At 59.7% G+C, this 56631-nt stretch carries 52 protein-coding genes, 1 tRNA gene and 2 pseudogenes (2 of these 55 running past the window's edge); 24 read left to right on the top strand and 31 right to left on the bottom strand.

The window, feature by feature from the left end; all coding sequences use genetic code 11:
* The 4 genes from ACYZT7_RS29810 to fdhA all read left to right on the top strand — a co-directional run.
* Positions 1-754, top strand: the end of a protein-coding gene (locus ACYZT7_RS29810; protein ID WP_462039255.1) for a sarcosine oxidase subunit alpha. 2264 nt of this gene lie to the left of the window's left edge; the window shows 754 of its 3018 coding nt (coding positions 2265-3018); the start codon falls outside the window, past its left edge; its stop codon occupies positions 752-754.
* A 91-nt stretch (positions 755-845) separates the two neighbouring features.
* On the top strand, positions 846-1478 hold the full coding sequence (locus ACYZT7_RS29805; protein ID WP_462039254.1) for a sarcosine oxidase subunit gamma: 633 nt from the start codon (positions 846-848) through the stop codon (positions 1476-1478).
* 212 nt (positions 1479-1690) lie between these two features.
* The gene (gene purU, locus ACYZT7_RS29800) at positions 1691-2548 is read left to right on the top strand and encodes a formyltetrahydrofolate deformylase (protein ID WP_008147101.1); all 858 of its coding nucleotides are present in this window, start codon (positions 1691-1693) and stop codon (positions 2546-2548) included.
* A gap of 178 nt (positions 2549-2726) precedes the next feature.
* Positions 2727-3926 (top strand): formaldehyde dehydrogenase, glutathione-independent, encoded by a 1200-nt coding sequence (gene fdhA / locus ACYZT7_RS29795; RefSeq protein WP_007947729.1) that lies wholly within the window; start codon positions 2727-2729, stop codon positions 3924-3926.
* 90 nt (positions 3927-4016) lie between these two features.
* Here fdhA and ACYZT7_RS29790 read toward each other — a convergent pair whose 3' ends face one another.
* Genes ACYZT7_RS29790 through ACYZT7_RS29780 form a run of 3 tightly spaced genes read right to left on the bottom strand, consistent with a single transcriptional unit; the run spans position 4017 to position 5965 of the window.
* Positions 4017-4691, bottom strand: coding sequence for an anti-sigma factor (locus ACYZT7_RS29790; RefSeq protein ID WP_462039253.1), 675 nt, complete (start codon positions 4689-4691; stop codon positions 4017-4019).
* The gene (locus tag ACYZT7_RS29785) at positions 4688-5320 is read right to left on the bottom strand and encodes a sigma-70 family RNA polymerase sigma factor (RefSeq protein ID WP_462039252.1); all 633 of its coding nucleotides are present in this window, start codon (positions 5318-5320) and stop codon (positions 4688-4690) included. Before ACYZT7_RS29785 ends, ACYZT7_RS29790 begins: the two co-directional genes overlap by 4 nt.
* 54 nt (positions 5321-5374) lie before the next feature.
* Complete coding sequence (locus tag ACYZT7_RS29780; RefSeq protein WP_462039251.1) at positions 5375-5965, bottom strand: fasciclin domain-containing protein; 591 nt, start codon at positions 5963-5965, stop codon at positions 5375-5377.
* A 212-nt stretch (positions 5966-6177) separates the two neighbouring features.
* Here ACYZT7_RS29780 and ACYZT7_RS29775 point away from each other — a divergent pair, with 212 nt between their 5' ends.
* From ACYZT7_RS29775 to creD, 5 genes are all read left to right on the top strand, one after another.
* Positions 6178-6738 carry a DUF2780 domain-containing protein gene (locus ACYZT7_RS29775; RefSeq protein WP_462039250.1) on the top strand — a complete coding sequence of 187 codons (561 nt, stop codon included), beginning with the start codon at positions 6178-6180 and terminating at the stop codon, positions 6736-6738.
* Between the two features lie 98 nt (positions 6739-6836).
* The gene (gene rloA2 / locus ACYZT7_RS29770) at positions 6837-7343 is read left to right on the top strand and encodes a retropepsin-like aspartic peptidase RloA2 (protein WP_462039249.1); all 507 of its coding nucleotides are present in this window, start codon (positions 6837-6839) and stop codon (positions 7341-7343) included.
* A 59-nt stretch (positions 7344-7402) separates the two neighbouring features.
* The gene (gene creB, locus ACYZT7_RS29765) at positions 7403-8083 is read left to right on the top strand and encodes a two-component system response regulator CreB (RefSeq protein ID WP_462039248.1); all 681 of its coding nucleotides are present in this window, start codon (positions 7403-7405) and stop codon (positions 8081-8083) included.
* Entirely contained in the window at positions 8083-9504 is a 1422-nt protein-coding gene (gene creC, locus ACYZT7_RS29760) for a two-component system sensor histidine kinase CreC (protein ID WP_462039247.1), read from the top strand. The genes creB and creC overlap by 1 nt, the downstream gene beginning before the upstream one ends.
* A gap of 271 nt (positions 9505-9775) precedes the next feature.
* Positions 9776-11146: a cell envelope integrity protein CreD gene (gene creD / locus ACYZT7_RS29755; RefSeq protein WP_462039246.1), complete on the top strand. Its 1371-nt coding sequence runs from the start codon at positions 9776-9778 to the stop codon at positions 11144-11146.
* 210 nt (positions 11147-11356) lie between these two features.
* Here the strand turns inward: creD and ACYZT7_RS29750 are convergent, their stop codons facing one another.
* From ACYZT7_RS29750 to ACYZT7_RS29715, 8 genes are all read right to left on the bottom strand, one after another.
* On the bottom strand, positions 11357-11986 hold the full coding sequence (locus ACYZT7_RS29750) for a glutathione S-transferase (RefSeq protein WP_462039245.1): 630 nt from the start codon (positions 11984-11986) through the stop codon (positions 11357-11359).
* A gap of 57 nt (positions 11987-12043) precedes the next feature.
* Positions 12044-12223 (bottom strand): hypothetical protein, encoded by a 180-nt coding sequence (locus ACYZT7_RS29745; protein WP_462039244.1) that lies wholly within the window; start codon positions 12221-12223, stop codon positions 12044-12046.
* The gene (locus ACYZT7_RS29740; protein ID WP_462041883.1) at positions 12220-13350 is read right to left on the bottom strand and encodes a PepSY-associated TM helix domain-containing protein; all 1131 of its coding nucleotides are present in this window, start codon (positions 13348-13350) and stop codon (positions 12220-12222) included. The genes ACYZT7_RS29745 and ACYZT7_RS29740 overlap by 4 nt, the downstream gene beginning before the upstream one ends.
* A gap of 72 nt (positions 13351-13422) precedes the next feature.
* The gene (locus ACYZT7_RS29735; RefSeq protein WP_462039243.1) at positions 13423-15849 is read right to left on the bottom strand and encodes a TonB-dependent siderophore receptor; all 2427 of its coding nucleotides are present in this window, start codon (positions 15847-15849) and stop codon (positions 13423-13425) included.
* Positions 15850-15973: 124 nt separating this feature from the next.
* The gene (locus ACYZT7_RS29730; protein WP_462039242.1) at positions 15974-16945 is read right to left on the bottom strand and encodes a FecR domain-containing protein; all 972 of its coding nucleotides are present in this window, start codon (positions 16943-16945) and stop codon (positions 15974-15976) included.
* The gene (locus ACYZT7_RS29725; RefSeq protein WP_462039241.1) at positions 16942-17460 is read right to left on the bottom strand and encodes an RNA polymerase sigma factor; all 519 of its coding nucleotides are present in this window, start codon (positions 17458-17460) and stop codon (positions 16942-16944) included. Before ACYZT7_RS29725 ends, ACYZT7_RS29730 begins: the two co-directional genes overlap by 4 nt.
* A 299-nt stretch (positions 17461-17759) precedes the next feature.
* A complete protein-coding gene (locus tag ACYZT7_RS29720) occupies positions 17760-18467 on the bottom strand; it encodes a 3'-5' exonuclease (protein WP_462039240.1) in 708 nt (235 codons plus the stop codon).
* Complete coding sequence (locus tag ACYZT7_RS29715) at positions 18464-20398, bottom strand: putative nucleotidyltransferase substrate binding domain-containing protein (RefSeq protein WP_462039239.1); 1935 nt, start codon at positions 20396-20398, stop codon at positions 18464-18466. Before ACYZT7_RS29715 ends, ACYZT7_RS29720 begins: the two co-directional genes overlap by 4 nt.
* A 258-nt stretch (positions 20399-20656) precedes the next feature.
* Between ACYZT7_RS29715 and ACYZT7_RS29710 the strand changes: the two genes are divergently transcribed.
* Positions 20657-21106 carry a response regulator gene (locus tag ACYZT7_RS29710; RefSeq protein ID WP_462039238.1) on the top strand — a complete coding sequence of 150 codons (450 nt, stop codon included), beginning with the start codon at positions 20657-20659 and terminating at the stop codon, positions 21104-21106.
* 67 nt (positions 21107-21173) lie between these two features.
* Here the strand turns inward: ACYZT7_RS29710 and ACYZT7_RS29705 are convergent, their stop codons facing one another.
* A complete protein-coding gene (locus ACYZT7_RS29705; protein ID WP_462039237.1) occupies positions 21174-23351 on the bottom strand; it encodes a malate synthase G in 2178 nt (725 codons plus the stop codon).
* A gap of 479 nt (positions 23352-23830) precedes the next feature.
* On the opposite strand from ACYZT7_RS29705, the gene ACYZT7_RS29700 reads away from it, so the two are divergent.
* Positions 23831-24349, top strand: a complete 519-nt coding sequence (locus tag ACYZT7_RS29700; RefSeq protein ID WP_007947710.1) for a glycine cleavage system transcriptional repressor — start codon at positions 23831-23833, stop codon at positions 24347-24349.
* Positions 24350-24564: 215 nt separating this feature from the next.
* On the opposite strand, the gene rarD is transcribed toward ACYZT7_RS29700, so the two are convergent.
* The 5 genes from rarD to ACYZT7_RS29675 form a co-directional block, all read right to left on the bottom strand.
* On the bottom strand, positions 24565-25452 hold the full coding sequence (gene rarD / locus ACYZT7_RS29695) for an EamA family transporter RarD (RefSeq protein ID WP_462039236.1): 888 nt from the start codon (positions 25450-25452) through the stop codon (positions 24565-24567).
* A gap of 176 nt (positions 25453-25628) precedes the next feature.
* Positions 25629-26603, bottom strand: coding sequence for a serine/threonine protein kinase (locus tag ACYZT7_RS29690; RefSeq protein ID WP_462039235.1), 975 nt, complete (start codon positions 26601-26603; stop codon positions 25629-25631).
* A 191-nt stretch (positions 26604-26794) separates the two neighbouring features.
* Positions 26795-28696: a PhoX family protein gene (locus ACYZT7_RS29685; RefSeq protein ID WP_462039234.1), complete on the bottom strand. Its 1902-nt coding sequence runs from the start codon at positions 28694-28696 to the stop codon at positions 26795-26797.
* 58 nt (positions 28697-28754) lie between these two features.
* The gene (locus ACYZT7_RS29680) at positions 28755-29519 is read right to left on the bottom strand and encodes a TOBE domain-containing protein (protein WP_462039233.1); all 765 of its coding nucleotides are present in this window, start codon (positions 29517-29519) and stop codon (positions 28755-28757) included.
* Between the two features lie 63 nt (positions 29520-29582).
* A complete protein-coding gene (locus ACYZT7_RS29675; RefSeq protein ID WP_462039232.1) occupies positions 29583-30323 on the bottom strand; it encodes a ComF family protein in 741 nt (246 codons plus the stop codon).
* 91 nt (positions 30324-30414) lie between these two features.
* Here ACYZT7_RS29675 and bioB point away from each other — a divergent pair, with 91 nt between their 5' ends.
* The 10 genes from bioB (at position 30415) to ACYZT7_RS29625 (ending at position 42872) form a co-directional block, all read left to right on the top strand.
* Positions 30415-31470: a biotin synthase BioB gene (gene bioB / locus ACYZT7_RS29670; protein WP_449645297.1), complete on the top strand. Its 1056-nt coding sequence runs from the start codon at positions 30415-30417 to the stop codon at positions 31468-31470.
* A gap of 174 nt (positions 31471-31644) precedes the next feature.
* A complete protein-coding gene (gene bioF / locus ACYZT7_RS29665) occupies positions 31645-32823 on the top strand; it encodes an 8-amino-7-oxononanoate synthase (RefSeq protein WP_462039231.1) in 1179 nt (392 codons plus the stop codon).
* Positions 32816-33547 carry an alpha/beta fold hydrolase gene (locus tag ACYZT7_RS29660; protein ID WP_462039230.1) on the top strand — a complete coding sequence of 244 codons (732 nt, stop codon included), beginning with the start codon at positions 32816-32818 and terminating at the stop codon, positions 33545-33547. The genes bioF and ACYZT7_RS29660 overlap by 8 nt, the downstream gene beginning before the upstream one ends.
* Positions 33540-34349 (top strand): malonyl-ACP O-methyltransferase BioC, encoded by an 810-nt coding sequence (gene bioC / locus ACYZT7_RS29655; RefSeq protein WP_462039229.1) that lies wholly within the window; start codon positions 33540-33542, stop codon positions 34347-34349. The genes ACYZT7_RS29660 and bioC overlap by 8 nt, the downstream gene beginning before the upstream one ends.
* Positions 34349-35029 (top strand): dethiobiotin synthase, encoded by a 681-nt coding sequence (gene bioD, locus ACYZT7_RS29650; protein WP_462039228.1) that lies wholly within the window; start codon positions 34349-34351, stop codon positions 35027-35029. Before bioC ends, bioD begins: the two co-directional genes overlap by 1 nt.
* 122 nt (positions 35030-35151) lie before the next feature.
* Positions 35152-35448, top strand: coding sequence for a pyrroloquinoline quinone biosynthesis protein PqqE (locus ACYZT7_RS29645; RefSeq protein ID WP_462039227.1), 297 nt, complete (start codon positions 35152-35154; stop codon positions 35446-35448).
* A 277-nt stretch (positions 35449-35725) separates the two neighbouring features.
* Positions 35726-37531: a phenylacyl-CoA dehydrogenase gene (locus ACYZT7_RS29640; protein WP_462039226.1), complete on the top strand. Its 1806-nt coding sequence runs from the start codon at positions 35726-35728 to the stop codon at positions 37529-37531.
* 198 nt (positions 37532-37729) lie between these two features.
* Positions 37730-39019: a GGDEF domain-containing protein gene (locus tag ACYZT7_RS29635; RefSeq protein WP_462039225.1), complete on the top strand. Its 1290-nt coding sequence runs from the start codon at positions 37730-37732 to the stop codon at positions 39017-39019.
* Positions 39020-39109: 90 nt separating this feature from the next.
* Complete coding sequence (locus ACYZT7_RS29630; protein WP_462039224.1) at positions 39110-40906, top strand: acyl-CoA dehydrogenase C-terminal domain-containing protein; 1797 nt, start codon at positions 39110-39112, stop codon at positions 40904-40906.
* A 187-nt stretch (positions 40907-41093) separates the two neighbouring features.
* Positions 41094-42872, top strand: a complete 1779-nt coding sequence (locus tag ACYZT7_RS29625) for an acyl-CoA dehydrogenase C-terminal domain-containing protein (protein ID WP_462039223.1) — start codon at positions 41094-41096, stop codon at positions 42870-42872.
* A gap of 227 nt (positions 42873-43099) precedes the next feature.
* On the opposite strand, the pseudogene ACYZT7_RS29620 reads toward ACYZT7_RS29625, so the two are convergent.
* Positions 43100-43207 (bottom strand): annotated as a pseudogene (locus tag ACYZT7_RS29620) (LysR family transcriptional regulator); the annotation flags it as partial.
* Positions 43208-43273: 66 nt separating this feature from the next.
* Between ACYZT7_RS29620 and ACYZT7_RS29615 the strand changes: the two are divergent.
* Together ACYZT7_RS29615 and ACYZT7_RS29610 are read left to right on the top strand one after the other, a co-directional pair.
* Positions 43274-43378 (top strand): annotated as a pseudogene (locus ACYZT7_RS29615) (helix-turn-helix domain-containing protein); the annotation flags it as partial.
* A gap of 83 nt (positions 43379-43461) precedes the next feature.
* Positions 43462-43620 carry a YqaE/Pmp3 family membrane protein gene (locus tag ACYZT7_RS29610; RefSeq protein ID WP_007904205.1) on the top strand — a complete coding sequence of 53 codons (159 nt, stop codon included), beginning with the start codon at positions 43462-43464 and terminating at the stop codon, positions 43618-43620.
* A gap of 65 nt (positions 43621-43685) precedes the next feature.
* Here ACYZT7_RS29610 and ACYZT7_RS29605 read toward each other — a convergent pair whose 3' ends face one another.
* The 10 genes from ACYZT7_RS29605 to ACYZT7_RS29560 all read right to left on the bottom strand — a co-directional run bounded on the left by ACYZT7_RS29605 (position 43686) and on the right by ACYZT7_RS29560 (position 54597).
* On the bottom strand, positions 43686-45512 hold the full coding sequence (locus ACYZT7_RS29605; RefSeq protein ID WP_462039222.1) for a S9 family peptidase: 1827 nt from the start codon (positions 45510-45512) through the stop codon (positions 43686-43688).
* On the bottom strand, positions 45478-46620 hold the full coding sequence (gene pqqE, locus ACYZT7_RS29600) for a pyrroloquinoline quinone biosynthesis protein PqqE (RefSeq protein WP_462041882.1): 1143 nt from the start codon (positions 46618-46620) through the stop codon (positions 45478-45480). The genes ACYZT7_RS29605 and pqqE overlap by 35 nt, the downstream gene beginning before the upstream one ends.
* 4 nt (positions 46621-46624) lie before the next feature.
* A complete protein-coding gene (pqqD, locus tag ACYZT7_RS29595; protein ID WP_462039221.1) occupies positions 46625-46900 on the bottom strand; it encodes a pyrroloquinoline quinone biosynthesis peptide chaperone PqqD in 276 nt (91 codons plus the stop codon).
* On the bottom strand, positions 46897-47649 hold the full coding sequence (gene pqqC / locus ACYZT7_RS29590; protein ID WP_056741289.1) for a pyrroloquinoline-quinone synthase PqqC: 753 nt from the start codon (positions 47647-47649) through the stop codon (positions 46897-46899). Before pqqC ends, pqqD begins: the two co-directional genes overlap by 4 nt.
* Before the next feature lie 150 nt (positions 47650-47799).
* Entirely contained in the window at positions 47800-48711 is a 912-nt protein-coding gene (gene pqqB / locus ACYZT7_RS29585) for a pyrroloquinoline quinone biosynthesis protein PqqB (protein ID WP_462039220.1), read from the bottom strand.
* Positions 48712-48784: 73 nt separating this feature from the next.
* Positions 48785-48859: a pyrroloquinoline quinone precursor peptide PqqA gene (pqqA, locus tag ACYZT7_RS29580; protein ID WP_009045898.1), complete on the bottom strand. Its 75-nt coding sequence runs from the start codon at positions 48857-48859 to the stop codon at positions 48785-48787.
* A gap of 155 nt (positions 48860-49014) precedes the next feature.
* On the bottom strand, positions 49015-51447 hold the full coding sequence (gene pqqF / locus ACYZT7_RS29575) for a pyrroloquinoline quinone biosynthesis protein PqqF (protein WP_462039219.1): 2433 nt from the start codon (positions 51445-51447) through the stop codon (positions 49015-49017).
* A 42-nt stretch (positions 51448-51489) separates the two neighbouring features.
* On the bottom strand, positions 51490-52284 hold the full coding sequence (locus tag ACYZT7_RS29570) for a carbon-nitrogen hydrolase family protein (protein ID WP_462039218.1): 795 nt from the start codon (positions 52282-52284) through the stop codon (positions 51490-51492).
* Between the two features lie 12 nt (positions 52285-52296).
* A complete protein-coding gene (locus tag ACYZT7_RS29565; protein ID WP_462039217.1) occupies positions 52297-53979 on the bottom strand; it encodes a flavin monoamine oxidase family protein in 1683 nt (560 codons plus the stop codon).
* A 156-nt stretch (positions 53980-54135) separates the two neighbouring features.
* The gene (locus ACYZT7_RS29560) at positions 54136-54597 is read right to left on the bottom strand and encodes an Lrp/AsnC family transcriptional regulator (protein WP_007980298.1); all 462 of its coding nucleotides are present in this window, start codon (positions 54595-54597) and stop codon (positions 54136-54138) included.
* Positions 54598-54884: 287 nt separating this feature from the next.
* Here ACYZT7_RS29560 and ACYZT7_RS29555 point away from each other — a divergent pair, with 287 nt between their 5' ends.
* Positions 54885-55565: a peptidase M41 gene (locus tag ACYZT7_RS29555; RefSeq protein WP_462041881.1), complete on the top strand. Its 681-nt coding sequence runs from the start codon at positions 54885-54887 to the stop codon at positions 55563-55565.
* A 124-nt stretch (positions 55566-55689) separates the two neighbouring features.
* Here ACYZT7_RS29555 and ACYZT7_RS29550 read toward each other — a convergent pair whose 3' ends face one another.
* From ACYZT7_RS29550 to ACYZT7_RS29540, 3 genes are all read right to left on the bottom strand, one after another.
* Positions 55690-56025, bottom strand: coding sequence for a DUF3077 domain-containing protein (locus ACYZT7_RS29550; protein ID WP_462039216.1), 336 nt, complete (start codon positions 56023-56025; stop codon positions 55690-55692).
* A gap of 404 nt (positions 56026-56429) precedes the next feature.
* Positions 56430-56506, bottom strand: a tRNA-Ile gene (locus ACYZT7_RS29545).
* Positions 56507-56521: 15 nt separating this feature from the next.
* Positions 56522-56631 carry the 3' end of an EAL domain-containing protein gene (locus ACYZT7_RS29540; protein WP_462039215.1) on the bottom strand. The gene runs 3637 nt beyond the window's last position, so only the last 110 of its 3747 coding nucleotides appear in the window; its start codon lies off the right edge, out of view — the gene reads right to left on this strand; it ends in the stop codon at positions 56522-56524.

Here is a 56631-nt window from a genome sequence, read left to right as displayed (position 1 = left end):
CCTGAAGGTGTACTTCACCTCCGTGACGGATCACTGGGCAACCATGACCTTGTCCGGGCCGAACAGCCGCAAGCTGCTCAGCGCAGTCACCGACATCGACCTGAGCAACGAAGCGTTCCCGTTCATGACCTGGAAAGAAGGTCTGGTCGGCGGTGTGCCGGCGCGGGTATTCCGGATTTCGTTTACCGGTGAACTGTCGTACGAAGTCAACGTGCAAGCCGACTATGCGATGGGCGTACTGGAAAAAATTGTTGATGCTGGCAAGCAGTACAACCTGACGCCATATGGCACTGAAACCATGCACGTTCTGCGGGCCGAGAAGGGCTTCATCATCGTCGGTCAGGACACTGACAGCTCGATGACTCCGGACGACCTGAACATGGGCTGGTGCGTCGGTCGCACTAAACCTTTCTCATGGATCGGCCAGCGTGGCATGAACCGTGAAGACTGCGTGCGTGATCAGCGCAAACAGTTGGTCGGCCTGAAGCCGATCGATCCGACGAAATGGCTGCCGGAAGGCGCGCAACTGGTGTTCAACACCAAGCAAGCGATTCCGATGACGATGGTCGGCCACGTGACGTCCAGCTACCTGCACAACTCCCTCGGCTATTCGTTTGCCATGGGTGTGGTGAAGGGCGGTTTGAAGCGCATCGGTGAGCGCGTGTTCGCACCGTTGGCGGATGGCAGCGTGATCGAAGCGGAAATCGTTTCTTCGGTGTTCTTCGATCCAAAGGGTGATCGCCAGAACGTCTGACACAGCGATTCCCTGTGGGAGCGAGCTTGCTCGCGATGGCGGCAACGCTGCTTCCACAGGGAGTACAAAAAGAATTCAGGACAGGTGCTTTATGACCGCAGCCAATGTTTACCAACAACGCCCAACCACTGGGGCCAAGGCCGAGTCGTCGCTGCATCACGCAGGCCTGCAAAGCCTGGTGGGCAAGGGTCGCAAAAGCGCCGGCGTGATCGTGCGTGAGAAAAAACTCCTAGGCCACCTGACCATTCGTGGCGATGGCCATGATGCTGCGTTTGCTGCCGGTGTGCACAAGGCCCTCGGTATCGAATTGCCGGGTGCGCTGACCGTCGTCGTCAAAGGTGAAACCAGCCTGCAATGGATGGGGCCGGATGAATGGCTGTTGATCGTGCCGACCGGTGAAGAATTCGCCGCCGAGCAAAAACTGCGTGAAGCGCTGGGCGACCTGCACATCGCGATCACCAACGTCAGCGGCGGCCAGCAGCTCCTCGAACTGAGCGGCCCGAACGTGCGCCAGGTGCTGATGAAGTCCACCAGCTACGACGTGCACCCCAACAGCTTCCCGGTGGGCAAGGCCGTGGGCACTGTGTTTGCCAAGTCGCAACTGGTGATCCGCCATACCGCCGAAGACACCTGGGAACTGCTGATTCGCCGCAGCTTCTCGGATTACTGGTGGTTGTGGTTGCAGGATGCGGCTGCCGAATACGGGCTTAGTGTTCAGGCTTGAGATCGACCCCTCACCCCAGCCATCTCCCCACGGGGGAGAGGGGAAAGGGAGCCAATCTCCATGGGCTTTTAAACCTGAGTTCGACTCGATATTTTAGGTCGATGTAGCTCGAATGAGCACCTCGATCAGTCCCCTCGCCCCTTTGGGGAGAGGGCTAGGGTGAGGGGTGGATTTCCCTGACACCCAGCACAACGAACAGGAGTCACCGCACTATGAGCCGCGCCCCAGACACATGGATTCTGACCGCCGACTGCCCAAGCGTTCTCGGCACCGTGGACGCGGTGACCCGCTTTTTGTTCGAGCAGGGCTGCTACGTCACCGAGCACCATTCCTTCGATGACCGGCTCTCGGGCCGTTTCTTCATTCGTGTGGAATTCCGTCAGCCTGATGGCTTCGACGAACAAGCCTTCCGCGCAGGCCTGGAAGAGCGTGGCCAAGCCTTCGGCATGATCTTCGAACTCACCGCGCCGAACTACCGGCCAAAAGTGGTGATCATGGTTTCCAAAGCCGATCACTGCCTCAACGATTTGCTCTACCGCCAGCGCATCGGCCAGTTGTCCATGGATGTGGCCGCCGTGGTTTCCAACCACCCGGACCTCAAACCGTTGGCGGATTGGCATCAGATTCCGTACTACCACTTCCCGTTGGACCCGAACGACAAACCGTCGCAGGAGCGTCAGGTCTGGCAGGTGATCGAAGAGTCCGGCGCCGAACTGGTGATCCTTGCCCGTTACATGCAAGTCCTGTCGCCAGAGCTGTGCCGCAAACTCGACGGCAAGGCGATCAACATCCATCACTCCCTGCTGCCGGGTTTCAAGGGCGCCAAGCCCTACCACCAGGCCTACAACAAGGGCGTGAAACTGGTCGGCGCCACGGCGCACTACATCAACAACGACCTGGACGAAGGCCCGATCATCGCCCAAGGCGTAGAGGCCGTGGACCACAGTCACTACCCGGAAGATTTGATCGCCAAGGGGCGGGATATCGAAGGGCTGACCCTGGCCCGGGCTGTTGGTTATCACATTGAACGACGGGTGTTCCTCAACGCCAATCGCACCGTCGTTCTTTAAATTGCTATCGCGAGCAAGCTCGCTCCCACAGGGAACGCGGTCAAATGTGGGAGCGAGCTTGCTCGCGATGGCGGCATAACAAACAACGCAAGACACACAGGCAATAACCCGAGCAATCAACGCGCCGCCGATCCATCGCGACGCGACCGCTACATAAAAACAACAGCGAGGTGAAAGCATGTCTGGCAATCGTGGTGTGGTGTATCTCGGCAATGGCAAGGTCGAAATACAGAAAATCGACTATCCGAAAATGCAGGACCCGCGCGGCAGGAAGATTAATCACGCTGTCATCCTGCGCGTAGTCTCCACCAACATCTGTGGTTCCGATCAGCACATGGTGCGTGGTCGTACCACCGCTCAAACCGGCCTGGTACTGGGTCACGAAATCACCGGTGAAGTAATCGAGAAGGGCAGCGACGTCGAGAACCTGCAGATCGGCGATCTGGTGTCGGTGCCGTTCAACGTGGCGTGCGGCCGTTGCCGTTCCTGCAAGGAAATGCACACCGGCGTTTGCCTGAGCGTTAACCCTGCGCGTCCGGGCGGTGCCTACGGTTATGTCGACATGGGCGACTGGACCGGCGGCCAGGCTGAATACGCGATGGTGCCGTACGCCGACTTCAACCTGCTGAAACTGCCTGATCGCGATCGCGCGATGGAAAAAATCCGCGACCTGACCTGCCTCTCCGACATCCTGCCAACCGGCTACCACGGCGCAGTCACCGCTGGCGTTGGCCCAGGCAGCACCGTGTACATCGCAGGCGCCGGCCCGGTCGGCCTGGCCGCTGCCGCTTCCGCTCGCCTGTTGGGCGCGGCAGTGGTGATCATCGGTGATGTCAACACCGTCCGCCTGGCACACGCCAAGGCCCAGGGTTTCGAAATCGCCGACCTGTCCCTGGACACCCCGCTGCACGAACAAATCGCTGCACTGCTGGGCGAGCCAGAAGTGGATTGCGCCGTCGACGCCGTGGGCTTCGAAGCGCGCGGTCACGGCCATGACGGCGTGAAACACGAGGCTCCGGCTACCGTGCTGAACTCGCTGATGGGCGTGGTTCGGGTTGCCGGCAAGATCGGTATCCCTGGGCTGTACGTAACTGAAGATCCAGGTGCAGTCGACGCAGCCGCGAAGATGGGCAGCCTGAGCATCCGCTTCGGTCTGGGCTGGGCCAAATCCCACAGCTTCCACACTGGTCAGACGCCAGTGATGAAGTACAACCGCCAGCTGATGCAGGCGATCATGTGGGACCGTATCCACATTGCCGACATCGTTGGCGTGGAAGTCATCAGCCTCGATGACGCGCCACGTGGTTATGGCGAGTTCGATGCAGGCGTGCCGAAGAAGTTTGTGATCGATCCGCACAAACTGTTCAGCGCAGCGTAAGGCTTCACGCAAAACAAAACGGCGACCCTCGGGTCGCCGTTTTTTTTGTTCGATGATGATCGTTCCCACGCTCTGCGTGGGAACGATCATTTACAGGGCTGCCAACGCCCCTTGATACAACACCGGCCCCGTCGGTTGCCCAGTCGGCGAGCCCCCCTTCGGTTCAAGACTCACCGCCAGCGCAATCGGCTTGCCGATCAACGTCTTCTGCGCATCGCTCAACTCTACGCGCCCCTTGCCGCCAGCCGGAATCACCCCAAGGGAAATCGGCTTGCCATCCGCCGGAATCGCCCACAACTCCAGACTGCGCCCCGGATCGACCGCTGCCAGAGCCAACGGCTCGACCTTCAAATAATCCTTATGCGCTTCAACCTTCAGCGCAGGCTGCGCGTCGGCAGTCAGCAGCGTGGCGCTGTAACGCGCACTGTCGCGGTTGTAGAGCATGCCCAGGGTTACGGCGATCACCAGCGAGCAAACCGCAGCCGTCACTCGCATCCAGCTCCAGAACGGACGTTTCTCCGGCATATGCAACACTTGCGGCTCAATCCGCGCCGTAATTCCCTGCCACACCCGATCCGGCACCGGCTGCTCGGGCAGTGCGTCGGTCAAACTGGTCAGGTTTTCCTGCCACTGCGCCAGTTCCGCGCGCAATGCTGCGTCCTCCAACAACAACTGTTCGAAACGCCGACGAGCGGCCGAAGGCATCAAGCCAATGGCGTAATCGGCGGCGAGGGCGCGGCGCAAGGTCGGGGTTTGATAGTTCATGATTCAAGGCACCTGCGCAGTCGCTCCATACCGCGGCGGATCCAGGATTTCACAGAGCCCAGCGGCGCGGCCAGGTGTTCGGCGAGCTCAGAGCAGGACAACCCCTGAAAGTAAGCCACGGTGATCGATTGACGCTGCATGCCTTCAAGGCTTTCCAGGCACCGGTTCAAGGCGCTGGCCTCACGGGCACTGCTGAGCTGTTCGTGGGCCGATGGGCTTTCATCCACCAGCGCCTGTTCTTCAAGGTCGCTCAACGGCCGGTCGCGGTGTTTGCGCAACTGATCGATGGCCTGATGACGGGTGATGTTGATCATCCAGGTCAGCGGCGCCGACAGATGCGCCTCGTAGCGCGAGGCGTTGTTCCAGATGCGCACGAAGCTTTCCTGCAGCACTTCTTCAGCCAGATCCTGCCGCCCCATGAAACGCAGCGCTACACCATGCAGCCGAGGGCCGACGCTGCGGTAAAGCGTCTCGAAAGCGCGGCGGTCGCCCAGAGAGCACTGGGCCAGAAGCTGCCTGAGCTGATCGGCATCGACGGTGGGAATAGCAGTTCTCCAGGCAATCGAGGTGGGCAGCAGGTGCCGGTTGCAAGCAGAGGTTAGTTCACGGTGCGCGGTTGTTCCATTCACGGGTGGCCACCTCGCAAAACCGCCGACCCCGATGGACAGGGTCGGCGGCACCCCTCAGCTTTTCGGCATCAGCACTTTGTCGATGACCTGAATCACGCCGTTGGACTGGTACACGTCATAGGTCGTGATGTCGGCGACGTCACCTTTTTCATCCTTGATCGTGATGTTGTGCGGGCCGTTCATCATCACCCACAGCTTGCCGCCCGCGACGGTGGTCAGTTCGGCCTTGCCGCCACCGGCCTTGATCTTCTCGGCAAGGGTCAGCATGTCGAGTTTCCCGGCGACGACGTGGTAGGTGAGGATGTGGGTCAGGGTCGCCTTGTTGGCGGGTTTGAGCAGGTTGTCGACAGTACCCGCCGGCAGCGCGGCGAAGGCTGAGTTGACCGGGGCGAATACGGTGTACGGTCCTTTGCCCTTGAGGGTATCCACCAGGCCTGCGGCTTTCACGGCGGCGACCAGGGTGGTGTGGTCGGCGGAGTTCACCGCGTTATCGATGATGTCTTTGCTCGGCATCATGCTCTGGCCGCCGACGATGACAGCATGGTTCGTGTCTGCCGCTTGCACGGTGTTCAGGGCGAACCCGCCGCCCAAGGCCAGGGTCAGCAGGCTGGCAATCAACGGCGTTTTGATCGAAGTGCGTTTCATGGTGATGATCCTCGTGCAGGGAATCGGCCAGGAATGTCTGTCCGTGCTTGATATACGCGGGCGGGACCCGACTGGATGCAGCACCGGGATAATCTTTTTTCGACGAGTGTGATCCCACAGAGCCTGGGAACAATCCCCTGAGATGCCAGTCCAACGGACAGTTTTTCGCCGCCCATTTTCGGGCGGTTTTCATGGCACAAGAGGATGTCTGAATGAAGATTTCACGCGGTTTTGCACTGGCTTCGCTGATGTGTCTGGCGGCCAGTCCGGTCTTTGCTCAGTTCAGCCTGTTCGATGCGGCCAATGCCATCTCCGGCACGCAGGGCGATGACGCCGCTGCGGCCGCGCCGACTGCGACGACCGCGCAGACGGCCGGTCTGCTGAGTGCGCTCAGCCAATTGAACGTGACGCCACAACAAGCCATTGGCGGTGCCGGGGCGATGCTCGGTCTGGCGAAGAATCAATTGAGTTCGACCGACTACTCGGAGTTGTCCAAAAGCGTGCCCGGAATCGACTTACTGTCGGGTGGCGGTGAACTGGGCGTCCTCAGCGGCTTGCTTGGCTCGTCCGGTAAAGCGGCAGGTCTGAACAACGTCTTGGGCAACGTGAACAACACCAACGACCTGAACAGTGCCTTCAGCGCATTGGGCATGGACACTGGCATGATCGGCCTGTTTGCCCCTGTGCTTCTGCAATTTTTCGGTCAGCAGGGTGTCGGCGGTTCGCTGCTGACAAACCTGGGCGGGATCTGGGGCGCAGGCACCGGTAGTTGACGACGAATGTTTCACCTTGGGATCGTTAACCTTGTGGGAACGATCAACTCAACAACGGTCTAAAATCCCGCTGTCCACTTCTCAAGGAAGCCCAATACGTGAAATCCCTCCTTGCACTGCTTTCCCTCGTGGCCCTGCCGGTTCTGGCCGCTGAGCCTACCCTGTACGGGCGCTACGAATACATCGCGCTGCCGGAAATCGGTGGTGAAGTCCTCAAGGCCAAGATGGACACCGGCGCCCTGACCGCGTCGCTGTCGGCCAAAGACATCGAAACCTTCACCCGCGATGGCGACGAGTGGGTGCGCTTCCGCCTCGCCACCAAAGGCGCGAGCAACAAGGTCTACGAACACAAGGTCGCGCGGATCAGCAAGATCAAGACCCGCTCCGAAGAAGACGAGGATGAGAAGGACGACATCGCCCCCACCAAACGTCCAGTGGTCGATCTGGAATTGTGCCTGGGCAACGTTAAGCGCACGGTGGAGGTCAATCTCACCGACCGCAGCAGCTTCAACTACCCTTTGTTGATCGGCGCCAAAGCCTTGCGTGAATTCGGCGCGGCGGTGAACCCGGCGCGGCGCTTTACGGCAGACAAACCCGACTGCTGATTGACGGCGAATCAGCCTTGGGGCACCGTTCGCCCACTTAACTGCCGGGCTCGGACGCCATGCCCCATATCCTGATTGTCGAAGACGAAGTGGCGATTGCCGACACCCTGACGTTCGCGTTGCAGGGCGAGGGCTTCACCACCACCTGGTTGAGCCTTGGCGCGGCGGCGCTGGAGCATCAGCGCCAGACCCCGGCCGACCTGATCATTCTCGACATTGGTCTGCCGGACATCAGCGGCTTCGAGACCTGCAAGCAATTGCGGCGTTTCAGCGAAGTGCCGGTGATCTTCCTCAGCGCCCGTGATGCGGAAATCGATCGCGTTGTGGGCCTGGAAATCGGTGCCGACGATTATGTGGTCAAGCCGTTCAGCCCACGAGAGGTGGCGGCGCGGGTCCGGGCGATTCTCAAACGCATGGCGCCGCGAGCGGCGGCCGAGGTGTCATCGGCACTGTTTCGCATCGACAGCGAGCGCGTGCAGATCAGCTATCGCGGTCAGCCTCTAACCCTGACCCGCCATGAGTTCCGCCTGCTGCACTGCCTGCTGGACCAACCCGAGCGCGTCTTCAGCCGCGAGCAATTGCTCGATGCGCTGGGCGTCGCCGCTGATGCCGGTTACGAACGCAGTATCGACAGCCACATCAAGAGCGTGCGCGCCAAACTGCGCCGGGTGAAGGCCGACGCAGACCCCCTCCAGACCCATCGCGGCCTCGGTTACAGCTACAGCCCGGGGCGTAGCTGATGCCTCTGGGGATCCGGATTTTTCTGGTCTACGTGCTGTTTGTCGGGCTGACCGGCTACTTTGTGCTGAACACCGTGATGGAAGAAATCCGTCCCGGCGTGCGCCAGTCCACCGAAGAAACGCTGGTCGACACTGCCAACTTGATGGCTGAAATCCTGCGCGACGACTTCAAGGTCGGCACGCTGAATCAAAACCGCTGGCCCGAACTGCTCAAGGCTTATGGCGAACGGCAACCGAAGGCGAGCATCTGGGGATTGCCGAAGAACCAGGTCAACCACCGCATCTACGTCACCGATGCCAAGGGTGTCGTGGTGCTGGACTCCAGCGGCGTTGCAGTGGGTCAGGATTACTCGCGCTGGAACGACGTTTTACTGACCCTGCGTGGCAAATATGGCGCTCGTTCCAGCCGCAGCGATCCGAACGATCCGAACTCCTCGGTGATGCACGTCGGCGCCCCGATTCGCGACAACGGCCAGATTATTGGCGTGGTTACCGTGGCCAAACCCAACAGCTCGTTGCAGCCATACGTTGATCGCACCGAACGGCGATTGCTTGCCTGGGGGGCAGGGTTGATCGGCCTCGGTCTGCTGTTCGGCGCGCTGTTGTCGTGGTGGTTGAGCGCGGCGCTGCGGCGGCTGACTGCTTACGCTCAGGCCGTCAGTGAAGGCCGGCGGGTCGAGGTTCCGCACTACCGTGGCGGCGAGCTGGAACAACTGGCGACGGCGGTGGAGCAGATGCGCACGCAGCTCGAAGGTAAAGCCTACGTCGAGCGTTACGTGCACACATTGACCCACGAACTGAAAAGCCCGCTGGCGGCTATTCGCGGCGCGGCGGAGTTGCTGCAAGGCGAGATGCCGTTGGCCCAGCAGCAGCGTTTTGTCAGCAACATCGACAGCGAAAGTGTGCGGATGCAGCAGTTGATCAAGCGTTTGTTGAATCTGGCTCAAGTTGAACAGCGCCAAGGGCTGGAGGAGCGGGTGGCGGTGCCGCTGGCGAAGCTGGTAGATGAAGTGCTGAGCGCTCAGGCGGCGCGCATCGAAGGCAAGCAGTTGCGCGTGGAACAACGGATTGCGGCGGATTTGAACCTGCTCGGCGAACCATTCCTGTTGCGTCAGGCGCTGGGGAATTTGCTGGAGAACGCTTTGGATTTCACCCCGGCTCATGGCTTGCTGCGATTCAGCGCCGAGAAGATCGGTGAACAGATCGAGTTCAGGCTATTCAACCAGGCCGAGGCGATTCCCGACTATGCGCTGCCGAGGTTGAGTGAGCGGTTTTACTCATTGCCGCGACCGGACAGCGGGCGCAAGAGCACGGGTTTGGGACTTAACTTTGTTGAGGAAGTGGTGAAGTTGCATGGTGGAACGGTAAGCATCGGTAATGTCGACGACGGTGTTGAAGTCAAGTTGTGTATGCCTGCTTAGAGCCACCCCTCATCGGAACGCCGCCCGCCCATCCCTCTCCCCAGAGGGGAGAGGGGGAAAGGGAGCCGATCTTCAAGCTTTTCAAACTTGAGTTCGACTCGATATTTCAGGTCGATGTAGCTCTAAGAACACCTCGGTCAGTCCCCTCGCCCCTCTGGGGAGAGGGTTAGGGTGAGGGGGTGCTTGAACTTCCCACACACTCTCCACATTCCCCCCACACACCCTCCACATACAAATCCCAGACTCTCCCCATCCAAACAGGGAGAGTCCCATGAACCGCAGCCTGACCCTAAAACTCGGGGCAATTGCCCTTCTGATTCTGTTGTTGCTGATCCCGCTCCTGATGATCAACGGCGTGATCCAGGACCGCCAGCAACTGCGCGACGGTGTCCTCGAAGACATCGCCCGCAGTTCCAGCTACAGCCAGCAACTGAGCGGGCCGTTGATGGTGGTGCCGTATCGCAAAGTGGTGCGCACCTGGAAGCTCAACGAGAAAACCAACCAGCGCTACCAGGAAGTGGGTGAAGAACGCGGTCGTTTGTATTTCCTCCCGGAGCGCTTCGAACTCGACGGCGACGTCCAGACCGAACTGCGTGCTCGGGGCATTTATGAGGCGCGTCTATTTCATGCGGACAACCGCATCAGCGGGCATTTTTCGGTACCGGCTCAACTGGGAATCAAGGAGGATTTCGTCGATTACCAGTTCGACCAGCCGTTTTTGGCGGTCGGGATCAGCGACATTCGCGGCATCGAAAATGCCCTGAAACTCGAGCTCAATGGCCAGAAACTCGACTTCGTCCCCGGTAGCCAGGTGGGTTGGTTGGGGGAGGGCGTGCATGTAACCCTGCCGGCGCTCGACGCGAAACAAACCATGCAACTGGCCTTCGGTTTCGACCTGCGTTTGCAAGGCACTGGTCAGTTACGGATCCTTCCGGTAGGCAAGACCAGCAAGGTTTCACTGGCCGCCAATTGGCCGCATCCGAGTTTCATCGGCAACTACCTGCCGGCCCAGCGTGAAGTCAGCGATCAGGGCTTCACCGCCCATTGGCAGACCTCGTTTTTCTCGACCAACCTGCAAGAGGCCTTGAGCAGCTGCGTGTCCGGCGACGGTTGCGAAGCCTACACCGGCCGTAGTTTCGGCGTGAGCTTCATCGACCCGGTGGATCAGTACCTGAAAAGCGATCGGGCAATCAAATATGCGTTGCTGTTTATCGTCCTGACCTTCGCCGGTTTCTTCCTCTTCGAAGTGCTGAAAAGCCTCGCGGTACACCCGGTGCAATACGCGCTGGTGGGCGTGGCCCTGGCGTTTTTCTATCTGCTGTTGCTGTCGCTGTCCGAGCACATCGGCTTTGCCCTGGCGTACCTGCTGTCGGCGGGTGGCTGTGTGTTGTTGATCGGTTTTTATGTCTGCCATGTGTTGCGCAGCGTACGTCACGGCTTGAGTTTTTCGGCGGGATTGGCGGCGTTGTACGGCTTGCTCTACGGCTTGCTGAGTGCAGAGGATTACGCGTTGTTGATGGGTTCGCTGCTGTTGTTCGGGTTGTTGGGCGTGTTTATGGTGCTGACCCGCAAGCTGGACTGGTATGGGATTGGGCAGAAGTCGGCCAAGCCGCTGGCGTTTGATATTGGAGCGGTGGAATGAGCCGGTCGTTGGGGCTGCGTGAGGATCAGCGGGAGGGCGAGGTGTTGGCGACGCTGATTCACGGGTTGTTTCCGTTAGATCCGGTGTGGTGCCATCGCGAGCAAGCTCGCTCCCACAGTGGATCTACTGTGAACACACTATTTGTGGGCACTAGAGATCAAATGTGGGAGCGAGCTTGCTCGCGATGAGGCCCTGACAGCCAGCGAAGTTCTAAACCTTCGGCATCGTCGCCAGCATCGAAGCCCGCTGACTGACTTCGAAATACCACGCAGCCAGCTTCGGATTCGCCGCGCGCCATTCCAGATCCGGATGGCGCAAATCCAGGTAGCCCAAAGCACAGGCCACACTGATTGCCGCCACATCGAAATGGCTGGTCAGCTCGGCAATCGCGTCGGCTTCCAGCACTGCCAGGCCGCGACGAATCTTCTCGCGCTGACCATCAAGCCACTCGTCCCAGTGTTTTTCCGGGGCACGCAGTGCGACTTCATAACGAATCAGCACCGCAGCGTCCATGATCCCGTCGGCCAGGGAGGCCAGGGTCAGGCGCCGCCAGCGGGCCGAGCCGTCGCGCGGTATCAGCGGATTGCCGACGTGCTGGTGATCGAGGTAATCGAGGATCACCCGGCTGTCATGGATGACGTTGCCATCGGCCAGGCGCAGGGCCGGGATCTTGCCCAGCGGGTTGTCTTCGTTGAGGCTAAGGTCCGGGGTAACCGGCGTCAGCACGCAGTCTTGCAGCGCCACGCGGTCCTGTTGACCGGTTTCGTGCAACAGCACCATGACTTTGCGAACGAAGGGCGACAAAGGGTTGTGGAACAGGGTCATGCTGGGGGCGGACATGGCAGCGTCTCGGTCGGTGGCAGTGTCGGCAGCATAGCGCGTTGATCCGCTGCTCAGTCAGCGACGTTGCAGCAGGCCGCGCAGGGCGAAGATTGCTGGAACACCCAGGCCAAGCCAGCTCAAGGCATCCCACACGCCATCGCCCAGCAAGGCGGCGAACAGCCCCGCAGCGCTGAGCAGGGCGATAACCGTGGGGGTGGAGAAGACCTTCCAGAAATTCGACTGCCTCGGCGTCATGCTGGACTCTCCGCGTTATCGAGCACAGGTTTTGCAGCCTTGCGCCGCACCACCCACAAGTAAACCCCGCTACCGAGCACGATGATGGTCAGCCCATCCAGGGTCGCCCAAAGGATCTTCATCGGCATACCGCCGTAATCACCGAAGTGCAGCGGTTGTGACATGCCCATGGCGTCCATGTACCACGGCCGTTCGGCCACGGCGGTGACTTGCAGGGTGCTGGCGTCGATCAGCACCGGTGTCAGCAGGTGCGAGGTCAGGTGAGTGCTGCCTTTCATGAACACCGCGTAATGATGTTCGCTGGAGAATCGTGTGCCGGGGAAGGCGATAAAGTCCGGCTGCATGCCCGGTGCGACTTCCTTGGCGATGTCGAGCAAACGGGTCGCTGGCGCCAGGTGTGTCAGTGGCGGCGCATCGCGGTACGGCGCGACCATCGCGCTCAGGCTGTCGTTGCGCCACGCAGCGATCAGCAGATCGGCGCAGGCACTGATGACGCCGGTCACTCCGACCACCAGCGCCCAGGTCAGGGTCACCACGCCGATCAGGTTGTGCAGGTCGAGCCAGCGCAGACGGGGGGATTTGTCCTGGCGCACGGTGGCGAATTTCAACCGCCGCATGAACGGCAAGTACAGCACCGTCCCGGAAATAATGGCCACGACAAACATCAGTCCCATGAACGCCAGCAGCAACTTGCCCGGCAGACCGGCAAACATGTCCACGTGCAGGCGCAGCATGATCATCATGAAACCGCCGTTGGCCGACGGCATCTCCAGCGCCTCACCGGTGCGGGCGTCGAGCATGAAGGTGTGAGACGAGTTCGGTTCAGTGCCGGCGGTGGGGGCCATGATCGCGATCACGCCGTTGGGGTCTTCTTCTTCCCAGCCGAAGTACTGCATCACCTCGCCGGGGCGATGTTTTTCGGCGGCCAGTACCAACTGCTGCAAGTCCAGCTGCGGGGTGTCGGCCGGCATTTGCTTCAATTCAGCAGCATCGCCCAGCAGGTGGTCGATCTCGTGATGGAAGATCAACGGCAAGCCGGTCAGCGCCAGCATCAGCAGGAACACCGTGCAGATCAGGCTGGTCCAGGTATGGACGAAGGACCAGCGGCGAATTGTTTTACTTTTCATTTCATGGCCTTCAGAAATACCAAAGCCGTCCTTGAAGGACGGCTTGGTCATTGCGCATGTCAGGTCAGGCAATTACCACTTGTAAGTTGCACTGGCGACGACGCTGCGTTGGTCGCCGTAGTAGCAGTAGAAACCGTCGCACGTGGAGATGTAATCCTTGTCCAGCAGATTGGTGGCATTGAGCGCCAGCGACGCGCCTTTCAGGCTGTTGTCCAGACGGCCGAGGTCGTAATGGACTGCGGCGTCGAATACGGTATAAGCGTCGGCTTTGCCCAGCCAGGTGTTGGCCTGATCGCCATAGGTGTTACCGGTGTAGCGTGCGCCGGCGCCGATGCCGAAACCGTCCAGCACGCCGTTGTGCCAGGTGTAGTCAGCCCACAGCGAAGCTTGCTGGTTAGGCATCAGTTGCAGACGGTTGCCCTTGTTGTCGCCTTTCTGCACTTCGGATTTTGCCAGCGTGTAGGCAGCGATGATTTTCAGGTTGTCGGTGACGTCGGAAACAGCTTCCAGCTCCAGGCCTTTGACTTTCACTTCGCCGGTCTGGCTGGTGATCGGCACAGCGCCCACGGTGGTGGTGACCGAGACGTTTTTCTGGGTCAGGTCATACACCGCCGCGCTGAGCAGGGTTTTGCTGCCCGGTGGCTGGTATTTGACGCCCAGTTCCCACTGCTTGCCTTCGGTAGGTTTGAACGATTCGGTGGACGAGGCTAGCGCGCCGGTAGTGGGCTGGAAGGATTCGGCGTACGACAGGTACGGCACAAAGCCCGACTCAAACACATAACTGATCGCCGCGTTGCCGCTGAAGGCCTTGTCGCGCTCGGTGTTGGTGGCATCGCCCTTGTTGAAGAACTTGGTGCCGGTATGGACCCAGTCTTCACGGCCGCCGAGGGTCAGGCGCCATTGGTCGAGGGCCATCTGATCCTGCACGTACAAGCCAGTCTGGTAGGTCTTCTGGTCGTAGTCGTAGAACGCGGTGGAGCGCGGCGGACGAACGATTGGCTGGCCATAGATCGGGTCGTTGACGTTGGTGGTCAGCCCGTCACCGAAAATCGAGGTGTAGTTGGTGTTGCTGCGCTGGTGGTCGAGACCCAGCAGCAGGGTGTGACGGACATCGCCGGTGGCGAAGTCGGCCTGGAAATTGTTATCCACGGCGAACTGGCTGATGTCTTCGTCAACGCTGGTGCTTGTGCGCCCGACGTTGCCTTCGTTATCCACCTGAGTAAACGGATACGAGCCGACAGTAAGGGCCTGGAAAGACAGGTCCGACTTGGTGTAACGCAGGTTCTGCTTGAACTGCCAGACATCGTTGAAGCGATGTTCAAACGCATAACCCAGCGCGTAGTAGGTGCGGTCGTAGAATTCCCAGTCCGGGTCGCCCAGATTTTTGTGATGGGAAACTTTACCGAACGGCATGTCGATTTTAGTGCCTTGCACCGGCAGGAACTGGCTGGTGATGCCGGTATCGTCACGGGTGAACTGGGTGAGCAGGGTGAATTTCGTGTCTTCGTCGATGTTCCAGGTCAGGCTCGGCGCAATGTTGTAGCGCTTGTTGTCGACGTGATCGATCTGCGTGCCGCTGTCGCGCACCACGCCGCTCAGGCTGTAGAGAAACTGGCCTTCATCGTCGATCTTGCCGGTGCTGGCGAAGCTGATCTGACGATGATTGTCGCTGCCGTACTGCACCTGGATCTCGTGGCTGTCTTCAGCGGTAGGACGACGGCTGACCATGTCAAGCAGGCCGCCCGGTGGGGTTTGGCCGTAGACAGACGAAGCAGGGCCGCGCAGCAGGGCGAGGCGATCGAGGTTCCAGGTTTCCTGTTTCGGGTTGGCGTACACGCCTTTTGGCAGCGGCAAGCCATCGAGGAACTGGGTCGGTTCGAAACCGCGAACGCGCAGCCAGTCAGCGCGGGTGTCGCTGCCGTAGCTGCTGGCGACGATGCCCGGCATGTAGCGCACGGCGTCATCGAGGTTTTGCACGTTGCGGTCTTCCATTTGCTCGCGGGTGGCGATGGAGATCGAACGCGGTGCTTCGACCAGCGCGGTGTCAGTCTTGGTGCCGGCGGCGGTGCGCGTCGCCAGGTAGCCTTCCACCGGTCCCCAGGCACTCTCGGTACTTTCGACGCCGATGATGGCGGTTTCCGGCAGGGCCATCACACCCTCGGGCACGGCCACCAGGCTGTAGGTGCCAGCGCTGCTCTGTTCCAGTTGCAGACCGGTGCCGCGCAAGGCTTCACGCAGGGCGCCGGGAGCATCGAACTGACCCTTCACCGGGGCCGAGGTTTTGCCCGCCGCCAGCGATGGATTCAACGACAACGCGAGGCCGGCCTGGCTGGCGATCTGATTGAGGGTGCTGGCCAATGGCGCAGCCGGCAGGTTGTAGGCGCGAACGCTGGACGCCTGTTCAGCGGCAATCAGCTGACTGCTGGCCAGAGGGGCGCAAAGGGCAATGGCGACCGCCAGCAAACTGGGGCGCAACAAGGTGTCTAGCGAACGGGACATACGGCGGCTCCTGAATGGAAATATTTCTCAATTGCCTAGGTGCCGAACGAGAATTCAAAAGTGATAGGGCTGATTGAAAATAATTTCGATTCAGTAAGTGAATCGTTCCCACGCGTGGGAACGGTCATTTAGTCTCAGTCTTCGCCACGACCGTCACCCACCACGGCGTGTGCTGTTCGATCTGCACCGGCAGGGTCGGCAACAGCGCGCTCAGCGCCTTGTCGGTGTCATGCAGCGGGAAGCTGCCGGTGATTCGCAGGTCGGCAATCTCGGGTGCAACACCCAAATGCCCGCGACGATAGCGGCCGAGTTCATGGACCAGGTCCTCCAGCCGCGTGTTGTCCACCACCAGCATGCCGCGGGTCCAGGCATCGGCGCCGAGGTTGAGCGCGACGATCGGCCCAAGGCCATTGCTGCGCATCAGGACTTGCTGGCCCTCCCGCAGAATCCGTTCTTCAGGACTCGCCTCGGGATGAGCCGCCACCGCCGATTTCAGCACGCTCAGGCGCGTACCTTGTTCTTCGCGCTTGACCAGGAACCTTGTCCCCAGTGCGCGCATGCTGCCTTCGCGGGTTTCGACGATAAATGGCCGGGCATCGCCGTGGCCGGTTTCGACGAGGATCTCCCCTTCCTGAAGGACGATCAGCCGCTGCTTCTCATCGAAACGCACGTCCACGGCACTGTGGGTGTTGAGGTTGACCCGCGTGCCGTCGCTCAAATGCAGGGTGCGTTGCTCGCCGGTGGCGGTGCGTTGATCGGCGAGCCAATAGTCGACCGGCAGATAACGATCACCGGCGAACAGCGCCAACCCGATCACCGCGACAATGCTGGCGACGCCGCTGCCCAATTTGCGCACGCGCCGGCGAATGCTTTCGCGCGATTGCAACAAGGCCGTGCGGGCCGGGCCACTGGCGACGCTGAAACGCTGGTCGAGCATGCCCAACTGACGCCAGGCGCGGGCATGTTCTTCATGGGCGGCGTGCCATTTGGCGAACTCTTCGCGTTCCACCGGATTGCCGGAATCCAGGGACAATTGCCAGGCAATCGCGGCATCCAGCACTTGCGCCGATACCGGTTTGGAGCTGAGCGGGCTCATACCGGCTCACCGTACAAAGCGATGTAGCACTGACGAATGCCCTGGGCCAGGTACTGACGAACTCGCGGCACTGACACACCCAGACGCTCGGCGATTTCGGCGTGGCCGAGGCCGTCGAGGCGGTTATAGAGAAACGCCGCCCGGGCCTTGCTTGAGAGCTTGCCGAGCAGGCGGTCGATGGCTTTGAGGTCTTCGAGGATCAGTTGCTGTTCCTCCACCGACGGTTGTTCACCTGCGGGGATCAGCATCAATTCGGTGAGGTAGGCCTGTTCCAGCGCGGCGCGGCGGAAATAGTCGAACAGCAGACCCTTGGCAATCGCCACCAGAAACGCGCGTGGTTCGCGCGGCGCCTTCAGCTCTTCACGACCCAGCAAGCGCACGAACGTGTCCTGACTCAGGTCTTCGGCTCGTTGCGGACAGGCGACGTTGCGTCGCAGCCAAGCCAATAGCCAACCGCGATGGTCGCGATACAACGCACCAACGAGCTCACTTTGAGGGCTTTGGACTGACGACACGCAGCATCACCGATTGGGAAGTGTTAACTAACGAGAATTGTTCGCGATTGTGGCAGAGGCGGGGGAGGTAAGCAATTGGCGCTGGTCGGGTCAAAATCGATCCCCCTCACCCTAACCCTCTCCCCGAGGGGCGAGGGGACTGACCGAGGAGTTCTTGGAGGTACATCGACCTGAGATATCGAGTCGAACTCAGGTTTGAAGCGCATAGAGATCGGCTCCCTTTCCCCCTCTCCCCTCTGGGGCGGTCCGACGTTTCGGGAGGGCTGGGGTGAGGGGTGGCTCTTGAATTTTCCACTATTTCAAAACGAAGGTGCTCGCTGCCTGCGTTTCCACTGACTCAACCGCTGCTGCAGATTCAACGGACTATGAATCTGCATCTGCCGCGCCCGGCTGAACAAAATCAACGCCAGCTCAGCGGTGGCCAACGCATCGGCACTGGCATTGTGGCGCTCGAACACTTCCAGTTTGAACCAGTCGATCCACTCATCCAGCCCGGCATCGCGAATGTGCGCCTGAGGGCAAAGCAGCGGCGCGATATCAGCTACATCCAGAAATGGATGCTGCAACTTGTAGCCCAGATGGTCTTTCAGCGCGCGCCCGAGCATGTGCTGATCGAACGGCGCATGAAACGCCAGCACCGGGCTGTCGCCAACAAATTCCATGAACTCGACCAAGGCCTGAGCCGGATCGCTGCCCGCGGCAATCGCACTCGGCCCCAGGCCATGAATCAACACGCTGGGTGCCAACTTCATGTCGGCGCATTGCAACGTGCGTTCGAACTGCTGGCTGAAGTCGATCGCGCCGTCCTCAATCACCACCGCACCGATGGACAGCACGCGATCCTTGTTCAGGTTCAGCCCGGTGGTTTCCAGGTCGAGCACCACCCAGCGTTGTTCGCGCAGGCTGCATTCGCCGAGCTCTGCCGCCGAGGGCAAGCGTTGCAGGCGTTGTTGGAGTTCGCCGGGAAGACTCGGACCTGCCGGGCGCAGCCATGAAAACAGGCTCATAGCTGATACCGCAGGGCCAGGCTGCTTTGCAGGCGTTGTGCCTGGCGCAGGGATTCACGCAGGATCCGTCGATCCAGATGATTGAGGCTGTCAGGGTCGACCCGGTTGGAGTAGGGCAAGTTCTCCCGAGTCTGTAGCTGATGTTGCTGCATGCGGGCTTGCTGGATGAAGTGATAAGCCTCTTCGTACGCCGCACCGTCCAGCCGTTCGATGACTTCTTTGTCCACCAGTTGGCGAAAGCGCTCCAGCGTGTTGTTCGCCTCGACCCCATGAGCCAAGGCGAGCAGTCGGGCTCCGTCGACAAACGGTGTTAGCCCCTGGACCTTCAAGTCCAGAGTGGCTTTCTCACCATTCTTGCGAGCCAGTACGAACTCACGGAAACGTCCTACGGGCGGACGGTTACGCAGGGCGTTCTCGGCCATCATCCGTTGGAACAGTCGGTTGTCATTCACTTGATCGAGAATGCCTTGGCGCAGCTGCTCGCAGCCTTGCTCGTCCCCCCAGACCACGCGCAAGTCGAAATAAATGCTCGAACCCAGCAGGTTCTCAGGCGTTGCCTCGCGGATAAACGCCGCAAAACGCCGCGCCCATTCGGCCCGGGACAGACACAGTTCGGGGTTGCCGGCCATGATGTTGCCCTTGCACAGCGTGAAGCCGCAGAGCGCCAGACTCTGGTTGATCTGCTGGGCAATGGGCAGCAATTTGCCGCGAAGTTCGGCGGCATGGGCCGCGTCCCGGGCTTCGAACAGAATGCCGTTGTCCTGATCGGTGTGCAGTGTCTGTTCGCGGCGACCTTCGCTACCGAAGCACAGCCAACTGAACGGAATGCCGGGGTCACCTTTCTCGGCGAGGGTCAGTTCGATCACCCGGCACACGGTGTGGTCGTTCAGCAGGGTGATGATGTGGGTGATCTGGGTTGAAGAGGCACCGTGGGCCAGCATGCGCTCCACCAGTTGGCCGATCTCGCCGCGCATCGCAACCAGATTTTCCACCTTCTGGGCGCTGCGGATGGTCCGCGCCAGGTGCACCAGATCGACCCGTTGCAGGGAAAACAGGTCACGTTCCGAAACCACGCCGCACAGGCGATGATCCTTCACCAGGCAGACGTGGGCGATGTGCCGCTCGGTCATGGCAATCGCCGCGTCGAAGGCGCTGTGGTCCGGCGACAGGAAAAACGGCGCCTGGGTCATGTGCCGTTCGATGGCTTCGTTGAAGTCGTTAGTGCCGTCGGCCACCACATGGCGCAGGTCGCGCAGGGTGAAAATCCCCAGCGGCGATTTATGTTCGTCGACCACCACAATGCTGCCGACCTGCTGCTCATGCATCAGGGTCACGGCTTCACGCAGCGGCGTGGCCGGGCTGCAGGTCACCGGATGGCGCATGGCCAATTCGCCCAGTCGGGTATTGAGCGAGTACTGGGTGCCGAGGGTTTCCACGGCTTTTTGCTGGACTTGCTGGTTAACCTGATCCAGCAGGCTGCTCACGCCGCGTAGGGAAAAGTCGCGAAACGCGTTGGAAAGTGCGAACAATTTGATGAACGCCAGCTTGTTCAGCTGTAGGCAAAAGGTGTCTTCGGCCGCGAGGTGTTCGGTGCGGGTTGCACGCTCCCCCAGCAGCGCGGCGAGGGGGAAACACTCGCCGGTGGCGATTTCGAAAGTGGTTTCGGTCCCGCCCTTGGCCGTGTGGGGACGTTCACCCACGACCCGGCCTTGTTTGACGATGTAGAAATGTTCAACCGGGCCGTCGGCGGGTTTGATGATGCTTTCGCCGGGGGCATAAAAACGCAGCTGACACTGTTCGACCAGGTACGCCAGGTGGGCGTGTTCCATTTGATTGAAGGGCGGGAATCGCTGAAGGAATTGCAAAGTGCCCTGGATGTTCTGCAACACCGCGGTTTTCCCTGCCTGTGTGAAGGCGTCCGCTTTACTCATAACTATTACCGCAGTCTTTTTTGAATTGTTGTTGTCGGATGACTACTCATGGTCGGCCCCTGCGCGCAGGGTGCCCATTGGACGTAAGTCTAGGTAGGCAGTGAAGCTGTCGGCATTTGGGATATGTCTGACGCAACTGTGGGAAAAACCTCCTGGATTAGCTATAGGAAAACTTTCCGACGAAGTGCACATTGAAGGTCTGCTTAGCGATGTCTGACGGATGAGCTAGGAAATTGAAATGAAAACGTAGAGTAAGCCATGTCCGACCACGATATTTTGAGTGACGCCGAGCGCGAGGCGCTGATTGCGGTCATGCAGGAACCTGACCTGCCGCCGCAGCGGGTGCTGATCGTCGACGACGATAAAGACGCGCGTGAGCTGCTGTCGGAGATTCTGGCGCTGGACGGGGTGCGCTGCATGACTGCCGCCAGTGGCGAAACTGCACTCAAGATGTTGGAGACCATGCCATCGATTGGCTTGGTGATTACCGATCTGCGGATGGGAAATGTCGATGGTCTGGACCTGATCCGGCAGGTTCGTGAATCGGTTCGGGCGGCAATGCCGATCATCATTGTTTCCGGTGACGCCGACGTGAAAGATGCGATCGCTGCGATGCATTTGAGCGTGGTTGACTTCCTGCTCAAGCCTGTCGATACCGGCAAGCTGTTGGCGCTGGTCAAGCATGAGTTGGGAATGGATGTGCAGTAATCGAACTGAAACAAAAAAGCCCTGATCTCTCGATCAGGGCTTTTTTTTATCCGGCGTCAGCGCTCAGTTACAGGCCATTGGCAGCCTTGAACTCGCGGCGACGACGGTGCAGGACCGGCTCGGTGTAGCCGTTCGGCTGCTTCGTGCCTTCGACCACCAGTTCGACCGCCGCCTGAAAGGCGATGTTGCTGTCGAAGTTGGGTGCCAGTGGACGGTACAGCGCGTCGTTGGCGTTCTGACGGTCAACCACCGGCGCCATGCGCTTGAGGCTTTCCATGACCTGATCTTCGGTGACGATGCCGTGACGCAGCCAGTTGGCGATGTGCTGGCTGGAAATCCGCAGCGTCGCACGGTCTTCCATCAGACCGATGTCATTGATGTCCGGCACTTTCGAGCAACCGACGCCCTGGTCGATCCAGCGCACCACGTAACCGAGAATGCCCTGGGCGTTGTTGTCCAGTTCGTTCTTGATCTGCTCTGCAGTCCAGTCTGGATTGACGGCCAACGGGATGGTCAGGATGTCATCCACCGAAGCGCGCGCACGTTTGGCCAGTTCGGCCTGACGGGTGAACACGTCGACCTTGTGGTAGTGCAGCGCGTGCAGCGCAGCAGCGGTCGGCGATGGAACCCAAGCGGTGTTGGCGCCGGCCATCGGGTGAGCGATTTTCTGTTCGAGCATTGCTGCCATCAGGTCCGGCATGGCCCACATGCCTTTACCGATCTGGGCACGACCTTGCAGGCCGGTACTCAACCCGATATCGACGTTCCAGTTCTCGTAGGCGCCGATCCACTTCTCAGCCTTCATGTCGGCCTTGCGCACCATCGGGCCGGCTTCCATGGAGGTGTGGATTTCATCGCCGGTACGGTCGAGGAAACCGGTGTTGATGAACACTACACGCTCGCTGGCGGCCTTGATGCAGGCCTTGAGGTTGATCGTGGTACGGCGTTCCTCGTCCATGATCCCGACTTTCAGCGTGTTGCGCGGCAGACCGAGTACTTCTTCGATGCGACCGAACAACTCGTTGGTGAACGCCGCTTCTTCCGGGCCGTGCATCTTCGGCTTCACGATATAGACCGAGCCAGTACGGCTGTTCTTGCGCGAGTTATTGCCGTTGAGGCTGTGGATCGCTGCCAGGCTGGTGACCAGGCCGTCGAGAATGCCTTCCGGCACTTCATTGCCATCCTTGTCGAGGATCGCATCGATGGTCATCAGGTGACCGACGTTACGCACGAACAGCAGCGAGCGACCGTGCAGGCTCAGTTCTTTACCATCGACACCGGTATAAGTGCGATCGGCGTTCATGGTGCGGGTAAAGGTCTGACCGCCCTTGGAGACTTCTTCTGACAGATCGCCCTTCATCAGGCCGAGCCAGTTGCGGTAAATCACCACTTTGTCATCGGCATCGACGGCGGCGACGGAATCTTCGCAGTCCATGATGGTGGTCAGCGCGGCTTCCATCAGGATGTCTTTGAGGCCGGCAGCATCGGTCTGGCCGACCGGGGTGCTGGCGTCGACCTGGATTTCGAAGTGCAGGCCGTTGTTCTTCAGCAGGATCGCGGTCGGTGCGGCTGCATCGCCGTGGAAACCGATCAGCTGTGCATCGTTGCGCAGGCCGGTATTGCTGCCGCCTTTGAGGGCGACCACCAGTTTGCCGTCAACGATCTTGTAGCCGGTGGAATCGACGTGAGTGCCGGCAGCCAATGGCGCCGCTTCGTCGAGGAAGGCGCGGGCGAAGGCGATGACCTTGTCACCGCGAACCTTGTTGTAGCCTTTGCCTTTTTCCGCGCCGTCAGCCTCGCTGATGGCGTCGGTGCCGTAGAGCGCGTCATACAGCGAACCCCAACGGGCGTTCGAGGCATTGAGCGCGAAGCGGGCGTTCATCACCGGAACCACGAGCTGTGGGCCGGCCATGCGGGCGATTTCGTCATCGACGTTTTGCGTCGTTGCCTGGAAATCAGCCGCTTCTGGCAGCAGATAACCGATGTCTTGCAAGAAGGCTTTATAGGCCACGGCGTCGTGTGGTTGACCGGCACGGGATTGGTGCCAGCCATCGATACGAGCCTGGATATCACCGCGTTTGGCGAGTAGGGCTTTGTTCTTCGGTGCCAGGTCATGAATGACCTTGTCGGCACCGGCCCAGAACTTATCGGCGGTGAGGCCGGTACCGGGAATGGCTTCGTTGTTCACGAAGTCGAACAGGACTTTGGCGACCTGCAGGCCACCGACTTGAACGTGTTCAGTCATTGCTTGCCTCACTCTGCTCAGCTATTTCGCTTTTCAGCTCTTCAATTTTGACAATGAAGCCTCTGGCCATTTAAACCACAAACCCGTCTGCCAGTACATGCCCGTTCGGGCGGCTGGGTTCGGTCCAATCAACGGCTTGGATGCCTTGCTGACGGGGCTTTCAGGGTTGCGACTGTGCCTGTGGCAGACATCGATCCAACGTTATGTAGTGCGCGCTGCGGCATACTACATGATGAATTGCGGTTGTGAAAATTAGACTAATTACGTCGTTCTGCGACCCCATGACGCATTGCAGTCATGCTGGGGAACGGGATGTTCTCAAAAAACTATTGGATTGTTCCAGTTAAATATAAAAACTTGTACACATAATCTTCGGTTCACTGCTATGGCGCTTTGGTTTTCCGAGGCGCCGAGCCGATTCCCGACCCTTGCCTATACTTGGTCTTCTATAACAAAAGTCATGACAAGAGGGCTGCGCCATGGACCACCTCGTACTCACTGTATTCGCTCCAGACAAGCCAGGGCAGGTCGAGCGCATCGCCCAGTGCATTGCCGAGCACGGCGGTAACTGGCTGGAAAGTCGCATGTCACGCATGGCCGGGCAGTTCGCCGGGATTCTTCGTGTGGGCGTGCCGGCCGAGGCCTACGATGAACTGGTGGATGCCCTACAGGCGTTGTCCGCCCATGGCATTCGCGTGCTGATTGCCGAAAGCGGCATCGAGCAATCGTGCACCTGGAAACCGATTGCCATGGAATTGGTGGGCAATGACCGCCCTGGGATCGTACGCGACATCACGCGTCTGCTGAGTGAGCAGGGGGTGAACCTGGAGCGTCTGGTGACCGAAGTACGTCCGGCGCCGATGAGCAGCGAGCCTTTGTTTCACGCTGAAGCGATTCTCGCCGTGCCGCTGACGCTGTCTCTGGACGTGCTGCAATCGCGACTGGAAACCCTGGCGGACGATTTGATGGTCGAATTGGTACTGCGCAGTGAACCCTGAAGAGGTTATCCAAGTTATACGTGCACCTGCCTGTGGATAACCTGTAGAGACAGCCCGCCAGGCCACGTCGGCCGGGGCTCTTCAGATTCTGATCAAAAAACCAGCAGTTTCAACAAGTTGCGCACAAACGCCGGGGATCAGGCTGTGGATAACCTTGGGAATGATCGATACAGGCCACATAGAACGTGGCCTGTGGAGATTAGTATGTTTTTTGATCAGCGGCGGCGACGCAAACTTATCACCGCATCGACGCTGTAAACCGCCAGGCCAGCCCAGATAAAGATGAACGCCACGAGGGTGCTGGATGACAAGTGTTCATCAAACAGCAGAACGGCTTGCAGCAATACCAACGTCGGCGCCAAGTACTGGAGAAATCCCAGCGTCGTGTAAGGCAAATGCCGTGCAGCGGCGTTAAAACACACCAGCGGCACCAACGTCACCGGACCGGCGGCCACCAGCCACCAGGCTTCGGACGTGGTCCAGAATTCGGCTTGAGCGCTGCTCGCGGTGGGGTTGAACAGCAACCACGCGACGGCAATCGGCACCAGCATCCAGGTTTCCACCACCAGTCCAGGTAACGCCTTGACCGGTGCCTGCTTGCGGATCAGTCCGTAAAAGCCGAAGGTCAGCGCCAGCACCAGGGACACCCAAGGCAGGCTGCCGACTTGCCAGACCTGTTGCGCGACGCCGACCGCCGCCAGACCAACCGCCAGCCATTGCATGCGCCGCAGCCGTTCGCCAAGGATCAGCATGCCCAAGAGCACGTTCACCAGCGGGTTGATGTAGTAACCGAGGCTGGCCTCGAGCATGCGCCCGTTGTTCACCGACCAGACGTAGGTCAGCCAGTTGGCCGCAATCAGCGTGCCGCTCAGGGCCAGGATCGCCAGGCGTTTCGGGTTGTCACGCAACTCGCGCCACCAGCCCGGATGTTTCCACACCATCAGCAGCAAGGCGCCGAACAGCGCGGACCAGAGCACGCGGTGGATGATGATCTCCACGGCGGGAACGCTGGCGATGGCTTTGAAGTAGAGCGGGAAAAGTCCCCAGATGATATAGGCACTCAGGCCCAGGATGTACCCGCGACGCGGGTTGGCGGCTTGCATGCAGAATCCTTGCTTAGGCAGCTAACAAAGAGGGGATTGTAAGGAGATTATTCGGAATATGTCGCGGACCTTGTGGGAGCGAGCTTGCTCGCGATGGCGGTAAATCGTTCAACAATGATTTTGAATGTTGGACCGTCATCGCGAGCAAGCTCGCTCCCACAGGGTTTCGAGGTGAGTCAGAAGAGTTTTAGGGGTTCTTCATTCAGGGCTGCAAGTTGTTCGCGCAAGGCCAACACTTGGTCGCCCCAATACCGTTCACTGCCGAACCACGGAAAACTGTGCGGGAACGCCGGGTCGTCCCAGCGGCGGGCGAGCCAGGCGCTGTAGTGCATCAGGCGCAAGGCGCGCAGCGGTTCGATCAACGCCAGTTCCCGCGGATCGAAGTCGTGGAACTCACTGTAGCCGTCCATCAATTCCGACAACTGACCGAGACATTCCTGATGATCACCCGCCAGCATCATCCAGATGTCCTGGACCGCCGGGCCCATGCGACAGTCGTCCAGGTCGACGATGTGGAACATCTCGTCGCGGCACATCATGTTGCCGGGGTGGCAGTCGCCGTGCATGCGGATGTTCTTGTGCGGCGTAACGTTGTAGACCTCTTCCACACGCTTGAGCAGGTCGCGGGCCACCGACTCGTAGGCTGGCAGCAAACTGCGCGGTATGAAATTGCCTTCGAGCAATGTCGTCAGCGAGTCATGACCGAAGTTCTTCACGCCCAGCGCTTCGCGGTGTTCGAACGGCTTTGTAGCGCCGACGGCGTGCAGGCGACCGAGCAGTTGGCCGAGGCGATACAGCTGATCGAGATTGCCGGGCTCTGGCGCACGGCCACCACGGCGGGGGAACAGGGTGAATCGGAAACCGGCGTGTTCATGCAGGCTGGCACCGTTGTGAATCATCGGCGCGACCACCGGCACGTCGCACTCGGCGAGTTCGAAGGTGAATTGGTGCTCTTCGAGAATCGCTTCGTTGGTCCAGCGCTGCGGACGGTAGAACTTGGCGATCAGCGGCTCGGAGTCTTCGATGCCGACCTGATAGACACGGTTCTCATAGCTGTTGAGCGCCAGAATGCGCGCGTCGCTGAGAAAGCCGATGCTTTCGACGGCATCGAGCACGAGGTCTGGGGTGAGGGTTGCAAACGGGTGGGCCATGCTGACTCCTGCGCGCAGCAGGCTGCCGCGTCCGGCCAAGCATGGTAGCGCAGACGGGGGTTCTTTAGGGGCTGGGCTTGAGATGAGTGGTGTTTGTGATGCCGCCATCGCGAGCAAGCTCGCTCCCACACTGGACCTGCGACACTCCGCAAATCCCATGTGGGAGCGAGCTTGCTCGCGATGGCGGCCTATCAGGCGCCGACGATCCCGCCATCTTCCCGGGAAATCGCCATCACCGAAGACCGCGGCTTGCCATTCGGCAGATGCTCAGGGAACGTCGACCCACCGTTCTCCCCCGGATGCTGAATTCCGACAAACAAAGTCTTCTGGTCCGGCGAGAAGCTGATCCCTGTCACCTCACAGCCCACCGGCCCGACCATGAAACGACGAATCTCCCCGGTTACCGGGTCAGCGCAGAGCATCTGATTGTTGCCCATTCCCGCGAAATCACCGGCATTGCTCGAGTCGCCATCGGTTTGAATCCACAACCGTCCGGCATCATCGAAAGCCAACCCATCCGGGCTGTTAAACATGTTCTGTGGCGTGATGTTCGACGAACCGCCCTTCGGCGTGCCGGCGTGGACGCCCGGGTTGCCGGCGACCACGAACAGATCCCAGGCAAAGCTTTTTGAACCGTGATCGTCACGCTCGGTGCGCCAGCGCAGAATCTGCCCATAGACGTTTTTCTCGCGCGGGTTGGGTCCGCCCACCGGCTGGCCATCCTCGCCACGCTTGGCGTTGTTGGTCAGCGTGCAATACACCTGGCCATCCTTGGGGCTGACGACGATCCACTCCGGACGGTCCATGCGCGTGGCTTTCACCGCGCTGGCCGCGAGGCGCGCGTGAATCAGCACTTCGGCCTGATCGGCGAAACCGCTGCTGGCGTCGATGCCGTTTTTGCCGTGGGTCAGTTCGATCCATTCGCCCTGGCCTTTTGGGTGATCGGCGTTGCCGTCGCCCGCGTCGAAGCGCGCCACGTACAAGGTGCCGTGGTCCAGCAGGTCGCGGTTGGCCTTGGGGTTTTTGTGGTTGATCTTGTCGCGGCTGACGAATTTGTAGATGAACTCGCCGCGCTCGTCGTCGCCCATGTACACCACGGCGTGACCGTCATTGGTTTCGGCAAGGGCTGCGTTTTCATGTTTGAAACGACCCAGCGCGGTGCGTTTGACCGGCGTCGATTGCGGGTCGAACGGGTCGATTTCCACCACCCAGCCGTGACGGTTGAGTTCGTTGGGGTTTTTCGCCAGGTCGAAGCGTTCATCGTGTTGATGCCAGTTGATCTCTTTGCTGGCCGCCACCGCGCCGTAGCGTTTCTGCGCGGCGTCGAACTTTTGCTCGGCACTGCTGCTGCCAAAGCAGTCGGTGAAGTTCTCTTCGCAGGTCAGATACGTGCCCCACGGCGTCTTGCCGTTGGCGCAATTCTGGAAGGTGCCAAGGACGTTCTTGCCGTGTGGGTCGGCACTGGTTTTCAACAACGCGTGGCCGGCGGCCGGACCGCTCAGACTGATCGGCGCGTTGCCGTGAATGCGCCGGTTGTAGCGCGAGCCCTGGACGAAATGCCACTGGCTGTTCTTGCGCTGCACTTCGATCACTGACACGCCTTCACAGGCCAACGCCTTGCGCACGTCTGCAGCCGACTGCGGCATGCCGCCGTGAGCGTAGAGGTAGCGATAGTTGGTGTATTCGTTGTTGATCGCCATCAGCGCCCGGTTGTTGTCACCGGGAAATTCGAACAGGCTCATGCCGTCGTTGTTGTCGCCGAACTGGATTTCCTGATGCTCGGCCGTGCCGTTGCCACTCGCGTCGAACGCCGGGCCGTTGTTCTGCAGGGGCTGCCCCCAACTGATCAACACCGAAGACTTGTAGCCTGGGGGCAGGCTGATGGCGTCGCTGGTGGCGGCGGAAATACTGTCAAAACCCAACAGTTTGCTGGAGCCGGCGCTGACGCTGGCGGCCAGCACGCTGCGGCTCAGCAGGTTGCCGCCCAGGAACATTGCTGCACCGCAAAGGGCGCCGGCGCTGATGAAGCCACGACGGCTGAGACCGACCATTTTCTCGAGGTCGGTGGATTGGTTGTCTTCTAATAGGCTCACATCAGGCTCCCTGCGGGTTTTTGCAGTCACCTTAAAGCGCGTTAATGACGCTAATGTTTCAGAGCGGTGTACCGAGCAAAACGTTGGACGGGGCAAATTGCACCCGCACCGGTTTGCCGGGGGCAAGCCCGAGGGTTCGCATGTGCAGCGGTTCGGCCAGTGCACACAGCGTCTGCCCATTGGGCAGGCCGATACGTACTTCGCTGGGTCCGTCTTCTGCGTCGAGAATTTCTTCGATGATGCCGTTTAGGCAATTGTTGCCGGCTATTGCGTCTTGGTCGATACCCAGCAATTCCAGCCAGCCGGCCTTGATCAGTGCGACCACTTCGGTGCCGGTTTCAAGCTCCAGACGCAGGGTGCTGTCATGAGTGATCTGTGCATCGATGCTCAAGCCTTCTGCCAATTCAAGACGAATCCGGTCGTTGTGCCCTTGGTTATCGGTCGCCACGACCTTTCCATGCAGTTGATTACGCGCGCTGGTTCTGAGCATCAGTCGACCGAGCAGGTCAAGATCGCTGGCATCTTCAGCAGCTTCCAGCACTTGGGCCTGTAAGGCCTGGAGCTTTTGATACAGACGCAATACGCGCTCGCCCTCGCTTGAGAGTTTGGCGCCACCGCCGCCCTTGCCGCCGACACTGCGTTCCACTAGCGGTTTTTGCGCGAGGTTGTTCAACTCGTCGATGGCATCCCACGCGGCCTTGTAGCTCAGACCCGCGCTTTTCGCGGCGCGGGTGATCGAGCCTTGTTCGGCGATATGTTGCAGCAACGCGATGCGCTGCGGACGACGGACAATGTGCTGGGACAACAATGTAGGCAAGGACATGGCAAGACGCTTTGGGCTGTGACGATGGGGAGGACGTTGGCGGCTTGGGGCTCGGGAGTCAAGTCAGGCCATATCACCGGGTTTGGGTGTGCGGGCCAGGCAATAGACGTCGACCCGCGCGGCGCCGGCGTCCATCAACAAGCGAGCCAATGCCTGGGCCGTGGCGCCGGTGGTCAGCACGTCATCCACCAGCGCCAGGTGACGACCGTTGATGGAAGCATCGGCTGCCAGAGCAAAGGCGTTACGCAGATTCTTTTTGCGAGCGTCGGCATTCAGGTCCTGTTGCGCGTTGGTGTCCTGAATCCTCAGCAACAGCGTTTCATCGCAAGGAATGTCGAGGCTGACGGAAAGCCAGCGGGCGAGCATCGCGGCTTGGTTGAAACCGCGTTGGCGCAGACGTTTGGAGGCCATCGGAACCGGGATAAGCGCATCCGGCCGATCCAGATCCTCATCGAAGCGATGTTGCAGGTATTGACCGAGAAGTTCGGCGAGCAGGCGGCCAAACGGCCACTTGGCGCTGTGCTTGAAGCGTGTGATCAGCGTGTCGACGGGAAAGCTGTAAGTCCAGGGCGCGGCGACCCGCTCGAAGGCCGGCGGTTGCTTCAAACATTGGCCACACGTCAGGCCCGCCGCGGGCAAGGGCAGTGCGCAGGTCTGGCATTGATCGCCCAGCCAGGGCAACTCCGTTTCACAGGCCATGCAGATCGGCGTGCTTTCATCCGCCGCTTCTGCGCAGAGCAGGCAAAATTGTTTGTTTTTTAACCAGATGTAAACCGGTCCATCGTATCGTGGTTGACAGCGCATCGCTCTTCCTTAAATATGCCGAACATCCGTGTCGCGTCTGTGGGTATTCCATTCCCCAGCCGCAAGCCATGCATAAAACAAGGAAACGCCCATGAGCGCCAGCACCACTGCAACCCTGCGTCATGACTGGTCTTTGGCCGAAGTCAAAGCACTCTTCGTTCAGCCATTCAATGACCTGCTGTTTCAGGCGCAGACGGTGCACCGCGCACATTTCGACGCCAACCGGGTCCAGGTGTCGACGCTGCTGTCGATCAAAACCGGTGCCTGCCCGGAAGATTGCAAATATTGTCCGCAGTCCGGTCACTACAACACCGGCCTGGAAAAAGAAAAGCTGATGGAAGTGCAGAAGGTCCTCGAAGAGGCCGCTCGCGCCAAGGCCATCGGTTCTACCCGTTTCTGCATGGGCGCGGCGTGGAAACATCCGTCGGCCAAAGACATGCCTTACGTGCTGGAAATGGTCAAAGGCGTGAAAGCCATGGGCCTGGAAACCTGCATGACCCTCGGTCGCCTGGATCAGGATCAGACCGAAGCGTTGGCCAACGCCGGCCTCGACTACTACAACCACAACCTCGATACGTCGCCTGAGTTCTACGGCAGCATCATCACCACCCGTACTTACAGCGAGCGCCTGCAAACCCTGGCCTATGTACGTGATTCGGGAATGAAGATCTGCTCCGGCGGCATCCTCGGCATGGGCGAGTCGCTTGATGACCGCGCCAATCTGCTGATCCAGTTGGCCAACCTGCCGGAGCATCCTGAGTCGGTGCCGATCAACATGCTGGTGAAAGTCGCCGGTACGCCGCTGGAAAATGCCGACGATATCGACCCGTTCGACTTCATCCGCATGCTCGCTGTCGCCCGCATCCTGATGCCGCAATCCCACGTGCGCCTGTCCGCCGGCCGCGAAGCGATGAACGAGCAGATGCAGGCCCTGGCGTTCTTCGCCGGTGCCAACTCGATTTTCTACGGCGATAAATTGCTGACCACCGCCAACCCGCAGGCCGACAAGGACATGCAACTGTTCTCGCGACTGGGCATCCTGCCGGAAGCGCGCGAAGAGCACGCTGACGAAGTCCATCAGGCGGCTATCGAGCAGGCGCTGGTGGAGCAGAAGAGCAGCGAGCAGTTCTATAACGCTGCTGTTTGAAGCCTCCACCGATTCCTCTGAAGGAATGCAAAACACTGTGGGAGCGAGCTTGCTCGCGATGACGGACTGACATTCAACATTGATGTCGACTGGGCCGACGCCATCGCGAGCAAGCTCGCTCCCACAGGGACCAGTGCAACTTTCGCACTCTGTGATCTGACCTTTGAGGCCTGCATGTCTTTCGATCTCGCCGCGCGCCTTGCTGCCCGTCGTGCCGAAAATCTTTATCGCCAACGCCCATTGCTCGAAAGCCCTCAAGGCCCGGAAGTGGTGGTCGATGGTCAGCCGTTGCTGGCGTTCTGTAACAACGACTACCTGGGCCTCGCCAATCACCCGCAAGTGATCGAAGCCTGGCGCGCCGGGGCAACCCGTTGGGGTGTCGGCGGCGGGGCGTCGCACTTGGTCATCGGCCACAGCAGCCCGCATCACGCGCTGGAAGAGGCCTTGGCCGATTTCACCGGTCGCCCACGCGCGTTGCTATTCACCACGGGTTACATGGCCAACCTCGGCGCAGTCACTGCGTTGGTGGGGCAGGGCGATACGGTGCTGGAAGACCGGCTCAATCACGCGTCACTGCTGGATGCGGGGCTGTTGTCCGGTGCGCGCTTCAATCGCTACCTGCACAACGACGCGGCGAGTCTGGCCAAGCGTCTAGAGAAGGCCACCGGTAACACCCTGGTCGTCACCGACGGCGTGTTCAGCATGGACGGCGACATCGCCGACCTGCCGGCGCTGGCTCGGGAGGCAAAAGCCAAAGGTGCATGGTTGATGGTCGATGACGCTCACGGGTTTGGTCCGCTGGGCGCCCATGGCGGCGGGATCGTCGAGCATTTCGGCCTGAGTCAGGAAGACGTACCGGTATTGGTCGGCACCCTCGGCAAGGCGTTCGGTACGGCCGGGGCTTTTGTCGCCGGCAGCGAAGAGCTGATCGAGAGCCTGATCCAGTTCGCCCGTCCTTACATTTACACAACGAGCCAGCCGCCTGCGCTGGCCTGCGCAACGCTGAAAAGCCTTGAGCTGCTGCGTAGCGAACACTGGCGACGTGAGCATCTGAAAACGCTGATCCGCCAATTCCGCCACGGTGCCGAGCAGATCGGCCTGGAGTTGATGGACAGCTTCACGCCGATCCAGCCGATCATGATCGGCGATGCCGGGCGTGCGGTTCGACTGTCGCAGATGTTGCGCGAACGCGGTCTGATGGTGACAGCGATTCGTCCACCGACCGTGCCCGCCGGCAGCGCTCGTCTGCGCGTGACCCTGACCGCCGCGCACAGCGAAGCGCAGGTGCAGCTATTGTTAAATGGACTGGCCGATTGTTTTCAACAACTGGGACCGGAGCCAAGCCATGCGTAATCGTTTGATTCTGCTGCCTGGCTGGGGCCTCGGCATTTCGCCGCTGGAACCTTTGGCCGCCGCGTTACAGGGGCTGGATGAACACCTGCAGGTCGAGATCGAACCATTGCCAGAGTTGGTGTCGAGCACGCTTGAAGAATGGCTCGATGAACTCGATTCGACGGTGCCTCAGGATGTCTGGCTCGGTGGCTGGTCCCTGGGCGGCATGCTCGCTTCCGAGTTGGCGGCGCGGCGCGGCGATCGTTGCTGCGGCTTGCTGACCCTGGCGAGCAATCCTTCGTTTGTCGCCCATGAGCAGTGGCCGAGCGCGATGCCCGGTGAGACCTTCGATGCGTTTCTGGCGGGTTGTCACACCGATCCGCGCATAACGTTGAAACGCTTTTCGCTGCTCTGTGCCCAGGGCGCTAAAGATCCACGCGGGTTGTCGCGGCTGTTGCTCGGTGGCGCGCCACACACGTCGCCTGATGTGCTGATGAGCGGCCTGGAGTTGCTCGCACAATTGGATACCCGCGAGGCATTACAGGCATTCCGCGGTCCGCAATTGCATTTGTTCGCCGGCCTCGACGGACTGGTTCCGGCCGAAGCGGCGGGGGACCTGCTGGCATTGCTGCCGGACGTCGAAATCGGTCTGATTGAACAGGCCAGCCACGCGTTTCTTCTGGAAGACCCCCACGGTGTGGCGGGGGCGATCCAGGCCTTTTTGCATGAGTTCGGTGATGACTGATTTATCCCTTCCTAACCTGCCCGGCGGTTTGCCCGATAAACGCCAGGTGGCGGCATCCTTTTCCCGTGCGGCGGCGAGCTACGACAGCGTGGCCGAATTGCAGCGTGATGTTGGCAGCCAATTGTTGAGCCGGTTGCCGGAGGGTTTTTCCCCGGCTCGCTGGTTGGATCTGGGCTGCGGCACCGGGCATTTCAGCCGCGCATTGGGCGAGCGATTTCCTGCCAGTAACGGACTGGCATTGGACATCGCCGAGGGCATGCTCAATCATGCCCGGCCATTGGGGGGTGCAACGCATTTCATTGCAGGCGATGCCGAGCGGTTGCCGTTGCAGGATTCAACCTGCGATTTGATCTTCTCCAGCCTGGCGGTGCAGTGGTGTGCAGACTTCGCCTCGGTGCTCAGTGAGGCACATCGGGTGCTAAAACCGGGCGGAGTTTTCGCGTTTGCTAGTCTGTGCGTGGGCACGTTGTTTGAACTGCGTGACAGCTGGCGTCAGGTGGACGGCATGGTGCACGTCAACCGCTTCCGCGAGTTCGGGGTTTATCAACAGCTGTGCGCGGCCAGCGGTTTGAGCGTCGCGAGCCTGGAAACCCGGCCGCACGTGTTGCATTACCCGGATGTGCGCAGCCTGACCCATGAACTCAAGGCACTGGGCGCGCACAACCTGAACCCCGGTCGGCCGGGTGGTTTGACCGGCAGGGCGCGGATCCTCGGCTTGATCGAGGCCTATGAGCAATTTCGTCAGGTCGAAGGTCTGCCGGCGACTTATCAAGTGGTGTACGCCGTTTTGGAGAAACCCTAATGAGCTCAGCGTATTTCATCACCGGCACGGACACTGACGTCGGCAAAACCACCATTGCCGCAGGCTTGCTGCATGCCGCGCGGTCGGCGGGATTGAGTACGGCGGCGGGCAAGCCGGTCGCCTCCGGCTGCGATGTGACGCCCAAGGGCTTGCGCAACGCCGATGCATTGGCGTTGCTGGCGGAGTGCTCGGTGCCTTTGACTTATGCACAGGTCAACCCTGTGGCGTTCGAACCCGCCATCGCTCCGCATCTGGCGGCACGGGAGGCCGGTGTGGCATTGACGGTGCAATCATTGTTGGCGCCAATGCGGGAGATCCTCGATATGCAGGCGGATTTCACCTTGATCGAAGGTGCCGGAGGCTGGCGGGTGCCTTTGGCAGATCAGGACAATCTGTCGGACTTGGCGATGGCGCTGGATCTGCCAGTGATTCTGGTGGTGGGTGTGCGTCTGGGTTGCATCAACCATGCGCTGCTGACGGCCGAGGCAATTGCTCAGGACGGTTTGCAGTTGGCAGGGTGGGTGGCCAATATCATCGATCCGAAGACTGCGCGTCTGGAAGAAAACCTTGCGACCCTCGCTGAGCGGATCCCGGCACCGTGCCTGGGGCGGGTGCCGAAACTCAAGTTGGTGACCGCCGAGGCGGTGGCCGAGCATCTTCAACTGGACTTGCTGGACTGAAGGTTTTTGGCTGGGGTTTTAACTATGACAAGGCACTGTGCCATTAGTGTTTTTGTCGGGCCTTTTGCTGGTGGGTCTGGTTCAATGGCCGCTGTTGATCCTTTGCAAGGACGAGTTCTCCCATGGAAATCTCAGGAAACACCGCTTTTTATGCCGGTCTGAGCACTATTCAGACAGGGCAGAACCGTGTCGATCAAGCCTCTGGCCAGATCGCCAACACTACGATCGAGCGCTCGGTGACCAGCCAGTCTTCCGAGGCTCAGGTTGATCGTCTGCGTTCAGTCGATCGCAGTCAGCAGTCGGACCTGGCCAGTAACATGGTCGAGATGTCCCAGGGCAAATTTCAAATTGAGCTGGGTGCCAAAGTCGCCAAGGCATCCGACGAAGTGCTCGGTACGTTGATCGATACATTCGCCTGATCCCTCGCTCAATCCGCTTCTTCGACGCCGCGACTTTTCGCGGCGTTTTTCCGCGTAAGTCTTTCTCGCACAACTAATCTTTCCTGCACTGCGTGTTGCTCAGTCATCGGTGTTGCCCTGCGCTGTGCCCGGTATTCCCATGGCGTGATGACGAATGGCAAAAGATCGGCGCTTGACAAGATTTAGGCGTAAACGTATGTTTCAAACAACTGTTTGACCGCCACAATAAATCAACGCGGTCGTTCATTCCCGGTTACATCAGCAGAGGTTTATCGCTATGCCTGACTACAAGGCCCCCTTGCGTGATATTCGCTTCGTTCGTGACGAGCTGCTCGGCTACGAAGCGCACTATCAGAGCCTTCCGGCTTGCCAGGACGCAACTCCAGACATGGTTGACGCCATTCTCGAAGAAGGCGCCAAGTTTTGTGAGCAGGTGCTGGCTCCGCTGAACCGCGTGGGTGACACCGAAGGTTGCACCTGGAGCGAGTCCGGCGTTAAAACCCCGACTGGCTTCAAAGAAGCCTACAAACAATTCGTCGAAGGCGGCTGGCCAAGCCTGGCCCACGACGTAGAGCACGGCGGCCAGGGCCTGCCGGAGTCTCTGGGTCTGGCCGTCAGCGAAATGGTTGGCGAAGCCAACTGGTCGTGGGGCATGTACCCAGGCCTGTCCCACGGCGCGATGAACACCATTTCCGAGCACGGCACGCCTGAGCAACAAGAGGCTTACCTGACCAAACTGGTTTCCGGCGAGTGGACCGGCACCATGTGCCTGACCGAACCGCACTGCGGCACCGACCTGGGCATGCTGCGCACCAAGGCCGAACCTCAGGCCGACGGTTCCTACAAAGTATCCGGCACCAAGATCTTCATCTCGGCCGGCGAACACGACATGGCCGATAACATCGTCCACATCGTGCTGGCACGCTTGCCGGATGCACCGGCTGGCACCAAAGGCATTTCGCTGTTCATCGTTCCCAAGTTCATGCCGAACGAAGACGGTTCGATCGGCGCTCGCAACGCCGTGACCTGCGGTTCCCTGGAACACAAGATGGGCATCCACGGTAACGCCACCTGCGTGATGAACTTCGACGCGGCCACCGGTTTCCTCATCGGCCCGGCGAACAAAGGCCTGAACTGCATGTTCACCTTCATGAACACCGCACGTCTGGGGACGGCGCTGCAAGGTCTGGCTCATGCCGAGATCGGCTTCCAGGGCGGTCTGAAATACGCTCGTGATCGTCTGCAAATGCGCTCCCTGACTGGCCCGAAAGCACCAGAAAAAGCCGCTGACCCGATCATCGTTCACCCTGATGTACGTCGCATGCTGTTGACCATGAAGGCCTTCGCCGAAGGCAACCGCGCGATGGTTTACTTCACTGCCAAGCAAGTCGACATCGTCAAGTACGGCGTGGACGAAGAAGAGAAGAAGAAGGCCGACGCACTGCTGGCGTTCATGACGCCGATCGCCAAAGCCTTCATGACTGAAGTCGGCTTCGAATCCGCCAACCACGGCGTGCAAATCTACGGCGGCCACGGCTTCATCGCCGAGTGGGGCATGGAGCAGAACGTTCGCGACAGCCGCATTTCGATGCTGTACGAAGGCACCACCGGTATCCAGGCACTCGACCTGCTGGGCCGTAAAGTGCTGATGACTCAAGGCGAGGCTCTGAAAGGCTTCACCAAGATCGTCCACAAGTTCTGCCAGACCAACGAAGGCAACGAAGCGGTCAAAGAGTTCGTCGAGCCATTGGCTGCGCTGAACAAAGAGTGGGGCGAGCTGACCATGAAGGTCGGTATGGCGGCCATGAAAGACCGCGAAGAAGTCGGCGCGGCGTCGGTGGATTACCTGATGTACTCCGGTTACGCCTGCCTGGCTTACTTCTGGGCTGACATGGCGCGTCTGGCTGCCGAGAAACTGGCTGCCGGCACCACTGAAACGGCGTTCTACACCGCCAAGCTGCAGACTGCGCGCTTCTACTTCCAGCGCATCCTGCCGCGTACCCGCACTCACGTTGTAACCATGCTGTCGGGCGCCAACAACCTGATGGACATGAAAGAAGAAGACTTCGCGCTGGGTTACTAAGTCCCACGCTGTCGCTTCATAAAGCCGCTGCTTCCTCGGGAGCAGCGGCTTTTTTGTGCGCGATATCTACGCGTAAATATTCCTGACTAAAACGCTAAGAAGAACGCCATTGCTGCCGTTAAAGAGGATGGCGATGTGACATGCCGCTCGAAGAGCAGGCACAATGCCATCTTTGTTTGCCGGGTCGGAGCTTTACCCTTGCCGCGTTCTTCCGCTGTACGTTTCAGCCATTTCCTGCCGTCGTTAGTGCTTTTGCTCGCGGGGCTTGCGGCTGCGTACGTGAAGGATCTGAACGTCTTTTTCACCTCGCTGTTCAACGTACTGCCAACGCTGGTGTTGTTGCTCGGCGGTGCTTACTGCGCGGTTTACCGACGTCAGCGTGAGCTGTTTCTGATGGTCACGGTGTACATCGCCTACTTCCTGCTCGACACCCAGACTGATTACTACCGCGACAATGGCAAAGTCCGTGAAGACGCCGCGGTGGTCTTCCATCTGTGCTGCCTGTTGCTGCCGCTGCTCTTTGGCTTGTTCGCCGCCTGGCAGGAGCGCACCCACCTGTTCCAGGACATGGTGGCGCGCTTCGCGGTATTGATGGCCTTCGGTAGCGTGGCGTTGGGGCTGGAACAAAGTTACCCACAGGCGCTGTTGATGTGGCTGTCGGAGATCCGTTGGCCAGCCCTGCATGGCGCCTGGATGAGCTTGATCCAGTTGTCTTATCCAGTGTTCATCGCCTCGTTTGCGTTACTGGTTTGGCAATACTGGCGCAACCCGAGACCCTTGCATGCTGCCCAATTAGTGGGCTTGCTCGGGTTGTTCTGGATGTTGCCGAAAACCTTCATCCTGCCGTTCACCCTGAACATCATGTGCAGTCAGGTGATGTTGATGATTGCCGCAGCGGTCGCCCATGAGGCCTATCAAATGGCCTTCCGCGACGAGCTTACCGGTCTGCCGGGCCGCCGCGCCTTGAACGAGCGGATGCAGCGGTTGGGGCGCAATTACGTGCTGGCGATGAGCGACGTCGATCACTTCAAGAAATTCAACGACACCCACGGCCACGATGTCGGCGATCAGGTACTGCGACTTGTCGCCAGCAAGCTGTCGAAAATCGGCGGAGGCGGAAGGGCGTATCGCTACGGCGGAGAGGAGTTTGCGTTGGTGTTCGCAGGCAAGACCCTCGAAGAGTGCATGCCGCACCTGGAAGTCATCCGCGAATCCATCGCCACCTACAACATTCAGCTGCGCAATCAGGACAGCCGCCCCCAGGACGACCAGCAAGGTCGCCAGCGCCGGGCGGGTTCGGGCGCCTCAAGTGTGTCGGTCACCGTCAGTATTGGTGTCGCCGAACGACTGGAGCAGCGTACCCCCGAAAAAGTGCTCAAATCCGCTGACGAGGCGCTCTACAGCGCCAAGGGTGCGGGGCGAAACTGCGTGGTGGCGTTCGGTCAGAACCGTCGTGGCGCAGTGCGCATGGACGCCGCTACTGATTGAGTGATGATGGCGCATTCAGCGTCTGGACTGTGATTGTGAGGCCGGGTGCGCGGCAGTAGGTTTGGGGAATCTGCTGCCGGAGAAATGACCATGCCTGAGTACAAAGCTCCCCTGCGCGACATGCGCTTTCTGATTGACCACGTCTTCGATTTTCACAGCAACTACGCCGCGCTGGGCGCCACCGATGCCAGTCCGGACATGATCAATGCGATCCTCGAAGAAGGTGCAAAGTTCTGTGAGAACGTTCTCGCACCGCTGAACCGCAGCGGCGACGAAGAAGGCTGCCATTTCGACAATGGCGTGGTGACTACGCCTACAGGCTTCAAGCAGGCCTTCGCACAATACGTTGAAGGTGGCTGGCATGGTCTGGCGGCTGATCCGGTTTACGGTGGCCAGGGTTTGCCAAGTTCACTGGGGTTGGTCATCAGCGAAATGGTCGGCTCCAGCAACACCTCCTGGGGCATGTACCCCGGTCTGACTCACGGTGCAATGTCGGCGATCCACGCCCATGGCACTGAAGAACAGAAACAGACTTACCTGAGCAAACTCACCGCAGGCCAATGGACCGGCACCATGTGTCTGACCGAAGCCCATTGCGGCACTGACCTGGGCATCATCAAAACCCGCGCCGTGCCTGCGGCCGATGGCAGCTACGCGATCTCCGGCAGCAAGATTTTCATCTCTGCCGGCGAGCACGACATGAGTGAAAACATCATTCACCTGGTGCTGGCGAAACTGCCGGACGCTCCGGTAGGCACCAAGGGCATTTCGCTGTTTATCGTTCCTAAATTCCTACCCAATGACGAGGGTGAGGCGGGCGAGCGCAACGGCGTTTCCTGTGGCTCGATCGAACACAAAATGGGCATCAAGGCCTCGGCCACCTGCGTGCTGAATTTCGACGATGCCAAGGGCTTCTTGATCGGTGAGCCGAACAAGGGCCTGAACTGCATGTTCACCATGATGAACCACGCGCGGCTCGGCACAGGCATGCAGGGTTTGTGTCTGGGGGAGGCGAGCTTTCAGGGTGCGATCAAGTACGCCAACGACCGTCTGCAGATGCGTGCGCTGACCGGCCCGAAAGCGCCGGAAAAAGCCGCCGATCCGATCATTGTTCATCCTGATGTGCGCAGGATGTTGCTGACGATGAAGGCCTTCAACGAAGGCAACCGGGCGCTGACCTATTTCACTGCGCAGTTGCTGGACGTGGCACATCTGAGTACGGATGAGACGGCGCGTCAGGATGCCGAAGACCTGCTGGCGTTCCTCACGCCGATCTGCAAAGCCTTCATGACCGATACCGGACTGGAAGTGACCAACCACGGCATGCAGGTGTTTGGTGGGCACGGATTCATCCGCGAGTGGGGTATGGAGCAGTTGGTTCGTGACTGCCGGATCGCACCGATCTACGAAGGCACCAACGGCATTCAGGCGCTGGACTTGCTTGGAAGAAAAGTCCTCGGCAGCCAAGGGAAATTGCTGCGCGGCTTCACCAAAATCGTTCACAAGTTCTGTGCGGCAAACGCCGGACATCCGCAACTCGCCAGCTACGTGGCGCAGCTCAACGACCTGAATCAGCAGTGGGGAGAGGTGACCACCAAGGTCGGTATGGCCGCGATGAAAAATCCTGATGAAGTCGGCGCGGCTTCGGTGGATTACCTGATGTACAGCGGTTACATCATCCTTGGCTATCTGTGGCTGCGCATGGCGTTGGTCGCGCAGGCACAGCTCGATTCGGGCAGTGGCGATGCCGCTTACTGCCAGGCAAAACTGGCGACCAGCGAGTTTTACTTCAAACGTTTGCTGCCACGCACGGCTGCTCATCGCGCGGCCATCGAGGCGGGCAGCGATTGCCTTATGAAGCTGCCTGCGGAGCTGTTTGCGTTATAGTTTTTCAAATCGTCGGAAAAGAGCCCGCCTAGTTGCGGGCTTCTTTAATGGTCGGAATTTCAGTGACTAAAAATAACAAAACGGTCATGTGCTGACCCTATGTGTCGTAAAAGTTGTTGGGTTACACTCGAACCCAACGAAAGCACCACTCCTACGAATCACCTGTTTAGATCTTGCGAGGTTTGCCATGGCTGACTACAAAGCGCCCCTGCGCGATATGCGCTTCGTCCTCAATGAAGTTTTCGAGGTCGCCAAACTCTGGGCCGAACTGCCTGCGCTCGCCGAGACTGTCGATGCGGAAACGGTTGAAGCCATTCTCGAAGAAGCCGGCAAGGTCACCAGCAAAAGCATCGCGCCCCTGAGCCGTGCGGCTGACGAAGAAGGTTGCCATTGGGCGGACGGTGCCGTCACCACGCCGGCCGGTTTCCCACAGGCTTATCAGACTTACGCTGAAGGCGGTTGGGTCGGTGTCGGTGGCGATCCGACCTATGGCGGCATGGGCATGCCCAAGGCTGTTTCGGCTCAGGTCGAAGAAATGGTCAACTCCGCCAGCCTGTCGTTCGGTCTGTATCCGATGCTGACCGCGGGTGCCTGCCTGTCGATCAATGCCCACGCCAGCGAAGCGCTGAAAGCCGCGTACCTGCCGAACATGTACGCCGGCGTCTGGGCCGGCTCCATGTGCCTGACCGAGCCGCACGCGGGTACTGACCTTGGGATCATTCGCACCAAGGCCGAACCTCAGGTCGACGGGTCCTACAAAGTCAGCGGCACCAAGATCTTCATCACCGGTGGCGAGCACGATCTGACCGAAAACATCATCCATCTGGTGCTGGCCAAACTGCCGGATGCGCCGGCGGGTCCGAAAGGAATTTCGCTGTTCCTGGTGCCGAAGTTCATGGTCAACGCCGATGGCACTCTCGGTGCGCGTAACCCGGCCAACTGCGGTTCGATCGAACACAAGATGGGCATTCAGGCGTCAGCGACTTGCGTGATGAACTTCGACGAAGCCGTGGGTTACCTGGTCGGCGAGCCGAACAAAGGCCTGGCCGCGATGTTCACCATGATGAACTACGAACGTCTGGGCGTTGGTATCCAGGGCCTGGCCACCGGCGAGCGCTCCTACCAGAACGCCGTCGAATACGCTCGCGACCGTCTGCAAAGCCGTTCGCCGACCGGCGCGCAGAACAAGGACAAGGTCGCTGACCCGATCATCGTCCACCCAGACGTGCGTCGTATGCTGCTGACCATGAAAGCCTCGAACGAAGGTGGCCGCGCGTTCTCGACTTACGTGGCCATGCAACTGGACACCGCCAAATTCAGTGAAGACGCCACGACCCGCAAACGCGCGGAAGATTTGGTGGCCTTGCTGACCCCGGTGGCCAAGGCATTCCTGACCGACCTCGGTCTGGAAACCACGGTTCACGGCCAGCAGATTTTCGGCGGCCACGGTTACATCCGTGAGTGGGGCCAGGAGCAACTGGTTCGCGACGTGCGCATCACCCAGATCTACGAAGGCACCAACGGCATTCAGGCGCTGGACCTGGTAGGACGCAAGATCGTCGGCACCGGCGGGGCGTTCTACAACCTGTTCGCTGACGAAATCCGTCATTTCACCGCGACCGCCAGCGCTGACCTGGCCGAGTTCACCAAGCCGCTGAACGACGCGGTGACCACCCTCGACGAGCTGACCGCGTGGCTGCTCGATCGGGCGAAAAGCAACCCGAACGAAATCGGCGCTGCCTCGGTCGAGTATCTGCAAGCATTCGGTTACGTGTCGTATGCGTACATGTGGGCACTGATGGCCAAGGCCGCTTTTGGCAAAGAGGCGCAGGACGATTTCTACGCGAGCAAACTGGGCACGGCGCGCTTCTATTTCGCACGCCTGCTGCCGCGTATTCACTCATTGAGCGCGTCGGTGAAGGCCGGCAGCGAGTCGTTGTTCCTGCTGGACGCAGGACAGTTCTGACAATGTAGCGCCGTGTAAGCATTTTCTTACATGACGTGCTGCTCTTCTCCCATAGATGAAGATTGGATCCACAGCTAATCTACTTCACATGGACGTCGCGCAGGAAGCGCAAAGCAACAACACGGACACGTAGGATTCTGCCAGGACGGCGGAGTGAAATGGATGTCAGGGAAACAGTCTGCAAAGCCCCGCTTCGGCGGGGTTTTCTTTTACCTGCAGAAAAGTGTTCAGCCCATATCATCCAGTGTTGCCGGGCTGCTCAAACGCCCCTCCGAGCCATTCATCACTTCTTCCAGCAACGTACGCAACAAGGCCAGCGAGGTCTGTTGTCGCTGTGCCGCAAAGGGATTGCCGTCTGATCAGACCCGCCCTACACGAATTCCCGAACCGTCTCGCGGTACAACTCGACGGTTAAACAATGGGAAGCGGGAGACAAGCATCCCAGTGGCATGGCGCTGAAGTTGCTGAGCATCGTTCAGAAACACGGTCTTGAGATACTGGCCTGAAGAACCGCACTGAACCCTGACGAACGGTACAGGTCGATTAGCTGTAGGCTCACACGAGCCAACTTTAAATCAGGAGCTACCCCATGGACTTTATTCGCATCATCATCGCCATTCTATTGCCGCCACTGGGTGTGTTTCTGCAAGTCGGTTTCGCCGGCGCGTTCTGGCTGAATATTCTGCTGACGTTGTGCGGTTACATCCCCGGGATCGTGCATGCGGTGTACATCATCGCCAAGCGCTGAGTTTCGCGGCGTCAGATAGATTCCATTCGCGGGCAAGGCTTGCCCGCGAATGGAGCGCTGCGATTTCAGTCCGACAGCGCCATCACCCTTCGATAAAACAACCACTCCTGCTCCAGTGCGTGGGCCTGATTGCCGGCCTTGCGAAAGCCATGGCGTTCGTCAGCGTAGTAATGCGCTTCAACCAGAATGCCGTTGTCCTGTAGCGCCGTGACCATGTCGCGGGTCTGTTGCGGAACCACTACGGCGTCCAGTTCACCCTGAAAGAAAATCACCGGAACACTGATGTTGCCCGCGTGCAGCAACGGCGTTCGAGCAGCGTAGCGTTCGGCATCCTGCACCGGGTCGCCGATCAGCCAATCCAGATAATCGCCTTCGAACTTGTGGGTCGTCCGGCCCAGTGCCACCGGATCACTAACGCCATACAGGCTGGCGCCGGCGCGGAAGACTGTGTGAAAGGCCAGTGCACACAGTGTGGTGTAGCCGCCGGCACTGCCACCGCGAATAAACGCCTTGTTGCCGTCGATCAGTCCGCGTTCGGCAAGATAAGCGACGACTGCGCAGGCATCCTCCACATCCACTTCGCCCCAGCTCAAGTGCAGCGCTTGTCGATAAGCCCGGCCATAGCCACTGCTGCCGCGGTAGTTGAGGTCGGCCACAGCGAAACCGCGTTGCGCCCAATACTGGATGCGCGGATCGAGCATGGGGTAGCAGGCCGAAGTCGGGCCACCGTGGATAAACACCACCAGAGGCGGTTTTGCTTCACCGGTCATCGCGGGATAGAAAAAGCCGTGTGCCTCGCCCGAACCGCTCGGGTAGCGCAGGGTTTGCGGGACGCTGATCTGTTCGGCGGGCAACGGTGCAACACCGCCAGCCAATGTGTTGACCTGCCGGGTTTGGCGGTCGATGGCAATGATTGCCGACGAACTGACTGGCGAGGCGGCGATGCAGTAAATGAACCGCTCATCCAGCGCGAGATGGCGGAACCGGCTGTAATCGCCAGTGAAATCTTCACGGGAGTCACCACAAAGACCCAATCTGCCAAACCCGTCTTCGGTCCAGGTTGCCAGATAGCTGCCTTCGCTCAGCGGCAACCAGGTGCTGCCACCCAGCTGCCATGGCGCTGGCCCATGATCGGCAGCGGCACTCGGCAGCGGTCTCAGACCGTCTGTCGATTCCACCCAAGGCTGCCAGTAGCCGCCGCAATCAGTCAGGCAAAACAGGCGGCTACTTGCATCGAACCTCGGTTGTTGCAGCGATTCCTCAGCGTCTTCGCCAGCCACGCAACGCGGTAGAGCAAAGCTGCCATCGTTCTGGCGTTCGGCAACCATCAGGCGAGTCGCGGTCCATGGTTGATCCGGACGACTCCACTCGATCCACGCCAGTCGTTGCGCGTCGGGACTCAACGTCGGCGCGGCATAGAAGTCGGCGCCTTCGGCCAGCAGATGACGTACCCCGTCAGCCACATCGATAGCCACCAGACGATGCCGATCGCGGTTTTCTTCAACCGCCAATACCTGCCCGTTAGCGAACTGCAGATCGCCGTATCGGCATTCGCCTGAGCTCAGCAACTCAGGTGTCTCGCCGGCCAGCGACTGTCGATACAGCTGTTGGTCCGCCTCGTTGACGAACACTATCCCGTCATCGGTCAGACAAAACGCGCCGCCGCCATATTCGTACACCCGACTGCGCGCACTGAAGCCCGCTGGCGTCAGGCAATGCGCCTGGCCGTCACGCCAATGCCAGATCCGGCAGGCGGCGTCCTCGGGTCGGTACTCGTTCCAGAACAAGCCTTGCCGGCCGACCTGCAACTCGGCGAAGTCGATGCCGGCCGCGACGGCCCTGGCAGCGCTGAAGGGTTCAGCTTTTAGCGATGAGTCGTGAATTTCGTTCATTGCGAAACGCCAGTTGTTCGATGGTCTGGGTCGCGTGCTCGGCTTCTTCGCGGGCCTTGAGGATCACGCCGTGATGTTCCGACTTGCTGCACACCGGGTCGGCATTGCTCGCGTCCCCGGTGAGCATGAATGCCTGGCAGCGACAGCCGCCGAAGTCTTTTTCTTTCTCGTCGCAGGAACGGCACGGCTCGGGCATCCAGTCGTAACCGCGGAAGCGGTTGAAGCCGAACGAGTCGTACCAGATGTGCTGCATGCTGTGGTCGCGCACGTTGGGAAACTGCACCGGCATCTGTCGGGCGCCGTGACAGGGCAGGGCAGTTCCGTCCGGCGTAACCGTCAGAAAGATACTGCCCCAGCCGTTCATACAGGCTTTCGGGCGCTCTTCGTAATAGTCCGGGGTGACGAAAATCAGCTTGCACGGATGCCCTTCGGCTTCGAGTTTGGCACGGTATTCGTTGGTGATGCGTTCGGCGCGGACCAGCTGTTCCTTGGTCGGCAACAGACCGACCCGATTGAGCTGCGCCCAACCGTAAAACTGGCAAGTGGCGAGTTCCACAAAGTCCGCCTCAAGGGCGATGCACAACTCAATGATCCGGTCGATCTTGTCGATGTTGTGCCGATGGGTCACGAAATTCAGCACCATCGGATAGCAGTGGGCTTTCACCGCGCGAGCCATTTCCAGCTTCTGCGCGAAGGCCTTTTTCGAGCCGGCCAGCAAGTTGTTCACTTGCTCATCGCTGGCCTGAAAGCTGATCTGAATGTGGTCCAGGCCGGCCTTCTTGAAGTCGCTGATTTTCTGCTCGGTCAGGCCGATGCCTGAGGTGATCAGGTTGGTGTAGAAGCCCAGCTTGCGCGCCTCGGCAATCAGCTCGGCGAGGTCCTGGCGCACCAGCGGTTCGCCGCCGGAAAAGCCCAACTGCGCCGCGCCCATCTCCCGTGCTTCGCGGAACACCTTGATCCACTGTTCGGTGCTCAGTTCTTGACCTTGCTCGGCGAAGTCCAGCGGATTGGAGCAGTACGGGCATTGCAACGGGCAGCGATACGTCAGCTCGGCCAGTAGCCACAGCGGCAGGCCGATTTCGGGTTTTGGCGGCAACTTGACTGACAGGGCGTCAGGCAAGTTCGATCCAGTGCTGAGCACGGGCAACCTCCATGAATTGCTCGATGTCGTCACCGAGCTCGGGCACGCCGGGGAACTGCGCGTCCAGTTCGGCGATGATCGCCGAGACATTACGCTGGCCATCGATCAAGCCGCCGATCATTGCGGCGCTTTCATTGAGTTTGATCATGCCTTCCGGGTAGAGCAGCACATGACCCTTCTGCGCCGGTTCGTACTGGTAGCGGTAGCCCTGACGCCAGGTCGGGGTCTTGCTGCGATCGAAACTCATAAGGTGATTCCTTTGTGCCAGACCCGTTGCTCGGTCACGCTGTGGTACGGCGGGCGATTCAATTCGTAGGCCATGCTCATGGCATCGAGCATGCTCCAAAGAATGTCCAGTTTGAACTGGAGAATTTCCAGCATGCGCTCTTGGCCGGCCCGCGTCGTGTAGTGCTGCAAAGTGATCGCCAAGCCGTGTTCTACATCGCGGCGCGCCTGACCCAGGCGGGTGCGGAAATACTCGTAACCGGCCGGATCGATCCACGGGTAATGCTGCGGCCAGCTGTCCAGTCGCGATTGGTGGATCTGCGGCGCGAACAGTTCGGTCAGCGAGCTGCTGGCGGCTTCCTGCCAACTGGCCCGGCGGGCGAAGTTGACGTAGGCGTCGACGGCAAAACGCACGCCGGGCAGTACCAATTCCTGAGAGCGCAGCTGATCCGGGTCGAGGCCGACGGCCTGACCCAGGCGCAGCCAGGCTTCGATGCCGCCGTCTTCGCCGGGGGCACCGTCATGGTCGAGCAAGCGCTGAATCCACTCGCGACGGATTTCTCGATCAGGGCAGTTCGCTAGAATCGCGGCGTCTTTCAGGGGAATGTTCACCTGATAATAGAAACGGTTGGCGACCCAGCCCTGGATCTGTTCGCGCGTTGCCCTGCCTTCATACATTGCCACGTGATACGGGTGATGGATGTGGTAGTAGGCGCCCTTGGCCCGCAGGGCCGCTTCAAATTCGGCGGGGGACATTGCTGTGTCAGTCATTTCGGTTCTCCGGGAACAACCGTAGGTGTGTAGTGCTTGTGCCGGCCTCATCGCGAGCAATCGAGCGTCGACCGGCTGCTCCCACAGGGTTATGCGGTCACCTGTGGGAGCGAGCTTGCTCGCGATAGACCGCGCAGCGGTCTCGATTTCCTACAACACAATACTCATGCCGTCATACGCCACTTCAACATCCCGCCGAACCAACTCTGCACGCTCAGGCGAATCCTCATCGAGAATCGGGTTGGTGTTGTTGATGTGGATAAGTACTTTGCGCTGCTTGGGCAGTTGTTCCAGCACTTCCAGCATGCCGCCGGGGCCGTTCTGCGCCAAGTGGCCCATTTCCCGACCGGTGCGGGTGCCGACGCCACGGCGCTGCATTTCGTCGTCGTCCCACATCGTGCCGTCCACCAGCAGGCAATCGCTGCCGGCCATGATCTCCAGCAGCGGTGCGTCGACCTTGCCCAGGCCCGGTGCGTAGAACAGTTTGCCACCGGTTTTGAGGTCTTCAACGATCAGGCCGATGTTGTCGCCCGGGTGTGGGTCGAAGCGATGCGGCGAGTACGGTGGCGCGGCGCTGCGTAGTGGCAAGGGGGTGAAGCGCAGGCTCGGGCAGTCCGGGATGATGAAGCTTTGGTCAAGTTCGACGCGGTTCCAGGTCAGCCCGCCGTTCCAGTGGGTCAGCATGGTGAACAGGGGGAAACCGGTGCTCAGGTCTTCGTGGACCATGTCAGTGCACCAGACCTGGTGCGGGCAACCTTCGCGCAGGCTGAGCAGGCCGGTGGTGTGGTCGATCTGGCTGTCCATCAGGATGATCGCGTTGATGCCGGTATCGCGCAGGGCGCGGCCCGGTTGCATCGGGGCAAAGCTCTGGAGCTGGGCGCGGATGTCCGGTGATGCGTTGCACAACACCCAATTCACGCCGTTATCGGAAATCGCAATGGACGACTGGGTCCGCGCCTTGGCGTTCAGGCTGCCGTCGCGAAAGCCTGCGCAGTTCACGCAATTGCAATTCCACTGCGGGAAACCACCGCCGGCGGCGGAACCTAGAATCTGAACAAACATGGCCGCTCCATCATTTTGAAAGCTGAAAATAAAAACGCCTCGGCAGACCGAGGCGTTGAACTGCGATACAAACTTAGCGGCTTGCGAAGTACATGGTGACTTCAAAACCGATTCGCAGGTCGGTGTAAGCAGGTTTGGACCAGGACATAGGAGCGCTCCTTCAGGTGATGGGACAGTTGAGATCTATACATATAGTCCACCTCCAGCCGGAGATGTTCAGATAGTTAGGTGGCTATGTTACTCAAAATTACAGGGCGATTGGCCGGGAATCTTTGAGAAAGCTAATTGCAGCACCGGTAATGATCATTTTGCCGCTTGCCAAGGCGAGCTCGGGCACGGTCCGCTGGCCAGACAGCGCCAACCACCTTCTGCCTGATGCAGTCGATGTGCTGCGGCCAGTAACATTTCACGGTCGATCATCAGAATCGTCCGAGGCAGCAACTCCAGATAATCCGACGAGTGGCCGGCCAGTTTGCCCTGCCAGAGCAGTTCGGCGGCCTGCGCATTGGGTAGCGCCGCGCTATCGAATTGATCGGCCAGTGCCTGGCGCTGGTCGATGAAGGCCACGTCATCGATGTCGCCGATCATCCCGGCCAAATCGCTCAGGAAATGTTCAATGTGTTCCAGCAGATCCAGAGGCGCGACACTTGGAGATTGCACGCCGAACAGTAGCCCGGTCTGTCCATGGATCTGCCGCAGGGCGCTGAACACCGCATAACCGAGCTGCAGTTCGACCCGCAGGCGTTGGTAAAATGGCGTCTGGCAGAGGTGAGCCAGCAAGCGCCAGGCAGCTTCGTCAGCGATGTCCCGGGTTGCGGTCGGACAGAAGAGTAACAGCGCGTGTTCGCTGGACCCGGTATCGACAGCGCTCCAGAGACGCTGCGCGCTTATCGGGGAGGGTGGCGTCAGTTGATTGTCCGCAGTGCCGGGCACACGACTCAAGGCAAGGCCTATCGCCGCTTGTGTCTGGGCGGACAGGCCGGTCGCCAGACCCTCCCAGCGTGCGCTTGACCACAGCTGCATCAAGTCGCCGGAGTCGGCGGTGCGCTCAAGGCAATGGTCGGGCAGCGCTTTAAGCAGCTGTCGAATCGGCATCAGCGCAACACTCGTAGGCTCTTCTTGCGCGAAACCGTCATCAGGTTTTGTCAGTTCTTTCAGCGCATGTTCGAGGACGGTCGGCATCGGCTCCTGTAGCCCGGTCATTTTCAGCAGCCATTCATTGCCTGATGCGCTGAAGGAACAATCGACACCTGCCTGACGAGCGTCTTCACGCAATGGCTGCAGGCGGTTTTCCAGGCTTGCCTGAAGGTTGCTACGAGGTGCCGAGTCCAGACGCCAGCGCAGGTAAACGGCACCTTCGGCAGTGTTTTCCGGCAACGCCTGACTGAACTGCATGGGCGAACGTTCGCGACGGCCTCGCGAACGATCCTGGGCAAAGGTCCGCAGGCCTCGGTGTTTGCTGGTCTGGCCGCGGATCAGTCCGGCACTCGGGGCAGGGGCCTCGGCGCGCAAAAACGGATTGGGTGTTGGCAGTTGCCATTGGCCGGTAAAGTTATCCACAGCGCCGATTTGTTTCAGTATCTCCTTGAGCGCTGTAACGCCCGATTCAGATAACCCTGTTTCACGCTGTTCGCTGTCCATTCGGGCCAGTTGCAGGGCGCCGCTGACTTGCTGCTGACGTTGCAGCAGGGCGGCGTATTCTTCGCGCAACCCGGTCCAGGGTTGCTGTGAGGCAAAGAATCCAAGCCAATCCAGTAGCTGCTCGCGGATTCCGATGGGAGTCGCTTTGGCAGGCAACGTGAATTCGATGTGCAACAAGGCCTGGCCGGCGAACTGATACAGCGGCGCAGCTTTCAGGCTGTCAACCTGCCCGCGCTCACGCAATTGCGCCAGCAGACCACCGGATTTCGCGGCGTTCAGCCAATGACACAGAAACGCCAGCGCTTCTGACGATGAATCCGGCAACGCTTCGAAGGCAAACAGCTGATCCAGTCGGCGCGCTCCAGCTTGTTGATAACTTTTGTCCGAAAAATCCATCAGCGATGGAGGCGCTTGTTGCGGGACCTTTTCCCCTATGGGAATAGCAGCGCTAAAGCTCTCAGCCATCGCCCTCAACTCATCGAAACTCTGCGGCCCGGCCACGCTCAAGGTCATCTGCCCGGTCTGATAAAACCGCTGATAGAAGTCCTGCAAGGCTTGCTGGAACTCAGGTTGCGGGACCGGCAGGCTGTAGCGGTTGCCGGCATGAAACGCCCGCAGTGGATGCGCCGCTGAAAGACCGTCAAACAGCGCGAATTGCTGCTGAGCTGCCGTATCCCGAGACCATGCGACAAATTCTGCGTGCAGCACTTCCCGTTCCCGCAATTGATCGTCCGAAGTCATGCGCGCATGAGCGAGCATATCCGACAGACGCTCCAGTCCGCCGGAAAACGCCTGAGGCGGTAATTCGAAAAAGTAGTCCGTGGTGCGTTCGCTGGTCTTGGCATTCAACTGACCGCCATGACCCTGGACGTAGGCCATCAGCCCAAGGCCAGCGGGAAAGCGCTCTGTACCGAGAAATAGCAGGTGTTCGAGAAAGTGCGCCAGCCCGGGCCAGGCCAGCGACACATCATGGCTGCCAGCAGCGACTCGCAACGCAGCAGCACTGCGCTTCAAATCGGGCACATGATGCAGCGTCACCCGCAGACCGTTGGCCAGGGTTTCAGTGAGAAGGTGGGGGTGATTCAGCGCAGGCATGAGCACTTCCAGAGCAGAGAAGCGCTAATGCTAGCGGATAACTCAGCGCTTGTTCAGCTCGGTGTAAAGCTCGGGACGACGATCAAGCAGATAGCGATTGGCAGCGCGGGAATTGACCATCAACTGCCGATCCAGCTCGCCCACAATCAACGCTTCATCCAGCCCGGCCTGGGCGATACGGCTGCCATCCGGCGCGGCGATGCTGCTTTGGCCGCAGTAATGGATGTCGCCTTCGTGGCCGCAGTAGTTGGCGTAAGCCACATAACATTGGTTTTCGAAGGCCCGGGCACGGACGGTGACATCGGCAACAAAATCGAAGGGAATCATGTTCGCCGTCGGCACCAAAATCAGCTCGGCACCGGCCAGGGCCAGGCGCCGGGCGTTTTCCGGGAACTCCATGTCGTAGCAGATCAGGAAACCGAGCTTCCAGCCATTGAGCTCGACCAGCGGGAAATCATCCCCTCCGGCGCTGAACATCGAGTGATCGAGGTCGCCGAACAGGTGAGTCTTGCGGTAGTTGCACAACCGCTCGCCATGAGCGTCGATCAACTGTACGGCGTTGTAGATCTGGCCGTCCTCCGTACGCTCGGGGTAGCCATAAAGAATGGCAATCCCGGCAGTCTTGGCAATGCGCGCAATCTGCTGCGCCGATTCACCGTTATGCACCTCCGCGAGGACGCTGACCGCATCGACGCCGATGTTGTAGCCAGTCAGGAACATCTCCGGCAGCACCAGCAAGTCTGCACCCTTGGCTTCCAGCGCCAATTGATGCAGGCGTTGCAGGTTGCCAGCAACCTCCAGGGGCAGCGGTGGACATTGGTAAAGGGCTACGCGCATTTCGGATTCCTCTTACTCGGGCAAGGCGATCGGACCGATTTCGTTGAACACATCTCCTGGACCCGGATTCTCGGCGTGAGTTTCACCGCCGAAGTGTTTCATGATGCCCCACACCGCATTGAGCGAGGTCTGCACCGCGCCTTCGACCCAGGCCGGCGTCCACGAAACGTCGTCGCCGGCGATGAAAATGCCGCGTTGCTCGGCTGGCATGTCGGCCTGCATGAAGTGCGCGTACATGCGCTGGTTGTAGCGGTAATGGCCGGGCAGGGCGCCTTTGAAAGCACCGAGGAAATGCGGGTCGGCTTCCCAGGACACGGTGATCGGATCGCCGATGATCCGCGTGGCGATGTCGACTTTCGGGTAGATCTTTTTCAACGCATCCAGTGCCAGCTTCACGCGCTTTTCCACCGGGTGCGGGAGCATTTTCAGCGCGTCGCTCATCCACGAGTACGACAGGCAAATCACGCCCGGCTTGTCGTCGCCGTTGTCGAAGAGGTAGGTGCCGCGGGTCAGGCGATCGGTAAGGGTCATGCTCATCAGGTCGCGGCCGGTTTCCGGATCCTTGTCCTTCCAGAACGGCCGGTCGACCATCACGAAGGTTTTCGACGATTGCATGTAGCGGGTGCGGTCGAGGGCCATCCACATCTTTTGCGAGAACAGGGTTTCGTCGCATTCGATCTGGGTGGTCAGCAGCCAGCTCTGGCAGGTGGTCAGTACAGCCGCGTATTCGCGTGTGTCGCCGTAGTTGTCAGTGACCGTAAAACGGCCGTTCGGTGCGTGGGCGATTTTTTTCACACCGGAACGCGGTGCGCCGCTGTGCAACGAGCTGAGACTGGTGCCTTCAGGCCAATGCACGCAACGCTCCGGCACATGGCGCCAGATGCCCAGCGGCACTTGTTCCACGCCGCCGACTACCAAGTGCTGGTGGTCGTCGCAGTTGGTCATGACCACACGGAAGATTTCCAGCATCGAGTTCGGGAAGTCCGAGTCCCAGCCGCCGGTACCGAAACCGACCTGGCCGAACACTTCGCGGTGATGGAAAGAGAGCTTGGCGAAGGCTTTGGAAGTGGCGACGAAGTCATAGAACGTGCGGTCGTCCCACAGCGGAACGAGGGTGTTCCACAGCTCTTTGAGGCGCGGTACATCGCGGTCGCGGATTGCTTGCTGGATGTCAGAGAACTGCGAGCCGGCTTCCAGTGCATCGGCCCAGGCATCGGCGACTTCCTGGAACAGTGCAGGAAGATCCGCCAGTTTCTGTGCGTAATGGGTCTGGCCTTCGAGGTCGATCACCGTGCTGCCCGAGGCAGGTGTCAGCGGGTTCGGGAAAGGTTTGGTTTGCAGGCCGAGCTTGTCGACGTAGTGATAAAACGCGGTGGACGACACCGGGAAACGCATGCCGCCGAGCTCGGCGACGATGCCTTCAGCGCCATTGAATGCCTGTGAGCGCAGACGGCCGCCCATTTTCGAGGCTTCGTAGACGACGGGTTTGAGGCCCAGTTTCATCAATTCGTAGGCCGCCACCAGACCGGCGATGCCGGCACCGACAATCGCTACCTCGGCGCCGTGATTGTGCGCAGGAATGCTGCCCAGGCCGGCCGGGTGTTCGATCCAGTCGTCGAAGGCGAAAGGAAAGTCCGGGCCGAAAATGGTGACTGGTTTTTTACCGTCTGCAGGATGGCGATTGTTCTTGTTCATGGCTGACCTTGCTGGCGACCCGACGCGGGATGCGCGTCTGAGTATAGGAAAAGATGGCAGCCATTCTAGAGAGCGAAGAACACGATAATAAGACGCAATGTGTCGTCGTTTTGCTTGTAAATGCTGCAATTAGACGAGAGCGTTGATCAGATTGGATTAAACCGGCTGGCCGCGATCAATCTTGCTGCTGAGAATGATCGAGGTCGTGGTCTTCTCCACGCCGTCTACGCTGCCAATTTGATCGAGCAACTGATCCAGCTGCTCAGGTGAGTCGGTGCGTAACCACGCCACGTAATCAAATTCGCCACTGACCGCGCACAACTGCTGCACCTGAGCCATCGCGCTGAGACGTCGCAACACTTCCTTGCCCGAGCGCGGTTGCACCGTGATCCCGACGTACGCCTGCAAGCCGCCATCCACGACACGTTGACCCAAACGCACGCCGTAACCGGTGATTACTTTGGCCTTTTCCAGCCGAGCCAATCGCGAAGTGACGGTGGTGCGAGCGATGCCCAATTGTCGCGCGAGCATGGCCACGCTCTCGCGGGCATTGATTTGCAGGGCTGCAATCAACTGGCGGTCGATTTCGTCAAGAACGGGTGGGCGAGTGTCAGGCAAAGGTTGTCTCCAGCGGCACAGATCTATGGGCAAGCATGTTACAGGCACATCTCGCACAGCGCTCGTGGGCGGGGTGACTACGTGATTGCATACGCGTTGCCGAAGTAAAGTCTGAAACGCAGGTACGAAAAAGCCGCGCAATTGCGCGGCTTTTTTGGCTGAGCGAACTGACCCGTCTGTCCTTCCCATGGCGATAGCCGAGCGCTACACCATCAACAGGACGATAGGATGGACAGCAACAGTTACTCGTAGTCGAATGCGAAACCGAGGGATGCGAGGCGATGGAAATGACAAAGAAGATGCCTTCCGCTGTACGGGAACATGCATTGCAGATTGCACATCACGAAATGGGACACTACGTCATGGCCCGCGCCTTGGGGTTTGCAACGGGCGGCGTGACCCTGACAGTGACCATGGACTTAAGGCATCAAGGAGGCGCTTCCATCACCTTGGCGCGGTCCATTTCGTCGATAGATGCGATGAAGGAGCATTTGGAAGCCAGGATGATGGTCCTCTTGGCTGGCGCTATGGGGCAGGCATTGCCTTCAAAACATTCGCCCAAGAAATTGGTCGATAAGTCGAAAACGGCAGCCATCCTGAAAGGAGAGCAGGGGGCGGAACAGGACTACGCGAAAATAAGGGAGTTGCGGCACTTGCTGCGCAATATTGCCTACCCCGATACGGATCCCGCGTCGTCTGACCGCATAACGGCTGAGCTGAAAGAGATAACTGATCGCGTGTGGCTCCGGACTCAAACGATCGTAGAGGCATTGGCCGTTACGATTACCGGGTTGGCAGGAGCGCTGGTAGACGGCATGGTCATCGTGGAGCAATGGGGTAGGGCGGCGGATACGTATGAGGTCGTTCTGACGGGTGAAATGCTTGAACGGATGCGGCCCGTGCAGGCTATTCCTTCGTTAAGTGTCCGGGCTGACTGTGGCAGTGATACCGGCCAGCACAGAAAGTAACGGCGAACCAAAGGGTTACTTGCTCGCAACCATAGCGTCTTGCACGAGTGGCAGTAGTGCAACGGTTGCCTGACAGGCTCGATAGGTCCCAAAAATGGAACGATAAGTCCCTTTTTGGGAATCTTTAACTCTGGTGTGATGATGTGTTGTACGGCTGGTCGGCTTTCTGTCTCGTTTGAACGGGACTTCGTGTCAGCACCTTCACCACATCATCAATCACCGCTTTGCTCATCGCCGTCAGATAGTGCGCGGCCCAAGCATGGCGGTCGGTGTCTTTTGCGTAGGCAGCATCCACGGCAAGCGCTTTGGCCAGGAACAGAAAATCAGAAGCCTGTGCCAGCGCGTCGCTGATAGGCACGCCGCCGCGGACGTTGAACAGCGCTTGATTCGAGCGATAAATCAAAGGGGTGAAGCCGATGGTTTTCAGTTCTGAAGGATCGGACGAGGTTGTTTTGGTCATGATGTAACTCCTTAATCCAAGGAGCCGCCACGTTCGTTTCCAAGCGAATGGGTGGCAGCTGTACGCAGGTTGGAAAACCGGGGACCAAGGAAACCGGCACGCCAGAAAGCGTCCCACGCACAGCCGCCATAACTCAAGATCGCAAGCGAAGAAGCTGCTGCAATCGTAATCGGGGCGCTGTTACGTTTTGATCCGACGGGTTTCCAAGCCCGATCGCTGAATGGTCAGCGACGTCCGGAGAGTATCCCGTCGAAGAAAAGCGCAACATGGCAGCAAAGCGCCCAAATGCAAGTTTCAGAGTTTGCCCACAAGGTCTGCGGGCGTCATCCGACTTAGCGACACGCGAAGCAAACTAAATTAAACATCAGGTACGAAAAAGCCGCGCATTGCGCGGCTTTCTTGTTTGGTGGGCCCAGTAGGACTCGAACCTACGACCAAGGGATTATGAGTCCCCTGCTCTAACCAACTGAGCTATAGGCCCTCAGTAGGCCGCGGATTATAGCGACGGTTTCTCCGCTGTGCTATCCGAAAAGTCTGAAATGGCTATACGAAGAAACGTCGCGGCAAATTCGTCCGGTGGCAACGGCAGGCTGACGATGTAGCCCT

This window comes from Pseudomonas sp. RT4P38 (assembly GCF_054897765.1).
Note: the sequence above shows the minus strand (reverse complement) of the source record. Positions and strands in the feature narration are given on the sequence as shown.

What these genes read in the sequence shown, in the direction of transcription:
- ACYZT7_RS29805 (WP_462039254.1), top strand. Translation starts at nt 846, where the DNA reads ATGACCGCAGCCAATGTTTACCAACAACGCCCAACCACTGGGGCCAAG.
- purU (WP_008147101.1), top strand. Translation starts at nt 1,691, where the DNA reads ATGAGCCGCGCCCCAGACACATGGATTCTGACCGCCGACTGCCCAAGC.
- fdhA (WP_007947729.1), top strand. Translation starts at nt 2,727, where the DNA reads ATGTCTGGCAATCGTGGTGTGGTGTATCTCGGCAATGGCAAGGTCGAA.
- ACYZT7_RS29790 (WP_462039253.1), bottom strand. Translation starts at nt 4,691, where the DNA reads ATGAACTATCAAACCCCGACCTTGCGCCGCGCCCTCGCCGCCGATTAC.
- ACYZT7_RS29780 (WP_462039251.1), bottom strand. Translation starts at nt 5,965, where the DNA reads ATGAAACGCACTTCGATCAAAACGCCGTTGATTGCCAGCCTGCTGACC.
- ACYZT7_RS29775 (WP_462039250.1), top strand. Translation starts at nt 6,178, where the DNA reads ATGAAGATTTCACGCGGTTTTGCACTGGCTTCGCTGATGTGTCTGGCG.
- creB (WP_462039248.1), top strand. Translation starts at nt 7,403, where the DNA reads ATGCCCCATATCCTGATTGTCGAAGACGAAGTGGCGATTGCCGACACC.
- creC (WP_462039247.1), top strand. Translation starts at nt 8,083, where the DNA reads ATGCCTCTGGGGATCCGGATTTTTCTGGTCTACGTGCTGTTTGTCGGG.
- creD (WP_462039246.1), top strand. Translation starts at nt 9,776, where the DNA reads ATGAACCGCAGCCTGACCCTAAAACTCGGGGCAATTGCCCTTCTGATT.
- ACYZT7_RS29750 (WP_462039245.1), bottom strand. Translation starts at nt 11,986, where the DNA reads ATGTCCGCCCCCAGCATGACCCTGTTCCACAACCCTTTGTCGCCCTTC.
- ACYZT7_RS29745 (WP_462039244.1), bottom strand. Translation starts at nt 12,223, where the DNA reads ATGACGCCGAGGCAGTCGAATTTCTGGAAGGTCTTCTCCACCCCCACG.
- ACYZT7_RS29740 (WP_462041883.1), bottom strand. Translation starts at nt 13,350, where the DNA reads ATGAAAAGTAAAACAATTCGCCGCTGGTCCTTCGTCCATACCTGGACC.
- ACYZT7_RS29735 (WP_462039243.1), bottom strand. Translation starts at nt 15,849, where the DNA reads ATGTCCCGTTCGCTAGACACCTTGTTGCGCCCCAGTTTGCTGGCGGTC.
- ACYZT7_RS29730 (WP_462039242.1), bottom strand. Translation starts at nt 16,945, where the DNA reads ATGAGCCCGCTCAGCTCCAAACCGGTATCGGCGCAAGTGCTGGATGCC.
- ACYZT7_RS29720 (WP_462039240.1), bottom strand. Translation starts at nt 18,467, where the DNA reads ATGAGCCTGTTTTCATGGCTGCGCCCGGCAGGTCCGAGTCTTCCCGGC.
- ACYZT7_RS29715 (WP_462039239.1), bottom strand. Translation starts at nt 20,398, where the DNA reads ATGAGTAAAGCGGACGCCTTCACACAGGCAGGGAAAACCGCGGTGTTG.
- ACYZT7_RS29710 (WP_462039238.1), top strand. Translation starts at nt 20,657, where the DNA reads ATGTCCGACCACGATATTTTGAGTGACGCCGAGCGCGAGGCGCTGATT.
- ACYZT7_RS29705 (WP_462039237.1), bottom strand. Translation starts at nt 23,351, where the DNA reads ATGACTGAACACGTTCAAGTCGGTGGCCTGCAGGTCGCCAAAGTCCTG.
- ACYZT7_RS29700 (WP_007947710.1), top strand. Translation starts at nt 23,831, where the DNA reads ATGGACCACCTCGTACTCACTGTATTCGCTCCAGACAAGCCAGGGCAG.
- rarD (WP_462039236.1), bottom strand. Translation starts at nt 25,452, where the DNA reads ATGCAAGCCGCCAACCCGCGTCGCGGGTACATCCTGGGCCTGAGTGCC.
- ACYZT7_RS29690 (WP_462039235.1), bottom strand. Translation starts at nt 26,603, where the DNA reads ATGGCCCACCCGTTTGCAACCCTCACCCCAGACCTCGTGCTCGATGCC.
- ACYZT7_RS29680 (WP_462039233.1), bottom strand. Translation starts at nt 29,519, where the DNA reads ATGTCCTTGCCTACATTGTTGTCCCAGCACATTGTCCGTCGTCCGCAG.
- ACYZT7_RS29675 (WP_462039232.1), bottom strand. Translation starts at nt 30,323, where the DNA reads ATGCGCTGTCAACCACGATACGATGGACCGGTTTACATCTGGTTAAAA.
- bioB (WP_449645297.1), top strand. Translation starts at nt 30,415, where the DNA reads ATGAGCGCCAGCACCACTGCAACCCTGCGTCATGACTGGTCTTTGGCC.
- bioF (WP_462039231.1), top strand. Translation starts at nt 31,645, where the DNA reads ATGTCTTTCGATCTCGCCGCGCGCCTTGCTGCCCGTCGTGCCGAAAAT.
- ACYZT7_RS29660 (WP_462039230.1), top strand. Translation starts at nt 32,816, where the DNA reads ATGCGTAATCGTTTGATTCTGCTGCCTGGCTGGGGCCTCGGCATTTCG.
- bioC (WP_462039229.1), top strand. Translation starts at nt 33,540, where the DNA reads ATGACTGATTTATCCCTTCCTAACCTGCCCGGCGGTTTGCCCGATAAA.
- bioD (WP_462039228.1), top strand. Translation starts at nt 34,349, where the DNA reads ATGAGCTCAGCGTATTTCATCACCGGCACGGACACTGACGTCGGCAAA.
- ACYZT7_RS29645 (WP_462039227.1), top strand. Translation starts at nt 35,152, where the DNA reads ATGGAAATCTCAGGAAACACCGCTTTTTATGCCGGTCTGAGCACTATT.
- ACYZT7_RS29640 (WP_462039226.1), top strand. Translation starts at nt 35,726, where the DNA reads ATGCCTGACTACAAGGCCCCCTTGCGTGATATTCGCTTCGTTCGTGAC.
- ACYZT7_RS29630 (WP_462039224.1), top strand. Translation starts at nt 39,110, where the DNA reads ATGCCTGAGTACAAAGCTCCCCTGCGCGACATGCGCTTTCTGATTGAC.
- ACYZT7_RS29625 (WP_462039223.1), top strand. Translation starts at nt 41,094, where the DNA reads ATGGCTGACTACAAAGCGCCCCTGCGCGATATGCGCTTCGTCCTCAAT.
- ACYZT7_RS29610 (WP_007904205.1), top strand. Translation starts at nt 43,462, where the DNA reads ATGGACTTTATTCGCATCATCATCGCCATTCTATTGCCGCCACTGGGT.
- ACYZT7_RS29605 (WP_462039222.1), bottom strand. Translation starts at nt 45,512, where the DNA reads ATGAACGAAATTCACGACTCATCGCTAAAAGCTGAACCCTTCAGCGCT.
- pqqD (WP_462039221.1), bottom strand. Translation starts at nt 46,900, where the DNA reads ATGAGTTTCGATCGCAGCAAGACCCCGACCTGGCGTCAGGGCTACCGC.
- pqqC (WP_056741289.1), bottom strand. Translation starts at nt 47,649, where the DNA reads ATGACTGACACAGCAATGTCCCCCGCCGAATTTGAAGCGGCCCTGCGG.
- pqqB (WP_462039220.1), bottom strand. Translation starts at nt 48,711, where the DNA reads ATGTTTGTTCAGATTCTAGGTTCCGCCGCCGGCGGTGGTTTCCCGCAG.
- pqqF (WP_462039219.1), bottom strand. Translation starts at nt 51,447, where the DNA reads ATGCCTGCGCTGAATCACCCCCACCTTCTCACTGAAACCCTGGCCAAC.
- ACYZT7_RS29570 (WP_462039218.1), bottom strand. Translation starts at nt 52,284, where the DNA reads ATGCGCGTAGCCCTTTACCAATGTCCACCGCTGCCCCTGGAGGTTGCT.
- ACYZT7_RS29565 (WP_462039217.1), bottom strand. Translation starts at nt 53,979, where the DNA reads ATGAACAAGAACAATCGCCATCCTGCAGACGGTAAAAAACCAGTCACC.
- ACYZT7_RS29555 (WP_462041881.1), top strand. Translation starts at nt 54,885, where the DNA reads ATGACAAAGAAGATGCCTTCCGCTGTACGGGAACATGCATTGCAGATT.
- ACYZT7_RS29550 (WP_462039216.1), bottom strand. Translation starts at nt 56,025, where the DNA reads ATGACCAAAACAACCTCGTCCGATCCTTCAGAACTGAAAACCATCGGC.